The 52,095-nt window shown below is 42.0% G+C and carries 48 protein-coding genes; 31 read left to right on the top strand and 17 right to left on the bottom strand.

All coding sequences use genetic code 11. The features are described 5' to 3' along the window. The 6 genes from ACULLH_RS06655 to ACULLH_RS06630 all read left to right on the top strand — a co-directional run. The coding region (locus tag ACULLH_RS06655) for a hypothetical protein (RefSeq protein WP_454087941.1) at positions 1–4,825 on the top strand (4,825 nt) is incomplete at its 5' end. Positions 4,826–4,831: 6 nt separating this feature from the next. After that, positions 4,832–5,845: a hypothetical protein gene (locus ACULLH_RS06650; RefSeq protein ID WP_454087940.1), complete on the top strand. Its 1,014-nt coding sequence runs from the start codon at positions 4,832–4,834 to the stop codon at positions 5,843–5,845. A 60-nt stretch (positions 5,846–5,905) separates the two neighbouring features. Further along, positions 5,906–7,081, top strand: coding sequence for a gliding motility-associated C-terminal domain-containing protein (locus tag ACULLH_RS06645; RefSeq protein ID WP_454087939.1), 1,176 nt, complete (start codon positions 5,906–5,908; stop codon positions 7,079–7,081). A 68-nt stretch (positions 7,082–7,149) separates the two neighbouring features. Continuing rightward, the gene (locus tag ACULLH_RS06640; protein ID WP_454087938.1) at positions 7,150–7,884 is read left to right on the top strand and encodes a M15 family metallopeptidase; all 735 of its coding nucleotides are present in this window, start codon (positions 7,150–7,152) and stop codon (positions 7,882–7,884) included. A 40-nt stretch (positions 7,885–7,924) separates the two neighbouring features. After that, positions 7,925–8,689 (top strand): M48 family metalloprotease, encoded by a 765-nt coding sequence (locus tag ACULLH_RS06635; protein ID WP_454087937.1) that lies wholly within the window; start codon positions 7,925–7,927, stop codon positions 8,687–8,689. 112 nt (positions 8,690–8,801) lie between these two features. Further along, positions 8,802–8,969, top strand: coding sequence for a DUF6747 family protein (locus ACULLH_RS06630; RefSeq protein ID WP_454087936.1), 168 nt, complete (start codon positions 8,802–8,804; stop codon positions 8,967–8,969). A gap of 101 nt (positions 8,970–9,070) precedes the next feature. Here the strand turns inward: ACULLH_RS06630 and ACULLH_RS06625 are convergent, their stop codons facing one another. Beyond that, positions 9,071–9,463, bottom strand: a complete 393-nt coding sequence (locus ACULLH_RS06625) for an ankyrin repeat domain-containing protein (RefSeq protein ID WP_454087935.1) — start codon at positions 9,461–9,463, stop codon at positions 9,071–9,073. A 207-nt stretch (positions 9,464–9,670) separates the two neighbouring features. Here ACULLH_RS06625 and gpmI point away from each other — a divergent pair, with 207 nt between their 5' ends. From gpmI to ACULLH_RS06605, 4 genes are all read left to right on the top strand, one after another. Further along, positions 9,671–11,188, top strand: coding sequence for a 2,3-bisphosphoglycerate-independent phosphoglycerate mutase (gene gpmI / locus ACULLH_RS06620; protein ID WP_454087934.1), 1,518 nt, complete (start codon positions 9,671–9,673; stop codon positions 11,186–11,188). Positions 11,189–11,247: 59 nt separating this feature from the next. Further along, positions 11,248–12,066 carry a type I methionyl aminopeptidase gene (gene map / locus ACULLH_RS06615; RefSeq protein ID WP_454087933.1) on the top strand — a complete coding sequence of 273 codons (819 nt, stop codon included), beginning with the start codon at positions 11,248–11,250 and terminating at the stop codon, positions 12,064–12,066. 69 nt (positions 12,067–12,135) lie between these two features. Beyond that, positions 12,136–12,513, top strand: coding sequence for a GxxExxY protein (locus tag ACULLH_RS06610; RefSeq protein WP_454087932.1), 378 nt, complete (start codon positions 12,136–12,138; stop codon positions 12,511–12,513). Between the two features lie 39 nt (positions 12,514–12,552). Continuing rightward, positions 12,553–13,317: a class I SAM-dependent methyltransferase gene (locus ACULLH_RS06605; RefSeq protein ID WP_454087931.1), complete on the top strand. Its 765-nt coding sequence runs from the start codon at positions 12,553–12,555 to the stop codon at positions 13,315–13,317. Here the strand turns inward: ACULLH_RS06605 and ACULLH_RS06600 are convergent, their stop codons facing one another. From ACULLH_RS06600 to ACULLH_RS06565, 8 genes are all read right to left on the bottom strand, one after another. Then, positions 13,318–14,319 (bottom strand): FAD:protein FMN transferase, encoded by a 1,002-nt coding sequence (locus ACULLH_RS06600; RefSeq protein WP_454087930.1) that lies wholly within the window; start codon positions 14,317–14,319, stop codon positions 13,318–13,320. It abuts the gene before it with no gap. A 2-nt stretch (positions 14,320–14,321) separates the two neighbouring features. Continuing rightward, positions 14,322–14,687, bottom strand: a complete 366-nt coding sequence (locus ACULLH_RS06595) for a Na(+)-translocating NADH-quinone reductase subunit F (protein WP_454087929.1) — start codon at positions 14,685–14,687, stop codon at positions 14,322–14,324. A 77-nt stretch (positions 14,688–14,764) separates the two neighbouring features. After that, on the bottom strand, positions 14,765–16,072 hold the full coding sequence (gene nqrF / locus ACULLH_RS06590) for an NADH:ubiquinone reductase (Na(+)-transporting) subunit F (RefSeq protein ID WP_454087928.1): 1,308 nt from the start codon (positions 16,070–16,072) through the stop codon (positions 14,765–14,767). A gap of 2 nt (positions 16,073–16,074) precedes the next feature. Continuing rightward, positions 16,075–16,815 (bottom strand): NADH:ubiquinone reductase (Na(+)-transporting) subunit E, encoded by a 741-nt coding sequence (nqrE, locus tag ACULLH_RS06585; protein ID WP_454087927.1) that lies wholly within the window; start codon positions 16,813–16,815, stop codon positions 16,075–16,077. A gap of 11 nt (positions 16,816–16,826) precedes the next feature. Beyond that, positions 16,827–17,474, bottom strand: a complete 648-nt coding sequence (locus ACULLH_RS06580) for an NADH:ubiquinone reductase (Na(+)-transporting) subunit D (protein ID WP_420321799.1) — start codon at positions 17,472–17,474, stop codon at positions 16,827–16,829. Between the two features lies 1 nt (position 17,475). Then, the gene (locus ACULLH_RS06575) at positions 17,476–18,225 is read right to left on the bottom strand and encodes a Na(+)-translocating NADH-quinone reductase subunit C (RefSeq protein ID WP_454087926.1); all 750 of its coding nucleotides are present in this window, start codon (positions 18,223–18,225) and stop codon (positions 17,476–17,478) included. A 2-nt stretch (positions 18,226–18,227) separates the two neighbouring features. Then, positions 18,228–19,490 carry an NADH:ubiquinone reductase (Na(+)-transporting) subunit B gene (locus ACULLH_RS06570; protein WP_454087925.1) on the bottom strand — a complete coding sequence of 421 codons (1,263 nt, stop codon included), beginning with the start codon at positions 19,488–19,490 and terminating at the stop codon, positions 18,228–18,230. Between the two features lie 3 nt (positions 19,491–19,493). Next, positions 19,494–20,843, bottom strand: a complete 1,350-nt coding sequence (locus tag ACULLH_RS06565; RefSeq protein WP_454087924.1) for a Na(+)-translocating NADH-quinone reductase subunit A — start codon at positions 20,841–20,843, stop codon at positions 19,494–19,496. 151 nt (positions 20,844–20,994) lie between these two features. On the opposite strand from ACULLH_RS06565, the gene ACULLH_RS06560 reads away from it, so the two are divergent. The 10 genes from ACULLH_RS06560 to ACULLH_RS06515 all read left to right on the top strand — a co-directional run bounded on the left by ACULLH_RS06560 (position 20,995) and on the right by ACULLH_RS06515 (position 29,718). Further along, the gene (locus ACULLH_RS06560; protein WP_454087923.1) at positions 20,995–22,239 is read left to right on the top strand and encodes a type IX secretion system plug protein; all 1,245 of its coding nucleotides are present in this window, start codon (positions 20,995–20,997) and stop codon (positions 22,237–22,239) included. Positions 22,240–22,269: 30 nt separating this feature from the next. Continuing rightward, complete coding sequence (locus ACULLH_RS06555) at positions 22,270–23,451, top strand: DUF3667 domain-containing protein (protein ID WP_454087922.1); 1,182 nt, start codon at positions 22,270–22,272, stop codon at positions 23,449–23,451. A 3-nt stretch (positions 23,452–23,454) separates the two neighbouring features. Then, complete coding sequence (apaG, locus tag ACULLH_RS06550; protein WP_454087921.1) at positions 23,455–23,841, top strand: Co2+/Mg2+ efflux protein ApaG; 387 nt, start codon at positions 23,455–23,457, stop codon at positions 23,839–23,841. A gap of 117 nt (positions 23,842–23,958) precedes the next feature. Then, positions 23,959–25,587, top strand: coding sequence for an L-glutamate gamma-semialdehyde dehydrogenase (gene pruA / locus ACULLH_RS06545; RefSeq protein WP_454087920.1), 1,629 nt, complete (start codon positions 23,959–23,961; stop codon positions 25,585–25,587). 164 nt (positions 25,588–25,751) lie between these two features. Beyond that, a complete protein-coding gene (locus ACULLH_RS06540) occupies positions 25,752–26,363 on the top strand; it encodes a hypothetical protein (protein WP_454087919.1) in 612 nt (203 codons plus the stop codon). Positions 26,364–26,432: 69 nt separating this feature from the next. Continuing rightward, positions 26,433–27,443, top strand: coding sequence for a GlxA family transcriptional regulator (locus tag ACULLH_RS06535; protein WP_454087918.1), 1,011 nt, complete (start codon positions 26,433–26,435; stop codon positions 27,441–27,443). Between the two features lie 255 nt (positions 27,444–27,698). Beyond that, the gene (locus ACULLH_RS06530; RefSeq protein WP_454087917.1) at positions 27,699–28,550 is read left to right on the top strand and encodes a DJ-1/PfpI family protein; all 852 of its coding nucleotides are present in this window, start codon (positions 27,699–27,701) and stop codon (positions 28,548–28,550) included. A 114-nt stretch (positions 28,551–28,664) separates the two neighbouring features. After that, entirely contained in the window at positions 28,665–28,973 is a 309-nt protein-coding gene (locus ACULLH_RS06525) for a hypothetical protein (protein ID WP_454087916.1), read from the top strand. Positions 28,974–28,976: 3 nt separating this feature from the next. Beyond that, the gene (locus ACULLH_RS06520; protein WP_454087915.1) at positions 28,977–29,297 is read left to right on the top strand and encodes an ArsR/SmtB family transcription factor; all 321 of its coding nucleotides are present in this window, start codon (positions 28,977–28,979) and stop codon (positions 29,295–29,297) included. Continuing rightward, positions 29,287–29,718 carry an SRPBCC family protein gene (locus ACULLH_RS06515; protein WP_454087914.1) on the top strand — a complete coding sequence of 144 codons (432 nt, stop codon included), beginning with the start codon at positions 29,287–29,289 and terminating at the stop codon, positions 29,716–29,718. Before ACULLH_RS06520 ends, ACULLH_RS06515 begins: the two co-directional genes overlap by 11 nt. 257 nt (positions 29,719–29,975) lie before the next feature. Here ACULLH_RS06515 and rsmG read toward each other — a convergent pair whose 3' ends face one another. After that, the gene (gene rsmG / locus ACULLH_RS06510; RefSeq protein WP_454087913.1) at positions 29,976–30,617 is read right to left on the bottom strand and encodes a 16S rRNA (guanine(527)-N(7))-methyltransferase RsmG; all 642 of its coding nucleotides are present in this window, start codon (positions 30,615–30,617) and stop codon (positions 29,976–29,978) included. A 113-nt stretch (positions 30,618–30,730) separates the two neighbouring features. On the opposite strand from rsmG, the gene ACULLH_RS06505 reads away from it, so the two are divergent. Both ACULLH_RS06505 and ACULLH_RS06500 read left to right on the top strand, forming a co-directional pair. After that, positions 30,731–31,834: a fatty acid desaturase family protein gene (locus tag ACULLH_RS06505; protein ID WP_454087912.1), complete on the top strand. Its 1,104-nt coding sequence runs from the start codon at positions 30,731–30,733 to the stop codon at positions 31,832–31,834. Positions 31,835–31,847: 13 nt separating this feature from the next. Beyond that, positions 31,848–33,038 carry a pyridoxal phosphate-dependent aminotransferase gene (locus ACULLH_RS06500; protein ID WP_454087911.1) on the top strand — a complete coding sequence of 397 codons (1,191 nt, stop codon included), beginning with the start codon at positions 31,848–31,850 and terminating at the stop codon, positions 33,036–33,038. A gap of 49 nt (positions 33,039–33,087) precedes the next feature. On the opposite strand, the gene ACULLH_RS06495 is transcribed toward ACULLH_RS06500, so the two are convergent. Genes ACULLH_RS06495 through trkA form a run of 5 tightly spaced genes read right to left on the bottom strand, consistent with a single transcriptional unit; the run spans position 33,088 to position 38,435 of the window. Further along, entirely contained in the window at positions 33,088–34,152 is a 1,065-nt protein-coding gene (locus ACULLH_RS06495) for a proline racemase family protein (protein WP_454087910.1), read from the bottom strand. Continuing rightward, positions 34,149–35,105: an ornithine cyclodeaminase family protein gene (locus ACULLH_RS06490; RefSeq protein WP_454087909.1), complete on the bottom strand. Its 957-nt coding sequence runs from the start codon at positions 35,103–35,105 to the stop codon at positions 34,149–34,151. Before ACULLH_RS06490 ends, ACULLH_RS06495 begins: the two co-directional genes overlap by 4 nt. A 15-nt stretch (positions 35,106–35,120) precedes the next feature. After that, positions 35,121–35,552 (bottom strand): YybH family protein, encoded by a 432-nt coding sequence (locus ACULLH_RS06485; protein WP_454087908.1) that lies wholly within the window; start codon positions 35,550–35,552, stop codon positions 35,121–35,123. A 43-nt stretch (positions 35,553–35,595) separates the two neighbouring features. Continuing rightward, positions 35,596–37,086 (bottom strand): TrkH family potassium uptake protein, encoded by a 1,491-nt coding sequence (locus tag ACULLH_RS06480; RefSeq protein WP_454087907.1) that lies wholly within the window; start codon positions 37,084–37,086, stop codon positions 35,596–35,598. Further along, positions 37,086–38,435 carry a Trk system potassium transporter TrkA gene (gene trkA / locus ACULLH_RS06475; RefSeq protein ID WP_454087906.1) on the bottom strand — a complete coding sequence of 450 codons (1,350 nt, stop codon included), beginning with the start codon at positions 38,433–38,435 and terminating at the stop codon, positions 37,086–37,088. The genes ACULLH_RS06480 and trkA overlap by 1 nt, the downstream gene beginning before the upstream one ends. Before the next feature lie 194 nt (positions 38,436–38,629). On the opposite strand from trkA, the gene ubiE reads away from it, so the two are divergent. From ubiE to ACULLH_RS06460, 3 genes are all read left to right on the top strand, one after another. Further along, positions 38,630–39,358 (top strand): bifunctional demethylmenaquinone methyltransferase/2-methoxy-6-polyprenyl-1,4-benzoquinol methylase UbiE, encoded by a 729-nt coding sequence (gene ubiE / locus ACULLH_RS06470; RefSeq protein ID WP_454087905.1) that lies wholly within the window; start codon positions 38,630–38,632, stop codon positions 39,356–39,358. Between the two features lie 4 nt (positions 39,359–39,362). Further along, positions 39,363–40,061, top strand: coding sequence for a type IX secretion/gliding motility protein PorT/SprT (porT, locus tag ACULLH_RS06465; protein ID WP_454087904.1), 699 nt, complete (start codon positions 39,363–39,365; stop codon positions 40,059–40,061). Positions 40,062–40,165: 104 nt separating this feature from the next. Beyond that, the gene (locus tag ACULLH_RS06460) at positions 40,166–41,713 is read left to right on the top strand and encodes a sulfatase family protein (protein WP_454087903.1); all 1,548 of its coding nucleotides are present in this window, start codon (positions 40,166–40,168) and stop codon (positions 41,711–41,713) included. Here the strand turns inward: ACULLH_RS06460 and ACULLH_RS06455 are convergent. Then, positions 41,710–42,432: a TrmH family RNA methyltransferase gene (locus tag ACULLH_RS06455; RefSeq protein ID WP_454087902.1), complete on the bottom strand. Its 723-nt coding sequence runs from the start codon at positions 42,430–42,432 to the stop codon at positions 41,710–41,712. The genes ACULLH_RS06460 and ACULLH_RS06455 overlap by 4 nt on opposite strands. Before the next feature lie 24 nt (positions 42,433–42,456). Here ACULLH_RS06455 and tamL point away from each other — a divergent pair, with 24 nt between their 5' ends. From tamL to accD, 3 genes are read left to right on the top strand one after another with little or no spacing between them, the layout of a single operon-like run. Next, the gene (tamL, locus tag ACULLH_RS06450; RefSeq protein WP_454087901.1) at positions 42,457–45,048 is read left to right on the top strand and encodes a translocation and assembly module lipoprotein TamL; all 2,592 of its coding nucleotides are present in this window, start codon (positions 42,457–42,459) and stop codon (positions 45,046–45,048) included. A gap of 52 nt (positions 45,049–45,100) precedes the next feature. Then, the gene (gene fbaA / locus ACULLH_RS06445) at positions 45,101–46,168 is read left to right on the top strand and encodes a class II fructose-bisphosphate aldolase (protein ID WP_454087900.1); all 1,068 of its coding nucleotides are present in this window, start codon (positions 45,101–45,103) and stop codon (positions 46,166–46,168) included. A gap of 37 nt (positions 46,169–46,205) precedes the next feature. Continuing rightward, positions 46,206–47,066 carry an acetyl-CoA carboxylase, carboxyltransferase subunit beta gene (gene accD, locus ACULLH_RS06440; RefSeq protein WP_454087899.1) on the top strand — a complete coding sequence of 287 codons (861 nt, stop codon included), beginning with the start codon at positions 46,206–46,208 and terminating at the stop codon, positions 47,064–47,066. A 48-nt stretch (positions 47,067–47,114) separates the two neighbouring features. Here the strand turns inward: accD and ACULLH_RS06435 are convergent, their stop codons facing one another. Next, positions 47,115–47,993: a hypothetical protein gene (locus ACULLH_RS06435; RefSeq protein WP_454087898.1), complete on the bottom strand. Its 879-nt coding sequence runs from the start codon at positions 47,991–47,993 to the stop codon at positions 47,115–47,117. 154 nt (positions 47,994–48,147) lie between these two features. On the opposite strand from ACULLH_RS06435, the gene rpsO reads away from it, so the two are divergent. From rpsO to ACULLH_RS06420, 3 genes are all read left to right on the top strand, one after another. Continuing rightward, positions 48,148–48,417 (top strand): 30S ribosomal protein S15, encoded by a 270-nt coding sequence (rpsO, locus tag ACULLH_RS06430; protein ID WP_454087897.1) that lies wholly within the window; start codon positions 48,148–48,150, stop codon positions 48,415–48,417. A gap of 202 nt (positions 48,418–48,619) precedes the next feature. Next, positions 48,620–50,842, top strand: coding sequence for a polyribonucleotide nucleotidyltransferase (locus tag ACULLH_RS06425; RefSeq protein WP_454087896.1), 2,223 nt, complete (start codon positions 48,620–48,622; stop codon positions 50,840–50,842). 161 nt (positions 50,843–51,003) lie between these two features. Beyond that, complete coding sequence (locus ACULLH_RS06420) at positions 51,004–51,867, top strand: sigma-70 family RNA polymerase sigma factor (RefSeq protein ID WP_073180565.1); 864 nt, start codon at positions 51,004–51,006, stop codon at positions 51,865–51,867. Positions 51,868–52,095 lie beyond the last annotated feature (228 nt).

Raw genomic sequence — 52,095 nt, 5'->3', positions numbered from 1 at the left:
AGGACCTGATGGAAACCAAGGACCTGACGGAAACCAGGGACCACAAGGACCGGTAGGGTTACAAGGACCCGACGGAAACCAGGGACCGGATGGGAACCAGGGACCACAGGGACCAATAGGAAATCAAGGACCTGATGGAAACCAGGGGCCCGATGGGAACCAGGGACCGGATGGGAACCAAGGACCGGATGGAAACCAGGGACCCGATGGGAACCAAGGACCTGATGGGAACCAGGGACCCGACGGAAACCAGGGACCGGATGGGAACCAAGGACCACAAGGACCAATAGGAAACCAGGGGCCTGACGGTAACCAAGGACCGGACGGAAACCAGGGACCGGATGGAAACCAGGGACCGGATGGAAACCAGGGACCACAAGGACCAATAGGAAATCAAGGACCAGACGGGAACCAAGGGCCTGACGGTAACCAGGGACCTGTCGGACCACAGGGGCCAATAGGAAACCAGGGACCCGATGGGAACCAGGGGCCGGATGGGAACCAAGGACCACAAGGACCAATAGGGAACCAGGGACCAATAGGAAATCAAGGACCGGATGGAAACCAGGGACCGGATGGGAACCAAGGACCGGATGGAAACCAGGGACCGGATGGGAACCAAGGACCCGATGGGAACCAGGGACCGGATGGAAACCAGGGACCGCAAGGGCCAATAGGAAACCAGGGGCCTGACGGTAACCAGGGACCGGACGGAAACCAGGGACCGGATGGGAACCAAGGACCCGATGGGAACCAGGGACCCGATGGGAACCAAGGACCAGTAGGAAACCAGGGACCACAGGGGCCTGACGGAAACCAAGGACCCGATGGAAACCAAGGACCGGATGGGAACCAGGGACCACAGGGACCAATAGGAAATCAGGGGCCACAAGGACCGGTAGGGTTACAAGGACCAATAGGAAACCAGGGACCCGACGGAAACCAAGGACCGGATGGGAACCAGGGACCACAAGGACCAATAGGAAACCAAGGACCTGACGGAAATCAGGGACCGGATGGGAACCAGGGACCGGATGGAAACCAAGGACCACAAGGACCTGACGGGAACCAAGGACCCGATGGGAACCAGGGACCGCAAGGACCAATAGGAAATCAAGGACCCGATGGGAACCAGGGACCGCAAGGACCAATAGGAAATCAAGGACCCGACGGAAACCAGGGACCAGATGGGAACCAGGGACCACAAGGGCCCGTAGGAAACCAAGGACCACAAGGACCTGACGGGAACCAAGGACCCGATGGGAACCAGGGACCACAAGGACCGATAGGAAATCAAGGACCCGATGGAAACCAGGGGCCGGATGGGAACCAAGGACCGGATGGGAACCAGGGACCTGATGGAAACCAGGGACCCGATGGGAACCAAGGACCACAGGGACCCGATGGGAACCAAGGACCACAGGGACCGGACGGAAACCAGGGACCGGATGGGAACCAGGGGCCGGACGGAAACCAGGGACCCGATGGGAACCAGGGACCACAAGGGCCAATAGGAAATCAAGGACCTGACGGAAACCAGGGACCACAAGGACCGGTAGGGTTACAAGGACCCGACGGAAACCAGGGACCGGATGGGAACCAAGGACCACAGGGACCAATAGGAAATCAAGGACCTGATGGAAACCAGGGGCCCGATGGGAACCAGGGACCGGATGGGAACCAGGGACCGCAAGGACCGGTAGGGTTACAAGGACCCGACGGAAACCAAGGACCCGACGGTAATCAAGGACCTGATGGGAACCAGGGACCGGATGGGAACCAAGGACCCGATGGGAACCAGGGACCCGATGGGAACCAAGGGCCTGACGGAAACCAGGGACCGGTCGGACTACAGGGGCCAATAGGAAACCAGGGACCCGACGGTAACCAGGGACCGGACGGGAACCAAGGACCTGATGGGAACCAGGGACCCGATGGGAACCAAGGACCTGATGGAAACCAGGGGCCGGACGGAAACCAAGGACCCGATGGGAACCAGGGACCCGATGGAAACCAGGGACCGGATGGGAACCAGGGACCAGTGGGGCTGCAAGGACCGGATGGGAACCAGGGACCGCAAGGACCTGATGGGAACCAGGGGCCGGACGGAAACCAAGGACCCGATGGGAACCAGGGACCACAAGGGCCAATAGGAAACCAGGGGCCTGACGGTAACCAGGGACCCGATGGGAACCAGGGACCCGACGGGAACCAGGGACCCGATGGGAACCAGGGACCGCAAGGACCAATAGGAAATCAAGGACCCGATGGGAACCAAGGACCTGATGGAAACCAAGGACCTGACGGAAACCAGGGGCCGCAAGGACCAGTGGGGCTGCAAGGACCAATAGGAAATCAAGGGCCTGATGGGAACCAGGGGCCTGATGGAAACCAGGGACCCGACGGAAACCAGGGACCACAAGGGCCGATAGGAAACCAGGGGCCCGCTGGGAACCAAGGACCACAAGGGCCAGTAGGAAATCAAGGACCTGACGGAAACCAGGGACCCGATGGGAACCAGGGGCCACAAGGACCGGTAGGGTTACAAGGACCTGTAGGAAACCAAGGACCCGATGGGAACCAGGGACCTGATGGGAACCAGGGACCGGATGGGAACCAAGGACCCGATGGGAACCAGGGACCCGATGGGAACCAAGGACCCGATGGGAACCAGGGACCGGACGGAAACCAAGGACCCGATGGGAACCAAGGACCTGATGGAAACCAAGGACCTGATGGAAACCAAGGACCTGACGGTAACCAGGGACCTGTCGGACCACAGGGGCCAATAGGAAATCAAGGACCCGATGGAAACCAGGGGCCCGATGGGAACCAAGGACCGGATGGGAACCAGGGACCTGATGGAAACCAGGGACCCGATGGGAACCAGGGACCACAGGGACCAATAGGAAATCAAGGACCGGACGGTAACCAGGGACCGGATGGGAACCAGGGACCACAAGGACCTGATGGGAACCAGGGACCACAAGGACCAATAGGAAACCAGGGACCCGATGGGAACCAGGGACCGGTTGGAAACCAGGGACCCGACGGGAACCAGGGGCCTGACGGTAACCAAGGACCGGACGGAAACCAGGGACCAATAGGAAACCAGGGACCGGATGGGAACCAAGGACCGGATGGGAACCAAGGACCGGATGGAAACCAAGGACCCGATGGGAACCAAGGACCTGACGGGAACCAGGGACCGCAAGGACCGGTAGGGTTACAAGGACCCGACGGAAACCAGGGGCCGCAAGGGCCAATAGGAAATCAAGGACCCGATGGGAACCAGGGACCGCAAGGACCGGTAGGGTTACAAGGACCCGACGGAAACCAGGGGCCTGATGGGAACCAGGGACCAGACGGAAACCAAGGACCTGACGGTAACCAGGGACCTGTCGGACCACAGGGGCCAATAGGAAACCAGGGACCCGATGGGAACCAGGGACCGGATGGAAACCAAGGACCGGATGGGAACCAAGGGCCTGACGGAAACCAGGGACCGGATGGGAACCAAGGACCACAAGGACCAATAGGGAACCAGGGACCGGATGGGAACCAGGGACCGCAAGGACCAATAGGAAACCAGGGACCGGATGGGAACCAGGGGCCGGACGGAAACCAGGGGCCGGATGGGAACCAGGGACCGGACGGAAACCAGGGACCACAAGGGCCAGTAGGAAATCAAGGACCTGACGGAAACCAGGGACCGGATGGGAACCAAGGACCACAAGGACCAATAGGGAACCAGGGACCGGATGGAAACCAGGGGCCCGATGGGAACCAAGGACCGGATGGGAACCAGGGACCTGACGGAAACCAGGGGCCACAAGGACCGGTAGGGTTACAAGGACCTGTAGGAAACCAGGGGCCTGATGGGAACCAGGGACCGGATGGAAACCAAGGACCGGATGGGAACCAGGGACCACAAGGGCCAGTAGGAAATCAAGGACCTGACGGAAACCAGGGACCCGATGGGAACCAAGGACCACAAGGACCAATAGGGAACCAGGGGCCTGACGGGAACCAAGGGCCTGACGGAAACCAGGGACCGCAAGGACCGGTAGGGTTACAAGGACCCGACGGAAACCAGGGACCTGATGGGAACCAGGGGCCACAAGGACCGGTAGGGTTACAAGGACCTGTAGGGAATCAAGGACCCGATGGGAACCAAGGACCGGTTGGATTGCAAGGATCACAAGGACCTATAGGCGACCAAGGACCAGTAGGTCCGCAGGGACCCATAGGGGAACAAGGACCAATTGGTGAACAAGGACCTCCCGGACCAGCGGGACCTGTACAGACTTTGAGCAAATCAGGCATCACCATAACCTTAAGTGATGGTGGAGGGTCGGTTGACGAAACAGTAACCAACCTATCACAGAACAATGGAACTGGCGTAATAACCTATACCAATGAAAATGGAACAGATCAAACTGCCAATGTCGTAGGAGCCGAAACCGACAACAGCATCTCAGTCGGAGCCAATGGAGGTGCATATTATGAAAGTCCAATTAAGGCATTTGGAAAAATTGCCTCTAATGGATCCGTAGTAAGGGCAACTCCGGGTATTACGGTTACCAAATTGGGTGGAAATGGTCGTTACAGGGTTAATCTACCAGCTGGATTGGTATCGGATGCAAACTATATCATACAATTGACTCAGCCTGGAAGAGGCGGAGCAGGAAATGATGACCCCGGAATATCCTATAACAATCAAACTCCAGCAGGTTTTGAGGTTATTATTGGTGACAATGATAATGGAGCCGGTAACCGATTTAGGTTTAATTCCGAATTTATGTTTACCGTTTTAGATTTATAGACAGTCATGAAGAAAGTAATCACGCTATTAGGCTTAGTATTAACGTTCAACGTTTCTTATACTCAATTAGAGGCAGGACTATTGTTCAGTCTTACTCTTGGAAGCACTTCAGAAATAAATGCTATTACCGGCATGCAACAAGGACAAATGCTGTTCAACACAGACTCGCGCCAATTATTTATTTTCGATGGGAGCAACTGGGTGACCACTTCAAATTCAAATTGGCTTCTGACAGGAAATGTAGGTAATAATGGGTCATTTTTAGGAACAACGAATGATGTCAGTATGGATATCAGATCTAACAATGTTAGTATGCTGGAGTTTGGAAGACGCCAAACACTTGGTTTGGTTCAAAATTATCTCGATTATACAGATGGCAATCAATATCTCACTTATGTCAAAGGCAACAACGGAGTCTCAGCCCTTCAATTTCAAGCGGATGCAGCAGCCTTTTACAAACCGATGTTCTTCACAAATAGTGAGGGAAATTTTAGACTTAAAGGTAGTGCCGCAGGTACCGATTTTTTTGAAATTGGCTCCAACGGAACTTCCAACAATGGAGAATTGGAGTTTATCATTGCCGATGATGGCGCCGAACCTTTTCTTTTTAAACGCTTCGATTATAGAGATCAGCAGCTGAAAGAGCTATTTAGAATTCAAGGGAGTTCAAATTCTTTAAATGCAAAACCCAGAGTGGGTGTAAACACAGGTCAAATGGCGAATTCGACCTTACAAGTCAACGGATCCATGTCGATGGCAATTTTAAGAATCACCAGCAGTATCACGCTAACAGAAGACCATTATACAGTCATAATGACCGGTGGCTTTCCGAACATAACCCTACCGAATGCAAATACTTGTCAAGGCCGAGTCTATATCATTAAAAATTATTCAGGAAGCAACAGATCTTGCACACGTTACAGGACTGATAATGGGGGAAATAGCACTCAAATTCGTAATGGAGGCTGCTATGTTCTGCAAAGTGATGGCGTGGAGTGGCAGCAAATAATGAGGGATTAAAAAATATTGGGTAATTACAAACGGAACATGCGTGGTTCAATATCAAACCTTGAGGTGTATATGTTGAGAACAAAAATCTATACCAAACCAATTTTGCTAGGGTTCATACTAACTTTTACATCATTGTTGTGTGGGCAGGACGCAGTGCATAATTTTGGCAGCCTCCAGTTTCACACGAATGCTTCTGTAGGTTTTCATATTGATTTGATCAATGATGGAATCTTTGAAAATAACCTCGGATTAACTGGATTTTACAGTCCTCTTCGTTTAACTATTTCCGGATCATCCAGTCCTATTTTTGAGGACATTGAAATTGTAACCGATGAAGGTTTACTTTTGAATACTTGGGTTGGTGTTACCAATAACGCCAATTTTATTATAGGTGATGTTTTGACTGCTAAGGACACTTCTGGCAGCTACCTTAATTTTATGGGAAGTGCATTTGATACCGGAGCAGGTGATTTAGCACATGTCAACGGTTATTCCGGAGCCACCAACAAGGAAATAGTTACTTTCCCAATTGGAGATGGACAACGGTTAAGATATCTTACATTAACCTCAATAGCTCCTAACAATCTAGTCAGATGTGCTTATTTCTTTGAAAATCCCAACAACCCGATATCAATAACCCAGCAATTTGACACAGCTAACAAAGAGTTCGATGACCTCCAAATAAGTGAGCTTGAGTTTTGGAAATTGGAGAGCAGCCAGCGTTCTGTGGTTACCCTGACATGGGACTTAAATAGTAACGTTGGCCAATTGACCGACACAATGGATAATTTAACGGTTGTTGGTTGGAGCAAAACTGAAAACCGCTGGGAACAGCTTGGCAATTCAGCCATCAGTGGTAATTTGCAAATTGGAAGTATCACTTCGGAAGCGTTTGTACCTAACAACTATGAAATATTGACATTAGGAGGTTCGGATGGCATACTTGAGCCATTTACCGTGCTGGAGCTTGACAACTACTTTTTAACGCCAAATGGTGATGGCATCAATGACAATTTGATTGTTGATGGCATAGAAAACTTCCCCAATAATCTTTTAAATGTATACAATAGATATGGCGTTTTGGTATATTCCAAGCTGAACTACGCCAACGAATTCAATGGTGTTTCTAACCGTAACCTAGTAATATCCAGAGATACTGGCCTATCATCTGGAATTTATTTTTATACGCTTACGGTAGTTGAGTTAAGACAAAAATTCCAAGGGTATCTTTACATTTCAGAGTAAATGCTAAATACCAAAAACTGCACGATACGTTCCAAAATACTTCTTAACTTGCCCAATAAATCTATTTCATGAAAAGAAGGAGTTTCATAAAAACAGCTTCCATAACAAGTATGGCATGCGCCTTCCCTCCTATTTTTCCTTTGCAATCAACCACAGATTATTCTGTGGATGAATTAATGGGAAAAGCTGATATAGATCTCTTTGGTGAAGGAATCAATCTACGCGAAGAAGCTTATGAAGCTTTTGTAAAAATGAAGAAAGCTGCCTATACGGATGGATTTGATATCAAAATGGTCTCCAGTTTTAGGGATTTTTATCGTCAGGAAGGCATTTGGGAACGAAAATATCTCCGTTTCACTGAAGATGATGGAATGGAACCACTGGACGCAATTGATAAAATCATAGAATACTCCACTATCCCAGGAACCAGTAGACATCATTGGGGTACCGATATCGATATCATTAATGGCTATCCAAAAGTAACTGGAGACGTCCTGGTACCCGAAAAGTTTGAGGCAGGTGGCCCTTTTGAAGATTTTAAGCTTTGGCTCGATGAGAATTCAGAAAAATTTGGGTATTACCTAGTGTATACCGATGAGCCTAAGCGACGAGGTTTTAAATACGAGCCTTGGCACTATAGCTATGCCCCTATTTCCATACCCATGTTAACCGCTTTTAGAAAAGTGAATATTCTAAAACAACTTCAGTACCAAGATTTTTTGGGGTGTGAACACTTTACCTCTGGCTTTCTAAGGACCTACATTCAGGATAACATTTTGGATATCAACCCAGTTCTTTTATAGCGCATTTTTTGTAACTTGATTCCTCAAGAACACTAACACCATGAGAAGAGGAAGTTGGAAAATCCGAATCCTGATCGGATTGGCCATTGTGGCCTTTGCATTTATTCAGCGATGCAATAACAAGCAAGAAAATCCATATACGGGCAGAGTTCAGAACATCAACATGTCTGCCGAACAAGAAATAGCCATTGGTTTACAAAGTGCTCCCGAAATGGCCCAGCAACATGGTGGGCTTTATCCCGATGAAAGAATGCAAGCTTTGGTTGATGCCGTAGGGCAAAAATTAGTAAGAAGCAGTATCGCTCGTGAAACACCTTATGAATACGATTTTCATCTGCTTGCCGACGATAGAACCATCAATGCATTTGCCCTTCCAGGCGGACAATGTTTTATCACATATGCCCTTTTTTCCAAATTGACAGAAGCACAACTTGCAGGTGTTTTGGGTCATGAAATAGCCCATGTGATCGGAAGACATTCCGCAGAACGAATTGCGGAAAGTAGTTTTTGGCAAACGCTCACTATGGGAGCATCGGTAGGTGGTGATATGGGAGGATTGGTAAGTGGCATAGGCCAGAATACCTTGCTCAAAAATGGACGAGGGGACGAACTCGAAAGTGACGAACTTGGGGTTTTATTTATGATCCAGGCGGGTTATGACCCTTACGAGATGATCGAGGTTATGAAAATATTAAAGGCGGCCGCAGGACCAAATAGAGTACCTGAATTTCAAAGTACACATCCCGACCCCGAAAATAGAATTGAAAAAATCCAAGAAGCCATAGAAAAATATAGAGGTCGATAGAATCGGCGCTTTATCGATTAAAAATGGGCTTTATCCTGTTTTGATTACCTTTGTCCAACCCCAGATCACCAAGACCTTCTTAACCCCATTTGTGCTATTAAATTAGAGAACAATGGGAACACTATTACATTTTAAGCAACTCTATACGGAGGCATTCGATAACTGCAGACCAAGTTTTGTGGTTGTATTATTGAAAGGATACACAATCTTTTGTGGTATTTTATTGACCATGGCCCTTTATGCATTTTTGTACCGGGTCATTACAGGATTTGATTTTTAAAAGAAGAAATACTCTTTTACACGGACACTATATAAGTAAATGAGAAAAAAGCCCGTCCTTAATGGACGGGCTTTTTTAATTTGGATGAATAAACCCCTTCCTTATTTTTTCATAGCCGATTTTAAAATATCCAAGGCTGCTGTGGCATTGGACAACTCTGCATATCTTTTGGCAGTGTATCCTTTATCGCAACGTTTTTTTACATCCGCTCCATTTTCGATGAGCAATTCCAAAATCTCAGCTTTGTTGTAACGGGCCGCAAAATGAATGGGAGCCATACCCATCGATTTTTTGTTTACATCTTCGCCGAGTTCGATTAATTTTTTGACCGTGTCAACGTCGCCCTTTAAGATTGCTTTGCAAAAAGAGCTAAGTTCATCAGGGATTGCCGTAACAATCAAATCGTCTTTAACAAAAGTTTCTGGTTCGGTGGCAAAAGCGCCTGTAACCACGAACATAAAGGCCGCAGCTACGGTTAGGATTGTTTTTTTCATGATGAATAATTTTTGATTAATGATTAACTACTATAAAAATAGACTGCCTACGACGCCAAATGTTACAGCATTAACAGATAAATAACTAAATTTTAACAAGGCCTCATTTTTTAACATAAATAATTAACAAATCCTGAGGCAGAAATTAGCCCGAATACTGGCGCATCCAGCCAAATCAAGTTATTTTTGGAGCTTAATTCAGCGAACATGGATAAAAAAGTGATTCTTATGATTCTGGATGGTTGGGGAAAATCACCAGATCCCAAAGTTTCCGCAATAGAACAGGCCGACACTCCATTCATAGATTCATTATATGGCAAATACGCCGATGCCAATCTTCTCACCGATGGTATGAACGTGGGTCTTCCTGAAGGCCAAATGGGTAACAGTGAAGTCGGACATATGAACCTTGGTGCCGGTAGAATTGTCTATCAAGATTTAGCTAAAATCAACAAAGCGGTCAAAGAAGACACTTTAAAAGACGAAGAGGTCTTGAACAGCGCCTTCAAGCATGCAAAAAGCAATGACAAATCAGTTCACTTTTTAGGTCTGGTAAGTGATGGAGGAGTTCATAGCCATGTGGATCACTTAAAAGCTTTGATCAAAGCAGCAGATGAAAGTGGTGTACAAAAATCCTATGTTCATGCCTTTACAGATGGAAGGGATGTTGACCCCAAAAGTGGTAAGGGTTTTCTTGAGGATGTGAACAACTATTGCTCTGACAAGAACACAAAATTGGCAACCGTGGTGGGACGATACTATGCCATGGATCGCGATAAAAGATGGGAAAGGGTAAAATTGGCCTATGATGTCTTGGTGAACAATATTGGCGAGAAAGTATCCGATATATCCGAAGCCATGCAAAAAAGCTATGACGAAGGTACCACGGATGAATTCATCAAACCTTTAGTGCTGACGAATGAGGACAACACTCCCATTGCTAAAATTTCTGAAGGTGACATTATTATCTTTTTCAACTTTAGAACAGATAGAGGTCGTGAATTAACACAGGTGCTTAGTCAAGAAGACTTTCATGAGCAAAACATGCATAAATTAAATCTGTATTATGTTACCATGACGAACTACGACGATTCTTTCGAAGGAATCAAGGTCGTTTATGACAAAGAAAACATCAAGGATACGCTTGGCGAGGTTCTGGCAAAACATGGTAAAAAGCAAATTCGAATCGCTGAGACCGAAAAATACCCACATGTTACCTTTTTCTTCAATGGTGGAAGGGAAGAACCTTTCGATGGGGAGAAACGCATTCTATGTCCTTCTCCAAAGGTAGCAACCTACGATTTGCAACCGGAGATGAGTGCTTTTGATATACGCGATGCCATAGTTCCCGAATTGAAAACAGGTGAAACCGACTTTATCTGTCTAAATTTCGCAAACCCTGATATGGTAGGGCATACCGGAGTCATGGAGGCAGCTATAAAAGCTTGTGAAACAGTTGATACATGTGCCCGTGATGTCATTACAACTGGTTTGGAGAATGGTTATTCAACCATCGTAATAGCGGATCATGGAAATTGTGATACAATGATCAATCCGGATGGAAGTCCCAATACAGCGCATACTACCAATCCAGTTCCGCTCATTTTGGTCGATGGAGAAATCACAGAAATTCAAGATGGTGTTTTGGGTGACATTGCACCTACAATTTTAAAGCTTTTGGGCATTGAACAACCAGAGCTAATGACGCAAAAATCATTGGTTTAAGCTGGCATCAATCGTTAGGAAACAGGGCCATTAACTGATTTCAGTGTATCTTTGCTCCCATGGTAAAAATTAAGACTGCAGAGGAGATTGAGTTGATGCGTGAAAGCGCATTGGTGGTATCCAAAACCTTAGGAATGTTGGCTTCGGAAATCAAGCCTGGTGCTAATCCTTTGCGCCTAGATAAATTAGCTGAAGACTTTATAAGAGAGCAAGGAGCAGAACCTGGATTTCTAGGTATGTACGACTTCCCAAACACCTTAAATTGGAGTCCTAATGCCCAGGTCGTCCATGGTATTCCAAATACCGAACCTTTAAAGGAAGGAGATATTATTTCCGTCGATTGTGGTGCCTTAAAAAATGGATACTATGGTGATCATGCCTATACTTTTGAAGTCGGCGAAGTTGCCGAAGAAACTAAAAAATTACTTCGCGTTACCAAAGAATCCCTTTATGTAGGTATAAGGGCTTTCAAAGAAGGGAATCGTGTTGGTGACGTAGGATATGCCATCCAACACTATTGCGAAAGTCATGGTTATGGGGTTGTGCGTGAACTTGTGGGACACGGTTTGGGAACCGAGCTCCATGAAGATCCTCAAATGCCAAACTACGGAAAGCGTGGCCGTGGGAAAAAATTCGTCAATGGAATGGTGGTTGCTATCGAACCCATGATCAATATGGGTACCCGAAGGATAAAACAACTTAAAGATGGTTGGACCATCTTAACTGCCGACGGTAAACCAAGTGCCCATTTTGAGCATGATGTGGCATTGGTTGATGGAAAACCAGAGCTTTTATCAACATTTCAATACATATATGATGCCTTGGGTATTAAAAGTGATGAGGAAGCCGAGTTCAAAAGTCAGAAGCTCGCACTTTAAATTAGATTGACACGAATTTCGCGAATTACACAAAGTCGACCTCTTTAAAATCAATAAATCATATCGACTATGGCTAAAGAGGTATTATATAAACATGAATCTTACTTTATTATCGGTCTTTGTATGGATATCCATACTGAATTAGGAAAAGGATTCAATGAAGCTGTTTATGGTGAAGCATTGGAATTTGAACTAAAAGAAAATGGTGTTCCGTATCGGAAAGAAATGCAATATCCAATTAAGTACAAAGGCAAGTTACTTAAGCAGAACTATTTTGCTGATTTCGTTATTGACAACAAAATAATTCTGGAACTGAAAGCTGTACAAATGTTAACAAGTAGTCATGTAAAACAAACTCTTAATTATTTGGCAGTTTCAAAACTCAAACTCGGATTACTTATTAATTTTGGCCAAGACAGCTTGTGTTATAAAAGAGTATTACTTTAACATTTGTGAGAATTAGCGTAATTCGTGTCAGCATAATATATGTCAAACATTTTTAAATATTTTCTAAACCTCATTCCTAGACCTTGGCTAATTAAGTTGAGTTATTGGGTGAGACCGTTGATTGCGCTTTTTTTAAGAGGGCAAAAGCATGTAGATCCCATTGATGGTAAAAGTTTTCGAACTTTTCTTCCATATGGATATGAAAATCCAAGGGAAAATGTGCTCTCCCCTTCTACCCTTTCTTTAGAAAGACATCGATTGCTCTGGTTGTTTTTGAAAAACGAAACGAATTTCTTTACCCAAAACCTCAGCTTGCTACATTTTGCCCCGGAACAGGCATTTTACAAAAGGTTCAAGCAACTAAACAACATTGACTATACTACTACCGACTTAAATTCTCCATTGGCGGATGTAAAAGCGGATATCTGCGATCTTCCATTTGACAATGATTCCTTCGATGTGATTCTCTGCAATCATGTCCTAGAGCACATCCCAGATGATATAAAGGCCATGCAAGAGTTGTTTAGGGTTTTAAAACCCGGAGGCTGGGGTATTTTTCAAATTCCTCAAGATCTAAAAAGAGATAAAACCTTTGAGGACGATTCCATAACCGATAAAAAAGAACGCGCTAAAATTTTTGGACAGTATGATCATGTCCGAATTTATGGCAGGGATTACTTTGACAAACTTAGAGCAATTGGTTTTAAGGTTGAAGAAGTGGACTATACCGCTAAGCTCTCCACTGACGACATTGAAAAGTATCGATTGGCCAAAGGGGAAATCATTCCGTTGGTCTCAAAATAATTATTCCTTGATCAACTTTTCAAAACCAGGGGTCATAAACTCCTTGGCGTTTCCTTCATGATCCAAATAGATGATATATCCTTCCAAGGAGGTCTCTTTCTCTAGCAATTCCTTGGAAGCGGATAAATTCATGGCCATAAAAGCAGTGGCATAGGCATCTGCTTCCGAACAAGTACTGGCCACCACACTTGTTGCCAAGACGTTGGAGGTTTTGGTATAGCCTGTTTTGGGGTCTATGGTATGCACATATTTCTTTCCAGTGTCAGGGTCTATCCTAAACTTTCTGTAGTTTCCGGAAGAAGCCATGGCCTTGTCTTCCAGCGACACAATCCGTTTAAGCTGCCTTCCTGTTTCTACTTGGGGATCATCAATGCCCACAGACCACTTTTTCTGTGAAATTGGATTCCTCCCTTTGGTCAAGACCTCTCCACCTACTTCCACTAAATAGTTTTCAATTCCTTTGGCATCCAACAGCGCTCCAAGTCGGTCTATGCTATATCCCTTTGCCACGGCATTAAAATCAAAACGGATTTCGGGGTGGGATTTGGAAATAGTTCCGTCGGTATTCAATGCTACTTTATCCCATCCAACATAACTCAACAAACTATCCACCTTCAAACTATCGAGTTCAATCTGTTCACCAGGGCCAAAACCCCAAGCATTGGCCAAAACCCCAATAGTCGGGTCAAAATAGCCGTTAGAAGTCTTGTAAACTTGTGTTGAAGTCTCAAAAACCTCCTTGAACATCTGATCCACAACAATGGTAGAGTCTCCCCTATTGATTTTTGAGATATCGGAGGTTGGAATATAGGTTGACATCGATCGGTTTATCACCTGAAAAACAGAGTCGATCTCCATTTGAAAATCCAATTCCTCATTAGTAACATAGATGATGGAATACGTGGTGCCTAAGGCATTGCCAACATTCTGATTTTTTATCATTGGTCCTTGCGCGCATCCAAACAAAAGCACACTGGCTAATACAAAAACTAGTTTTCTCATTTTTAAATTTCTATCAACCCTTGGTAATCGACGATATACTCTTCATTTAAATACACGGGCAACTCCCTATTTGAGGCGTTTGAGAGCCCAACACCAGCAAAATATGTTCGAGCTTCAAATTTTATAGCATGGTCCTTCACCTTCAGCATCAGCTCGAGATCATAATCCTTTGGATTATTCGGAAACTCCACATTTCGAACCACGATAAAATGCAATACCTTCTCCTTCAAACAAACGTATTGGGGGTTCTTTTTGGGTTTGCTGTTTATAGCCATAAATTCGTAGCCATCAGCTTCCAACTGCCTCCCCACAATATTCATTGCTAGGTTATGTAATTCTTGCTCCGTTAATTCCCTTCGTTGCTCCATAAAAAAACCGACACTTTCGCATCGGTTAGGTGTATTGGTTTACCTCTCGACTGCGCTCGAGGTGACATAATCAATTTTTATCCACCAAAGTCGTCGAACCTGATGTTTTCATCCGGGATTCCGAAATCCTCACCCATTTTTTGAACCGCTTTGTTCATTAACGGTGGTCCACAGAAATAAAGTTCAATATCCTCAGGTGCATCGTGATGGTCTAAATAATTGTCGATAACACAATTATGGATAAATCCAACGAAACCATCTCCTTCCGAATCAATATCTTCTTTCACCTTCCAGTTATCTTCTTCCAAAGGCTCGGAAAGTGCCATATAGAATTTGAAGTTCGGGAATTCTTTTTCCAATTGCTTGAAATGATCAATGTAAAAGAGTTCTCTCTTGGAACGTCCACCATACCAATAGGTAACTTTTCTATTGGTCTTTAGTGTTTTGAACAAGTGATATAGGTGCGAACGCATTGGGGCCATACCGGCTCCACCTCCTACGTACAGCATCTCAGATTCTGATTCATTGATGAAGAATTCACCAAACGGACCTGAGATAGTAACAGGATCACCAGGTTTTAAGCCGAATATATAAGATGATGCAACTCCAGGGTTTACATCCATCCATCCGTTTTTGGAACGATCCCATGGCGGAGTTGCAATACGCACGTTCAACATAATCTCGCGCCCCTCGGCTGGGTAAGAAGCCATAGAATAGGCACGCTCAACTGTTTCTGTGTTTTTCATTACTAATGGCCACAAATTGAATTTATCCCATTCGTTCTGAAACTTATCTGGAGTTTCGTGCTCTTCAGGGTGCGCAGTGATATCAATATCCGAGTACTTCACTTCGCAAGGCGGAATCTCAATTTGGATATATCCTCCCGCTTTATAATTCATTTCCTCAGGAATCTCAACAACAAATTCCTTGATAAACGAAGCCACATTGTAATTACGAACCACCTTCGCAGCCCATTTTTTGATACCAAAAACTTCTTCAGGAATGGTAATTTCCATATCCTGCTTCACTTTTACCTGACAAGCCAAACGTGCTCCATGGTTCAATTCCTTTTTGGAGAAATGGGGAGTTTCCGTAGGCAGCGCCTCTCCTCCACCAGAAAGTACATGACATTCACACTGTATACAGGTTCCACCTCCACCACAGGCAGATGGTAAAAACACCTTTTGATTACCCAATGTTGTCAATAAAGAATTTCCAGAAGCTACCTCAATTTGCTTTTCACCATTGATGGTTATGGTTACCGGTCCTGACGGGGACAACTTCTCCTTGGTGAACAGCAACAAGGCTACCAACAATAATAATAGCACCAAAAATGCTACAACGGTAATTAGAATAGTACCTCCAGTACTTGTGGCTAAAATCATGCTTATTCGTTTATGACTTCGTTATAAGAGACTGCTTTTTCGTCGTCTTCAATCTCTTTTTTAATTTCTTTTTCTTCAATGCTTTCCGCGGTAGTTGTCTCAACTTCCTCGGGCGGCTCGTTATCACCTGTCAACATTCCACCAAAACTTTGGAATCCAATACCCATTAAACCAGTAATGATGAAGGTAATTCCCAATCCACGTAGTGGAGCTGGAACATTGGAGTATCTTATCTTCTCACGGATGGCGGCAATGGCCAAAATAGCCAAGAACCAACCGATTCCTGAACTAACGCCATAGTTTAATGCCAATCCCAAGGAAGGAATCTCCCTTGCTTGCATAAAAAGTGAACCTCCTAAAATGGCACAGTTCACAGCAATCAGCGGCAAGAAAATCCCCAAAGAGTTATAAAGGGCCGGAGAAAACTTTTCTACCACAATTTCAACCAATTGTACCATGGTGGCAATGGTTGCAATAAACAGGATGAAAGACAGGAAGCTCAAGTTATAATCTGCGTATTCCGGGCCTAACCAAACCAAGGCTCCGTCACGCAATAGGTATTGATCCAACAACCAGTTCAACGGAACGGTAACAGCCAAAACAAAGATTACCGCTGCTCCCAATCCGACAGCTGTGGATACTTTTTTGGATACGGCCAAATAGGAACACATTCCCAAAAAGACCGCAAAGACCATATTATCTATGAAGATCGACTTAAAAAACAATTCTACATGCTCTAACATACCCTAATCTTTTATGCTTCTTCTATTAATGCTTTATTTCTTGAACGCTGTACCCAAATGATAATCCCAACTACAATCAAAGCTGCCGGTGGAATAATCATAAAACCATTGTTCTCATATCCGGTTGCGTACAATCCAGTTTTTTCAATCGGATCTCCCAATACTGGAATTCCAAATAATGTTCCTGAACCTAAAAGTTCACGGAAAAAGCCAACAATAATTAAAATCACTCCGTATCCAAGAGCGTTACCTATTCCATCCAAAAAGGATTTCCAAGGTCCGTTCCCCAAGGCAAAGGCCTCAAATCGACCCATAATGATACAGTTGGTGATAATCAGTCCAACGAATACTGCCAAAGTTTTGCTCAGTTCGTATGCAAAAGCCTTCAATACCTGGTCGACCACAATAACAAGGGTAGCAACCACAATCAATTGAACGATGATTCGAATTTTTGATGGAATCACGTTACGCAACAAAGAAATTACCACGTTCCCAACTCCAAGCACGAACAACACCGAAAGTGACATCACCACAGAAGCTTTGAGTTCAGCCGTAATCGCCAATGCAGAACAGATACCCAATACCTGTATGGTGATAGGATTGTTATCCGCTAATGGATCTAATATTAGATTTGCATCTTTTTTTGAAAGTAGCCCCATATTATTTGGTTCTAATTGTTTCTAAATAAGGTTTGTAAAGTTTTAATGTCTCCTTGATCATGGCGGAAACTCCATTTCCTGTAATGGTAGCTCCAGCTAAGGCATCGACTTCGTTGTCTTCCTTGTCATTGTTCAGGGGGTCGTTATTACCTTTGATGACAGCGATTCCCGAAATACGGTTTCCGTCCAAAACAGATTCTCCCGTGAAATCATCCATAAAGTAGCGAAGCTTGATATTCGCACCTAATCCAGGTGTTTCACCTTTATGGTCAAAAACCACGCCTTGAACCACCATGTTCTCATCTAAGGAAATGTATCCCCAAATAGCGTCCCAAAGGCCTTTTCCATACATGGGGATGATGTAAAATTGCTTTCCATCTTTTTCTCCGATGAACAGTGGTAACTCGGCCTCATCACCATTTTTGATAATGTTCAGTTGTTTTTTCATGTCAATCAGGTACGCTTCATCACGTTCCTTGGTTTCTGAACCAACAACAACCAGCTGTTTTTTTATGTATTTGGAAAATTCTTCCTCAACAACATTTGTTGGAATGAAATTAACGCTTCCCGCATCTTCATTATGGCTCACACCCATTGCATAAAGAATGTTCTGCTGCTTTTCGAAACGTTCGTTCTCATCAATCCTTGGTCTAAGACCAGAGGCCAAAAAAGCTAGAAGGGAGCCGACAATGACCACCATTATGACCGCAAAAATTACGGTGTAGCTATTTTTTTCTGTATTGACTGCCATAATTAAACTGTTTCCGTTTTTAATGCTTCCACTTCGCCAGATGTTTTTGGATAGATGGTAGCGTTCCTCAATCTTTTCAATCTTCTTTTCACATTGCCTCGTATCACATAGTGATCAATGGTCGGTGCAAAGACATTCATCAACAGAATGGCCAAGAAAACTCCTTCCGGATATCCTGGGTTGAATACCCTGATCATAACAGATAGGAATCCAATCAAAAAGCCATAAATCCATTTTCCTCGATTGGTCTGGGAACCAGTTACTGGATCCGTTGCCATGTAAACAATACCAAAGGCCAGACCTCCTACCAACAAATGTTGCCAGAATTCAAAGTTCATCAAAGTGTAAAACTTGCTATACTCTGGAATCCATCCAGCGGTAACAACTCCATTGAAAATCAATCCCATGATCAAGGCTCCTAATACAGCGCTTACCATGATTCGCCATGAGGCTATTTTTGAAAAAATCAGGAACAAACCACCTAAAAGAATCAACAAGGTGGATGTCTCACCAACAGAACCGGGGATAAATCCATAGAACATATCGGAAAGTGAATATGAAATATCAGTATTGCCCTGTGCCAAATATCCAAGCACAGTTTCTCCCGAAATAGCATCGGTTGAACCGGCTTTGGTAACACCATCCACAGCGCCATGTACCCAAACCTTGTCCCCACTCATCCAAGTAGGATAGGCAAAGAACAAAAAGGCTCGAATGGTCAGTGCAGGGTTTAGGATATTCATTCCTGTACCTCCAAACACTTCTTTACCGATAACAACACCAAAAACAACTGCTACAGCCAACATCCAAAGTGGAATATCTACAGGTACAATAAGCGGTACAAGCATTCCAGTCACTAGGTAGCCTTCTTCCACTTCGTGACCTTTGATTACTGCAAAAACGAACTCTACCGCCAATCCAACACCATAAGAGACAATTACCAGCGGTAAAATGGTAATCAAGCCCAACCAGAAGTTATCCCATGTCAGAAAGTGCTCGAACAATGAAAAACTTTCCGGAAATCCATTGATTGCAGCATTGTGCTGATATCCTGTGTTGAACATTCCGAACAGCAAACATGGCACCAATGCCATAATTACCGTATTCATGGTCCGCTTCAAATCGTCAGCGCCCCTTACATGCGACCCAGAATGGGTAGTTTCATTGGGAGCATATAAAAAAGTGTGTATTGCGTTGAAGGCCGGGGCCATTTTTTTGCCCTGGTACTTCAGTTTGGTCTTATGTAACTTTTCTTTCAATCCCATGTGTTATCCAATTTCTTGATGTAATAAATCCAATCCTTCTCGAATAATTTGTTGGTGTGGTTGCTTGGAGATACATATGAACTCCGTAAGGGAAAAATCCTCCGGCGCCACCTCATACAATCCCAATTGTTCCATTTCATCCAAATCCTTCACCATACATGCCTTTAACAGCTGTAGCGGGTAAATATCCAATGGAAAAACCTGCTCGTATTGACCTGTAACCACAAAGGCTCTGTGTTCACCATTGGTATTGGTAGTAAGGTCGTATTTCTTTTTGGGCTGCATCCATGAAAAAGTAAGCGCCCTAGTGGTTGATATTTTGTTGAAAATAGGTTTGTTCCATCCAAAGAATTCATAGTCGTCCCCTTCAGGAATTGCCGTAACCGTGTTATTATAAAACCCTAGGTATCCTTCAGGATGGGTCTTTGAACCGGTTAGGACATCACCGTTGATCAGTCTGAACTTATCTTCATTCACCCCACTTGCATATAAGAAGGTAGATATCTCAGTTCCGATTTTAGTGGTATAGTATTTTGGAGCTTTTACGACAGAACCTGCCAAAGCAATTGTGCGCTCTGCGTTGAACTTACCAGTCAGCAAAAGCTCTCCTATAATGATCAAATCTTGGGGAGCAATGGTCCATGCAACCTCTCCCTTGTTGATAGGGTCAATCTTGTTGATTTGGGTTCCCACCAATCCCGCAGGATGTGGTCCAGAAACCTTATGCAAGGTTATTCCATCCAAATTTGCCAAAGGTGAGTTATTCGACTTCCCAACGGAAACATGGATTTCGCCCGGAGTCAACTTGCCAAGGGCATTTATCGCAGCTTGAAGCTCTGCATCTTTACCATTCAACACATAATCCGCGTCAGCCGCCAAAGGTGCAGTTGTATATCCTGAAACAAAAATTGCCTTAGGGGTATCATCCGGATTTGCAATGATATCGTAAGGCCGTTGCTTTATAAATGGCCAAACACCGGATTTAAGTAACAACTCCTTGATTGCATTAGCATCGGATGAAGCATCCAATGTTTTGTGCTCGACATACTCTTGCGTCTTATCGGCCAAAATCTTTAGTGTCAATATTCTCCTTCTAGCTCCACGAACAATTTCCACCAATTCACCACTGACCGGGGAAACAAAAAGCATCTCCTCCTTGTTCTTATTGTAAAACAAAGGTTCACCAGCTTTTATCTCGGCGCCTTGTTTTACCAACATTTTTGGTGTTATTGCGTGAAAATCATCTAGGTTAAGGGCATATACGTTACTTAAAACGGCTTTGGAAGTAGTCTGTTCTGCTGCCCCGACAAGGTTGATATTCAACCCTTTTTTAATCCGGATGTCTTTAGACATATTGTTGTAGACCTTTTGTTATCAAAATTCGCGCAAATTTAGCACTAAAACGATTGTTTTCATAATTATTTGACCATAAAAATGGGATTACATCGAGCTAAATTTGTCAGGCATACTTTTTGTTTACCTTTACCTTAAAAATACGCTTTAAATGCGTTCAATGATCAAACAAATCCTATTATGTTTTGTTATTTCGGGAGCCTTCGCCCAAGTCCAGGAAGAAGTTAATCCACCAGAAAATATCAAGACCATCGTTTTTAAGGGGCCAACCGAGGATCAATTCCCGGTAATTATGCTAGGAGAGTCAATTACATTGGAATTTGATGACCTCACAGCCAGCGAACAAGATTATTATTATAAAATCATCCATTGCGATTACGATTGGACCCCTTCCCAGCTTTTAAAATCACAATACCTGGTTGGAGCCGACAATCAACGCATCATTGATTACGAAAACAGCTATACTACGCTACAACCCTATTCCAACTACCGATTGTCCATACCCAATGAGAATGTTAGATTAAGGGTCAGTGGCAATTACCTGATAGAGATCTACAATATGCATGGAGACCTTCAATTTTCGCGCAGATTTGTGGTGTATCGTGACTTGGTTTCCGTTAGAGGGGAGGTAAAACGTTCTAGGGATTTCAATTTTTTAAATGAAAAACAGGTGGTGCAATTTTATATTAACACCGCCGGATTCCCCGTGGTCAATCCAAAAAGGGAAGTAAAGGTGGCCATTATACAAAACCATTTTTGGCCAACAGCACTTTACAATGTAAAACCGCAGTTCACCTTGGGAACCGAATTGGTATATAAATACGATCAGGAAACCAGTTTTTATGGGGGCAATGAATTCTTGAACTTCGACACCAAGGACCTCAGGTCTCCCACCTTTGCAATTTCTAAAGTGGAGTTCAAAGATCTATATCATCATTACCTTTTCACCAATGAGTTTCGATACGATCGTCCTTATACTTATTTTCCGGATATAAACGGGGATTTTGTGGTTCGGACCTTGCAAGGGGATGATGTATCACGAGAGGCGGAATACACAAACATCCATTTTAGTTTGCCCTATACAAATGAAATAGGCCTAGATCAGGTTTATGTTGTGGGTAAATTCAATAATTATGACCTGACCGAAGAAAATCGAATGACCTTTAATGAGGAATCCGGCAAGTTTGAGCTCATCTATCCTATCAAGCAAGGTTTTTACAACTACAAATACGTTGTTGTTGGAGAGGGAGCCGAGGCAGATATGAACTTGGTCTCGGGCAATTTTCACTTTACGGAAAACAACTATCTTATTCTGGTTTACTATCGCAACTTCGGAGATTTATATGATAGTATAATAGGTATAGGTTCGGTCAACTCCAGAAATATTAGCAATTAATTATCTTTAGCGGCAAATCCTGAGAGGGAAATGGCCAACAAACCAAGCTTATTTACCAAAGGACGCTACGAACTTAAGTTTAGGGGCACCGAATGTCACAACTGTGGACATCCTTTAGATATCAGTGACAAGTATTGTCCTAACTGCTCGCAAGCGAATAGCACCAAAAAACTGGCGCTAAAAGATTTCTGGGACGAGTTTTTCTCGAGTTTAATTAATTACGATTCCAAGCTTTTAAAGACATTGTATGCTCTTTTGGTCAAACCTGGAACAATAACCAAGGACTATATAAAGGGCAAAAGGATTTCATATACCAACCCATTCCGGTTTTTATTGAGCCTGGCCTTTCTATACTTCCTAATGGTCACTTATAACAACAGTTTCGCCAACCTGGATGACATTGGCCTTAAAGATAGAATTGAAAAGACGGGCCCTCTAAGCTATTCTTTCAATACGACAGATAGTGTTGACACCCAAAAACAGGCGGAGGAAGCGTTGGGGAATCTCGATTCGCTAAGAAATTTGGAAAATATCCCTATTCCAGGGGTACAAAATTTGGATTCATTGGGATCGATCATAAACCAAGGTTTGAAAGAGGAAGCTAAAAAAGATTCTTTTATGCTGGCCAATCCTAGAAAGTACTTTGAGGAACTCCAACAAGGGGAATCAGCAAGTTTAATGGCAAGAATGGAGTTTTTCTTTACCTTTTTACAAAAGGATTCCCTTAAGACCTTTGAAGAAGCGAAGGAAAAATATGGTGCAAGGGAAACATGGAAAAATAAAATGGCCTTTAATGGATCTAAGAGTTCTTTAAAAGCAATTGCACAACCTGGCACCTACTTAAACAATACGATAGCCAAGTTACCATTGGTCATTTTTCTCTTTCTTCCGATCTTTACAGTTTTCATTTGGATGGTGTACACCAGAAAAAAATACACCTACACCGATCATCTTATCTTTAGTTTCCACAACCAGTCTTTATTATTTATCTTGCTCATCCTTAGCCTGATAATAGATACTATTTTCAACACGGCAAGTGCAGGGATATTTTTGCTGATTTTCGGTTTTTATCTGTACAAGTCCATGAGAAGGTTTTACGGGCAGGGAAGGGTTAAAACGATCATAAAATATCTCTTTCTGAACACGATGTTCACCCTATTGGCATTATTTGTGGTGATTGTATTGTTTACGGGAAGTGTCTTTACCTATTAGTATATGTTTACTCAAATCACAAAGGGAATTAAAGTGTCGGTGCAAACCACTTTTGAAGGTACATTTTTTAAAAACTACAAAATGCACTATGCCTTCGGATACACCATTACCATAGAAAACCAAAGTAAGGACACTGTTCAGCTTACCGCCAGGCACTGGGATATTTTCGATGCGCTTAAAGAAATGGAGACCATAGATGGTGAAGGTGTAATCGGCAGGAAACCTGTCATCAAACCTGGCAAATCCCACACCTATAGCTCCGGATGTTTGTTGGCATCACCAATAGGTGCAATGAGAGGCTATTATCATATGGTAAACTTTACTTCCACTGAGGAGTTTGAGGTGGATATTCCTACTTTCAAATTTGCCGCTCCTTTTGCGATAAACTAGAAATTCTGGCTCTTTATTTTCAATTCCTCAATTAAAATATCTTGTAATTATTAATCTGTAAATCCTTTTTTCTTTTAGTACCTTTGACGGAATTTTTAACATCTAAAATCCATCATAATGGGAAAAGGTTTTTTTCAAGTTCCAACCGCTTATAACGAACCGATAAAAAGCTACGCACCGGGCACTCCAGAACGTGAGGAAGTGCTTAAGCAATATGACGAATACTATAATGGAAATGTTGAGGTTCCCCTGTACATAGGTTCAGAGGAAATTAAAACTGGAAACACCAGACCTATGTCCCCTCCACATGAACATGCACATGTAGTAGGCCAATACCATCTTGCCGAAAAGAAGCATATTGACCAGGCAATTTCCAACGCATTGGAAGCCAGGGATGCATGGGCCAATTTGACTTGGGAACAACGTGCGGCCATTTTCCTAAAAGCAGCGGAATTGGTTGCTGGTCCTTATCGTGCGAAAATTAATGCAGCCACCATGATGGCGCAGTCCAAAACCATCCATCAAGCAGAAATTGATGCAGCCTGCGAGTTTATAGATTTTTTGAGGTTCAATGTGGAATACATGTCCCAAATCTATACAGAGCAGCCAGAATCTGCCGATGGCATATGGAACCGTGTTGAATATAGACCGTTGGAAGGATTTGTCTATGCAATTACTCCTTTTAACTTTACGGCCATTGCCGGAAACCTACCAGCCAGCGCGGCCATGATGGGTAATGTAGTGGTGTGGAAGCCCAGCGATAGCCAAGTTTTCTCAGCTAAAGTACTTATCGATGTTTTCAAGGAAGCTGGACTTCCTGATGGGGTGATCAACGTGGTCTTCGGAGATCCGGTAATGATTACCAACACCGTTCTTTCAAGTCCAGATTTTTCAGGACTTCATTTTACGGGTTCAACCTTTGTTTTCAAGGAGCTTTGGAAACAAATTGGAAACAACATCCACACTTATAAAACCTATCCTCGAATAGTGGGTGAAACCGGAGGCAAAGATTTTATTATTGCACACCCGACTGCAAAACCGCAACAGGTGGCTACTGCGATTACCAGAGGTGCTTTTGAGTTCCAAGGTCAAAAATGTAGTGCTGCTTCACGGGTTTACCTACCCAAATCAACAGCAAATGAAGTTCTTGATTTGGTAAAAGCGGACATTGAATCCTTCAATAAGCCCGGTTCTCCTGCGGACATGGGCAACTTCATAACTGCAGTTATCCATGAAGGTTCATTTGACAAATTGGCCAAATATATAGACCAGGCAAAAGCGGATGCCAATGCGGAAATAGTTGCCGGTGGGGAATACGACAAATCTGTAGGTTATTTTATCCAACCTACGGTTATCTTAACAGAAGACCCTAAATACACTACAATGTGTACTGAGCTCTTCGGTCCAGTGGTCACCGTTTATATTTATGATGATAAGGATTGGGGCAAAACTTTGGAACTGGTGGATGGCACATCGGAATATGCGTTGACTGGAGCTGTTTTGGCTACGGACCGATATGCAATTGATGAAGCTACCAAAGCTTTGCAAAATTGTGCTGGAAACTTCTATATCAATGATAAACCAACTGGTGCTGTTGTAGGTCAACAGCCCTTTGGTGGAGCTAGAGCTTCAGGAACCAATGACAAGGCAGGTTCGGCGCAAAACTTGTTACGTTGGGTTTCTCCACGATTGATCAAGGAGACTTTTGTAAGTCCGGAAGACTATAGATATCCATTTTTGGGATAGATAGGAAAAAGGTGATGATCAGGAAAATTTTTGGACTATCAATCTGTACATTGATTGCAATTACACTTTTCTCGTGCTCGGAAGAAGATGATTCTTGCTTTGAAACAATTTGCCCTGACGGATTCAACAACTGTATTGAAAAGCCATGTAATCTTTAATATCCAATGCGCAAAATTATCATAGCAAGTTTTGTTTTCTTAAACTTGATTGTTTTTAAGTCAATTGGCCAATTCCAAAAAAGACCATTTGAGGAGGTTAGCATAGTTCTTAAAAAAGGAGATACTTTAACGGGCTTAGGTAAGTTAAGCCATCTCAAAGAAAAACTGTTTTTTAAAGAACATACTGAAAGTGAGCCCGTTATATATTCCTTCCATGATTTCAAGGAGATTACTTTTTTCCAGGAAAATACAGTAAGGTATGTTTTCATAATCTCCCGACGGTCAGAAACCAGTTTTCCAGTGCGGAAACTTGCTCGGCCAGTTCTAAATGGAGACGTATGTCTCTTTATGACTGGGGGACTTTCACTTAACCACAATTTTGGACCCAATGGTTTTACACCAACAGCCTCTAATACAACACGGTATTATCTTAAAAGGTCCGAAGAGAAAAGAGCGATTGACATAGGAAGACCAAGTACCTATTCCAGAAAATTCAAGGATTTGGCTAGAACATATTTTTCCGATTGTCCTGATTTGCTCGATAAAATCAACACAAAATATTTTTCACGATTTGATATTGAGGCAATCGTCAAATATTATAATCAATGCAAAGAATAAAAGGAAATCGTGGATTTGGGATAGATTGAAATAATAATCAATCTTTTTAGATAGCCGTTTTTCATAAATATGATGAGGAACGGCTATTTTTATGGCACCATTGATCGGAAAATGCACGAAACAGCAGAATATCGAGCCTTCTTTCTTGTACCTCCAGAGGTACAGTTATTAGATATTGCAGGACCTGCCCATCTGTTTTATGAAGCCAATGAATATGGGGCCAAGGTCGAACCCCATTACCTAAGCCTGCAGGCTTCCCAAAAAGAAATTTCCAGCGCAGGGGTGTCCTTAGGGAATTTGGAGCCTTTTGAAAATTTTGATTTAGGACCGAAAGATCTACTGTTTATCCCGGGTTTGGAATCGCATCTTTTCTTTGCCCAGGATTTTGTCCATCAACATGCTGGTTTCCTCAAATGGCTCAATACACAATATAAAAACAATGCAAAGATCTGTTCAGTTTGCACAGGAGCTTATCTTATTGCCTTTTCGGGACTTTTTAATGAAAAAAGATGCACCACACATTGGAAATACATGGAGGATTTCGTGTCCAGATTTCCAAAAGCCAAACTGCTTTCCGATAGGCTGATCGTAAAGGATGGCAATCTATACTCCAGTGCTGGTGTTTCCTCTGGAATCGATTTGGCGCTGTTCCTTATCGAAGAGCTCTACGGTCCCGTTTTTGCTACAAAAGTTGCTAAAGAGGTAGTGATTTATCTACGTAGGACTGAAAATGACCCCCAACTCAGTGTCTTTTTGCAATATCGAAACCATATGGATAATAGAATCCACCAAGTGCAGGACTTATTGGCGCAGAATCTATCCCAAAAACTGAAAATAGGGGATCTTGCCGAAGCTGTATTTATGAGCCCTCGAAACTTGACACGTCTGTTCAAAAAAGTTACCGGAATAACCATTGGCCACTATCTTGACAAGCTCAGGGTTGAACGGGCCATCCAAATGCTTTCAAATGGCTCAAAAGTGAGTACAGTATCAATAGCTTGTGGATTGCAAAGTGACAATCAACTGAGGAGTCTAATTAAAAAATACACGTCACAACTGCCTTCAGAATTCAAATATTGATTGTCCCAATACTTCGGTTCTTTGTCCTTTTATGAGGACGCTATTTGAAGTAGTTTTGACCAAATCATCAAAAAAATGAACAGGTCAATCATCATCTTAGCTTTATTTGTTTCCTCTTTTTCCATCTTTGCCCAATACTCAGTGACGGAATCATCCAAATATATCTGTCCCCCTTGTAATAGTGCATGCGATGAAATTGAACATGAAAATCCCGGAGTCTGCGCTCACTGCAACATGGTCTTAATTCAAAAAAACATGACTAAAACAATTGCATTTTACCTTCAAGATGGTGTTGAAGTGCTTGATTTTGCAGGACCCATGGAGGTTTTTGCCTATGCCGGTTACAAGGTGTTCACCGTTTCGGAAACCAAAGAGCCCATAAAATCACAGGGAATCTTGACCGTTACCCCAGATTATAGTATTGAAGATGCCCCGGCTGCGGATATACTTGCATTTTTCGGTGGAAATTCCAATGCTGCTTCACAAAACAGTAAAGTAATCGAATGGGTAAAGGGACAAAGTGAAGTTCAATATCATTTTTCGGTCTGTACCGGAGCATTTGTGCTGGCAGAAGCTGGCATTTTGGATGGAAAAACCGCTACCACCTTCCACAGTGCCTTGGATAACCTCGAGTCAAACTACCCAAAAATAAACGTACGCAAGGACACCCGTTTTGTGGACAATGGGCGGGTGATAACCACCGCCGGGGTTTCCGCAGGAATTGATGGTGCGCTGCATTTGGTTGCCAAACTCCAGGGGATCAATGCCGCCAAACGCACTGCCTATTATATGGAATATGATAATTGGAAAATAGGAGATGGTTTGCTTCTTACCGATGATAATCCTTATCTCCCAAAAGAATCACCGGATTTCTACAAGGCCTTTGAGGGAAGGTACGAATACAAAGACAACCAACAATTGGAGCTAGCATTCGTAAATGGGGATCTCCATGCCCTGATAAACGGGGTGCACTACCCTATTTATCATGAAGAAGGTCCTATTTTCTCCGACGTGGATGGAAAACGCATTTTCTTCAAAAGAGAAGGCTCCAAACAAGTATTGGGGTACTCCTTGACCAAAGAAGGGGTTTTCTATAAAAAACTTTGACCCATACCGAAAGCCGTATAAATTTTTATCCAAATCGTGATTATTCATTCAACCATATGGTTGAATGATAAAAAAAGGATACCTTTACGCCGTATTAAATCAAAATAGGATATTATGAAGGCAGTAAAAGTTCAATACACAGTTAAGGAGGATTACATTGAAGAAAACAAAAAGAACATCCAAAAGGTAATGGATGCACTTAGAACCAATCCGATTGAGGGTATGTTATATTCATCCTATACAGACCACGAAAGTCCGAACACTTTTATTCATATCAATATGGCCAAGAACAGTGAGACCATGGCCAAGCTTAACGATATTCCAGAGTTTACCGCCTTTAGAATGGCTTTGAAAGCAAGTGGCCCTATATCTCCACCAAGGCAGACTTCATTGGACAATGTAGGTGCGGCCTTTGATATTTAGAGCATGGAAAGAGTATTTTCGGCCTTAGCGGATAGTAACCGGAGACAAGTTGTAGAGCTACTGCACCAAAAAGATTCTACACTACTAGAACTACATGAAAGCTTTTCCATTTCTTTTCAAGCGCTTAGTAAACATATCAAGGTTTTGGAAGAAGCCCAACTTGTTCAAAAAGAAAGGAGAGGAAAATATAGAATCCTTTCCCTTAATAGGAGTTCTATGGAATCGACCCTAAAGTGGATCACCTATTATAGCAGCTTTTGGAACGATTCTTTTGATAAGCTGGAGCTATTGATCCAGAAACAAAATCAGAGCAGTGACCAATAGTGTTTACTTAGAGCGAGTCTTTGACAGTCCTATCCAGGAGTTATTCCAATGGTTCCGTAAACCGGATTTGATTGCGCAATGGTTCGGGCCCAAGCATCTAAAAGTTGGGGAGGTACTCCTTAATTTCCGTATTGGTGGCGCCTACAGTATTGAACTTCAGAAAGAACATGGGAATTTCTTTTACATCACAGGATCCTATATAGATATCCTAGAACCAAACAAAATCATTTTCGACCTTAAATATAAAGGGCTTAGCACTCCTCCACCTGATAGTGTTGTTAAAATGATATTTGAACAAATCGAACCTAAGGTTACAAAACTTTCATTTGTTCAAAAATTTGATATTACTCCTCCAGATTTTGAAACCAGGACCAAAGCATGGGAGTCTATGTTTGAAAAACTATATCTTCTCTTGAAATAATTCGTTGAACCCTAATATCCTGGTGGTTCCAGCTGGTTTTTTGAGAAAATCCATCAACAAATCCAACAGCCCTTAGCCAAAAAAATCGATCAAAATTTGATTAGCGCAATTTTTTATGTAAATTTAACGTTAAGTAATTGTAAAATTAAAGCAATTTAAAATCCATTTCCTATGAAAAAGCGAATCAATTACTGGATACAGTATGTTAGGGAGTATTCCAAAAAATGTAGATTGGTGTACAACAGAATGCTGAGCATTTAAGTCAAACTTTTAGACTTCTGAGGAAGGTAAACCACTTTTTTAGTTTCGAAAAAATCCTCTTCAAAAAAGGTTTTTAGGTCAAAAATCTGTACGGTTTTATAATCTTTAAGCTCTTCTGACAGATCCCCGCCTTTTAAATACAGAATCCCGTTCTTCATAGTATGGGAAGAATCCTTTTTGATTTTTCCTTTGGTCCAATGCACAAATGTGGGCATGGCGGCCACTGCCCTACTCACAATAAAATCGTACTGTCCATTCAAATCTTCTACTCTGGAATGATACGCTTTAACATTTTTTAGTTTCAAACCATCTATGACTTCCTGTACCACCCTAATTTTCTTCCCTATGGCATCAACAAGGGTAAATTGAACTTCAGGAAATAAAATTGCCAAAGGAATCCCCGGAAAACCACCACCTGTACCAACGTCCAAAATTTCCGCTCCTTGGTTGAACTGTTGAATCTTGGCTATGCCCAATGAATGCAATACATGACGCAGATAAAGCTCATCTATGTCCTTTCTTGAAACTACGTTTATCTTTTTGTTCCAATCTTGGTATAACGCACCTAAATCTTCAAAATGCAGCTTCTGGGTGTCAGTGAGCTTCGTAAAATACTTGAATATTAAGTTAGCATCCATGTATAATCTGTTAATTTGGGCAAAATTAATACTTTTGGCATCTTAACATCGTTTTTATAAAAAGGTAACCTAGTTGAGAGGTCAATTTGGTTACCTTTGAAAAAATTTTTTTTATGGAAAAGGAGATAATCCGGTTTTCGAGAAAAGACTCAGCACAATTCTTCAAAACGCTAAACAAAAGGGTAAACCAATATTTTAGTGAAAACCAGATAAAGAAAACCGGAAATTGGAAACTTCACCTAAAGACAGTGGTGATGTTTGCCGTGTTCCTGGCCCCCTATTTTTTAATGTTGACATTGAACCTACCCTTTTGGGGTTATATTTTATTGTCCATAACTATGGGAGTTGGTATGGCAGGAGTGGGAATGAATGTTATGCACGATGGTAACCACGGTTCGTATTCCAACAAAAAATGGGTTAACAAACTCATGGGTGGCAGTATATACATATTAGCGGGTAATGTTTACAACTGGCAAGTACAACATAACGTATTGCATCACACCTATACCAATATCCAAGATCATGATGAAGACATGGAAGCAGGAAGAGTTCTTCGTTTTTCCAGACATGCTGAGTGGCGAAAGCATCATAAATTTCAGCACTATTATTCCATTTTCCTTTATGGTCTTTTGACCTTCAACTGGGCGATTACTACAGATTTTCAACAAATGTATCGCTACATGAAAAGAAAATTGAGTTATGGAAAATTACCAAATCCAGTAGTCAATTGGAGTACATTGGTCATTACAAAACTCATTTATGTTACCATTTGGATTGTTCTTCCATTGATTTTTGTCAAAATTGCATGGTGGCAAGTGTTGTTGGGCTTCTTTATTATGCACTATGTAGCTGGGGTGATCTTAAGTGTGGTCTTTCAGTTGGCACACATTGTTCATGATGCCGAAACTCCTCTCCCGGATGAGAGCGGAACCATGAAAAATACATGGGCTATACATCAGCTGGCAACTACTGTGAACTTTGGCACCAAGAACAGAATTGTAAACTGGTTCACCGGTGGATTGAACCATCAGGTTGAACATCATATTTTTCCCAACATTAGTCATGTTCACTACACAAAAATCTCCAAAATTGTGAAACAGACTGCCAGGGAATTTAATTTACCCTACAACGAATATAAAACTACCAGAAAAGCCATAATTTCGCACTTCAAACACTTGAAGGAGCTGGGTAAAAATCCGGCATTACAGTACCAGTAAAATAATTGGATTTATGAGTAACCAACTTTCCGATAGGATCAACAGTTTAGTTCCGTCGGCAACCCTTGAAATGGCTGCAAAAGCTAGAGAGCTTAGAGCCGAGGGAAAAGATATCATTGGGCTTAGTTTAGGTGAACCAGATTTTAAAACCCCTGATTACATTAGGGAAGCGGCGATCCAAGCTGTAAATGATGGATATAATTCGTACACCCCTGTAGATGGGTATGTAGAATTAAAAGATGCCATCATAACGAAATTCAGTCGTGACAACAGTATTACCTATGACCGTTCTCAAATTGTTGTTTCAACAGGTGCGAAACAAGCTCTTTATAATGTGGCCCAGGCTTGTTTGAACAAAGGTGACGAGGTTATTCTACCCTGCCCGTATTGGGTGAGCTATAGCGATATTGTAAAACTTGCGGATGGCGTACCCGTAGAAGTTGCAACTTCGATTGAAAACGATTTTAAAATGACCCCGGAGCAGTTGGAAGATGCTATAACCCCAAAGACCAAAATGCTTTGGTACAGCTCTCCTTGTAATCCCAGCGGGTCCATTTATAGCAAAGAAGAGTTAAGGGCTTTGGCAGATGTTCTTCAAAAACATCCACAGATCGTGATCGTTAGTGATGAAATCTACGAACATATCAACTATGGGGTTACAGAACATGCCTCAATGGGCGCTTTTGAAGATATGTACGACCGAACCGTCACCGTAAATGGTGTCGCCAAGGCGTTCGCCATGACAGGCTGGAGAATCGGCTACATTGGAGCTCCAAATTATATCGCAAGGGCGTGCAACAAACTTCAGGGACAGGTTACCAGCGGTGCCAATTGTATAGCTCAACGCGCTGTGATCACTGCACTTCTGGAACCACCAAGTCGTGTGCAATATATGGTGGACGAATTCAAGAACAGAAGAAAACTGATTCTTGAGTTGTTGAACAACATTCCTGGTTTCAAATGCAATGAGCCTCAAGGAGCATTTTACGTCTACCCAGATATTAGTGCGTTTTTTGGAAAGACCTTAAATGGAAAACAAATCAATAATGCTTCTGACTTTGCAATGTATTTGTTGGAAGCAGCCAATGTGGCGACCGTTACCGGTGATGCCTTTGGAAATGGCAACAGTATTCGAATTTCTTATGCTGCCAGTGTTGACGAGATTAAAGAAGCTATTTCAAGAATCGCTTCGGTAGTTTCGTAATAGAATATCTAAACTCAAACAAGAAAAAGGGAGCCTTAAGGCTCCCTTTTTACCTTAGGATAAATCCTTTTTTCATAGGGTCTTTAGGATCAATAACAAAAGTATGCTTCCCGGTAATATGGGCTGTACCCTCAACTTGTGGAATTACCGCCTTAAATGTGCCATAGTCCATTTCAGAAACAACACTGCCCTTAAAAACAGAATCGGTTATACTTTCAATGGTCATGGTCTGGTTCAATTGCAATTCCTTTCTTGCCCAATGAATGGCCATTCTCCCTGAAACGCCAGAACCCGTGGGGCATCTATCTACTTCCCCCTCGGCAAAAATGCAGACATTCTTACTATCCACTGCTTCTTTGGAAGAATCATCAATAAAAATTGTTCCATATAGAAAACTAAGGTCGTCTTCAAAGGGGTGCTTTATTTCCGAGTCTTGCTCCATTACCGCATGTTTTATTGCCATTCCTTGTGCAATCAAATCTTGGTATGAGTCAGCCGATAAGTTTAGATTTAGATCGTTCTTTTTTAAATCGACATAGGCATAAAACGCTCCTCCATAGGCCAAATCATAGGTGACTTCTCCCAATCCCTTCACATTGGCTTTTCGATCAAGTCCTACCACAAAACTTGGAACACAATGAAACCTAACTCCGGTAACCTCGCTATCGTGTACATTCGCATAAGAAGTAATTCTTCCGCAAGGAGCATCAATTTTGAGCATATTTTCACCTTCTTTTACATGAATCCATCCCATTTTGACCGCCAATGTGGAAATCGCAATAATGGCGTGGCCACACATGGTGCTGTACCCCTCGTTATGCAGAAACAGGATTCCAAAATCAGCCCCATCATCATTGGGAGGAACCAAAATACATCCATACATATCGGCATGTCCTCTTGGTTCAAACATCAATGCGGTTCGTAAATCATCGTGATTTTCCTTGCAATACCTTCTGTATTCAAGTACCGAACTTCCCTTCAATTCAGGAAAACCATCAACAATAACCCGCAAAGGCTCCCCTCCGGTATGCATATCGATGGTTTTGATTTCCAACCAATCCTTGGGTGTGGAAAAAGTAGTGTTACCTAATATGTTTTTATATGTATTGCTCATTTTTCGAATTTGGAATAGTAATAGGTTGCGGCAATCAAATCTTCCAAGGCATGTCCAACCGATTTAAACAAAGTGATTTCATCCTTACTGTTTCGGCCTGAATGTTTTCCACTGCACAGACCAAATAGATCGGCTTTAATGTCAGACGCTCCCAAAATTCCTTCTTCAACAGGAATCGCAATATCTCCACTTTCCTTGAGTCCTCCTTCAAAGGAATCCAAGAATATTGCAGCTCTTTTTATGGCTTCATTATCCGCTTCACGCATGTTGGGTTTGTATGCTCCAACCAAGTCAATATGTTGCCCCGGAACAAGGTAATCACCAAAAACCAACGGTTTTTCTGAAAGTGTGGCACAAGAAATAATATCAACTTCGGCTATTTTTTCCTCGATATTGGATAGTGGTGCTATCTGAAAACCTTCATGGGAAAGTATGCTGCATATTTCAGTAGCCTTTTCCATATTTCTCCCCCAGACATGCACCTTCTTTATAGGACGTACAGCGGAATGTGCCTTAATCAAATTGATGGAAAGCGCCCCAGTACCTATCATCAATAGGGAATTAGCATCTTTTTTTGATAAATAGAAAGAGGCCAATGCCGAAGCTGCCGCGGTCCGTTTTGCAGTAAGACTTTTGGCTTCCATCACTGCTTTTAATGTTCCTGTTGCCGCATCCATATACAGATAACTCCCCTGAATCGATGGCAATCCGTAATTATCATTGCCAGGATTTACGGTAACTACCTTTACACCAGCTTCTTTTCCAGGGTTCCATGCTGGCATCAGCAACAAAGTTGTATCCTTACCGGTCTTTGGGTTTGGAAAATCATGATGGTGGCGTTGGGGTATTAAAACCTCTTTTGAAGCAAAAGCATTCTTTAGTTCCTCGATCAGTTCGGAAAAATCGGTGTTTTCTTCAATAAAGGTTGAATCAATATATAAAGGCTGTTCCAATTTTTGAAAGGTATTTTAGCAAGACATATCGGCCACAATTTTCCATTCCCCGGCTATCTTTCGCAATACGATAAGAAATACGCCATTTGCATCACCCGCCGTTCTGGTTAGGTGGTATTGCCCCATTACGTAATAGGAATTGGAATCGATTTTGGTAACCGCATCAATGGTAAATTTCAAACTCCCGGTATCTGCTTTTGTGGGATATCTTTCCTTATATCCTGACAGGGTTTTATCCCAGCCCAAGGTCAATCCCCTAGCTCCATAAAATTGCAGGGAATCACTTTTCCAATATCCCTGCATGAATCCCTCCAAATCATGATTGGACCAAGCTTCCTCCTGATGGTTCAATATTTGCATGATTTCAGCCTTGTCCTCTTCCTCAGAGGTATCACAACTGAGGTAAAACAAGCAAATTCCTCCCAAAAGAAAAATGACCTTTTTCATCTGTATAAAATTTTCAATCATTGGATTTTAAAACTTAGGAAAGCTACGTTTTTTTCCAGAAATATGGCGTAAGAATGATTAAAACGGTGAAGAGTTCCAACCTACCCAGAAGCATTAAGAAACCACACCACCATTTACCTGCATTGGGCAAACTATTGTAGTTGCTTACGGGATTAAGACTTCCCAAAGCCGGGCCCACATTTCCCAAAGAGGATGCGGAACCCCCAATGGCCGATACAAAGTCAAGGCCCATAAAACCAAGAACCAAGGAGCCAATGATAAACAATAGCATATAGAGCACAAAAAAGGCTATAATGTTGTAGACAATATGTTCGGTAACGGTTTTGTTGTTGTAGCGTACAGGAATAATGGCATTGGTATGCAAAGTCCGTTTAAACTCCAACAATCCATTTTTTATGATCAGAAGGTGTCGCATTACCTTTATTCCTCCTGCCGTGGAACCTGCGGATCCTCCCAAAAAAAACAATCCAAAGAAGAAAACCGTTAAAAATGGTGTCCAACTGGTAAAATCAGCGGTTACAAATCCGGTTGTGGTCACAATGGCAACTACCTGAAAAAGTGCATGCCTGAAGGCACTTTCTCCTTCACCCCAAACCATTGGGTGAAAATCGGAAACCTCAACATTTGCTTTATAATGGACCACCAAAAAAGCGGCAATAGTAAATAGGACGATAAAGCTGGCATAATATTTAAACTCCTCATCCTTTATAATTCGTTGTACCCGGCCTGTGAATGCGAAATAGCTCAATACAAAGTTGCTTCCGGCCAAAAACATAAAAACAATAGTAATGTACTGTATCAAGGGTTGATTGTTCCAATAGGCCAAACTTGCATTTTTAGTTGAGAAACCTCCTGTTGACAAGGTTGCCAAGGAATGGTTCATGGCATCAAACAGGGACATTCCCGCCAATTTTAGCAGAATGGTCTCCGCAACGGTATATCCAAAATAAATCAACCATAATCGCTTGGCGGTATCTGTAATCCTTGGGTGCAATTTGTCTCCGGCCGGACCAGGGGCTTCGGCCGCAAATAACTGCATCCCTCCGATTCCTAAAAGAGGAAGAATAGCTATAGCAAGTACAATGATACCCATACCTCCAATCCAATGGGTCAGGCTTCGCCAAAAAAGAATTCCCTTGGGTAGAATTTCAATATCATTCAATATGGAGGCCCCAGTGGTGGTATAACCCGAAATAGTTTCAAAAAAAGCATCGGTAACGGAAGGTATCGCTCCTGAAAAAAGGTAGGGAAGCGTACCTGAAATGGACATGATAATCCATCCAAAGGTCACCACAATGTAACCTTCCTTCCTTTTTACCTCTTTCTTATGGCCTCTGGTGCCGAACATGGCCATGATTCCAAAAAGCATGGTAACAATAGCCGCAAGGGTAATATCCAAAGTTGCTCCATCGTCATAAACACCGCTTACAAAAGCAGCCAGAAGCATGAAAGAGCCATTGCAGAGTAGCAAAAGCCCCATAATATGAATAATAATGCGAGTATTAAGCCCCATTACAAGAACAGCTTTTCTATTCTTGGAATTGCTTTTGGCAGACAACAGACCACAACACGGTCGCCTTCTTGAATTTTGAAATCACCTAGGGCGATGATTCCCACTCCATCACGAATTACTCCACCGATGCTGGCTTCCCTTGGAAAATTCAACTCACGGATAATCTCACCATTAACCAATGAGGTAGCCTTCACCTCAAATTCCAGGATTTCAGCGTTCAGGTTATTCAGACGTGTTAGTGCCAACACCTCTCCCCTTCTAATGTAACGGAATATATTATTGGCGGCCAATAGTTTTTTATTGATCAAGGTATCTACCCCAATGGAATGGGACAGTTGGAAGTAATCCATATTCTCGACCATTGCTATGGTCTTCTTTATCTTTTTTGATTTGGCCACCAAACAGGACATAATATTTGTCTCCGAGTTTCCGGTAACCGCAATAAAAGCATCCATGGAATCCAAGCTTTCCTCATCCAAAAGTTCCACATTTCTTCCATCTCCATTGATAACAAGGGCATGGGGAAGCTCATCTGCAATATCAAAAGCCTTTTCCTTATCCTTTTCGATCAGTTTTACATTGAACTTTTTGTTGCACAGGTCCCGAGCGGTATTAAAGCCGACCTTGCTTCCGCCAAGAATCATCACGTTCTTGATTTCCTTTTTTTGCATGCCCGTAAGCTTGTACAGCTCATCCACACCTCCTGGAGTAGTAATAAAATAGACCTGGTCACCTTCTTTGAAAACGGTATCCCCTCTAGGAATTAAAGTGTATTGGGTCCCCATACGCTGCAGTGCTATGGGCATAAAATGTAGCTCAGGGAATATTTTAGCAGCTTCCTTCACCATTTTACCTACAAAAGGGGCAGATTTTGGAAGAAAAACACCTAGCATGGTAAGCAATCCATCCTCAAATTCATAGGTGTCGTTGAATGCTGATTGATTTAAAAGTAATTGTATTTCAGTAGCTGCCAATTCCTCTGGTGAAATCAACTCATCAATACCAAGTTCATCAAACTTAATCAGTTCCCGATTATCCATAAACTCCGTATTGGAAATTCGGGCAATGGTTCTTTTGCATCCTAATTGCTTGGCCAATAAACAGAGGGTCAAGTTTGTGGTTTCGGATGCCGTGACCCCTATGACCAATTCCGAACTCTCAACCCGTGCATCACGCAATACTTCTATGGAGGTGGCATCACCACGGAGCACCCTTATATCCAAATGATTGTCAGCATACGACAAACTCTCCTTGTCGGTATCAATCAATGTAATATCCTGTGCCTCATACGACAATAATTTTGCCAAATGAAAGCCAACTTCACCTGCTCCCGCAATTATAATCTTCATTGATTAGTATAAGATGTTCCTAATAAGTTCAATTTGTGTGTTACAAACGGCAAAAAAGAATAACGGCCGCGGTCCAAAAGACAAATACCTAACATAATACGGAAAAGCTTTCCATGATTGCATGCAAAATTACATAATTATTTTTGTACGTCTTCCATATACCTAAGTTGTATATTTGCCAGCAAATTTAACAGATGTCGAAAAAAGTGAAGCCATACAAGGATTCAGACCTGGGCAAAAAAGAACAGGTAAGGCAAATGTTTGATACCATTTCTGGCGATTATGATGGGTTGAACAGGGTCATTTCCTTTGGTATTGACTTAAAATGGCGTAGGAAAGTAGTTGCTATCCTTTCAAAGAAAGCACCGCAGAATATTTTGGATATTGCTACAGGTACTGGTGATTTGGCAATAGCCATGACGGCAACAGGTGCCGAAAAAATTGTGGGATTGGATATTTCCCCAGGTATGTTGGAGGTTGGAAAAACCAAAATTTCGGCAAAAAGCCTGGAAAACACCATTGAGATGATGGTAGGCGATAGCGAAAACCTACCTTTTGCCGACAACACTTTTGATGCAATTACTGTAGCTTTTGGGGTACGTAATTTCGAAAATCTGGAGAAAGGATTAAGTGAAATACTAAGAGTACTAAAATCTGGAGGAAGCTTTGTGGTCTTAGAGACTTCCGTTCCGACAAAAACACCTTTTAAGCAAGGATATCGAATGTACACCAGGTACATTCTCCCAACCATTGGTAAAATCTTCTCCAAAGATAGGTCTGCGTATGCTTATTTAAGCGAATCCGCTTCCGTTTTCCCACATGGTGAGGCCTTCAACAATATTTTGGACAAAATTGGGTTTATAGGTATAGAGAACAAACCCCAGACATTTGGGGTGGCATCTATATATGTCGCTACAAAATAATTTGATGAAAAATGTCCTTCTTCTTCTTGGCTTGCTAATATTGGCATGTCCAAACTCCCAAGCACAGTTTAAAAGAGACCCCATACTCAATCTTCAAACAGAAGATCAAAAATTGTTGAACTGGGGATATTACTTAGGATTCAATCAGTATGACTTTCAGTTTGAATATGAAAATGATATAGGTCAGGACGTTTTGGTCAACAAAAGTTTCGGTTTTAATGTAGGGCTTATTGGAGAAATACGCATCAACGAATTTTTGGACGGCAGGTTTGAGCCAGGTTTGCTCTACACTTCCAGAACCTTGGGTTTCCCCGGGTTTACAACAGAAGCAGAGGCCATAAGGGAAGTGAAGTCCACCTACATTCGATTTCCACTGTTGTTGAAAATGAGTGCAAAGCGGTTTGGCAATTGGAAACCTTATGTTACTGGAGGTGTATATACCGCTATGAATTTGGGCAGCAAAGAAGACAGCTTGGATGATAACAGTAGCGGTCAGTTTCGGATGAAGCAAAACGTGTATGGCTACGAAGTGGGTTTTGGCATTGACATTTACACCGAATATTTCAAGTTTTCACCTTCTATTCGAGGTGTCTTTGCACTTACAGATGAGATTGTTCCCGATAACGATCCAAATAGTCCATGGACAGGTAACATCAATGCCATGCGAACCAGAGGTTTCTTTATCAATTTTACCTTCGAGTAAAGAACTTTTCCCCTACTCCACAATCATTTAGGGTTTAATAAATGTCGTTGGTCGATTGAGTTTTCTAAATGAATTAGGTTTACTAATTTCATAAAAACTTGTGTATGCGATATTTACTGATTTCACTTCTGTTGCTGTTGTTCGGATGCCATTCTAAGGAGGAAGAACGTCCGAATATATTGTTTATCCTGTCGGATGACCATACTTCCCAATCATGGGGAATTTATGGAGGGCATTTGAAGGATTTTGTAAAAAACCAAAATATTAAACGGTTGGCAAATGAAGGCGTGGTGCTTGACAATGCCTTTTGCACCAATTCCATCTGTAGTCCAAGTAGGGCATCCATATTAACTGGTCAGTACAGCCACTTGAACCAAGTTTATACACTTAGAGAATCATTACCGGAAGGGCATCCTAACATTGCTAAATCTTTGGGGGAAGTAGGTTATCAAACCGCAATAATCGGAAAATGGCATTTAGACAAACAACCCGAAGGGTTTGACTATTTTAAGGTACTTCCTGGCCAAGGTGAGTACTGGAATCCGGTATTCAAAATCAAGGAAAACTGGCAAGATGGTTATATCAAAAGGGAAGAAGGGGTTACCCATGAAGGTTTTTCCACGGACGTCATCACGGATTTGACCATCGAGCACTTGAATAAAAGACAAAAAGACCAGCCCTTTATGATGGTCTGTAGTTTCAAGGCTACCCATGAACCATTTGAATATCCAAAGCGATACAACGACTATCTTGAAGATGTAGAAATTCCGGAGCCCGAGTCCTTATATGATTTTGGAAAAGAAACCACTGGTAGAACGTTCAAGGGGCAAAAATTGGAAAATCTTGGTATTCGATGGCAAAAGGCCACAGAAAATCCGGACAAATTTTGGACTTCCTACCCAGGGCTCCCCTATCCATTGGACGGATTGGACAGCGTGCAAAAGCGCAGCAAGATATTTCAAAAACTCACCAAAGACTTTATTCGTTGTGGGGCAGCCATCGATGACAATATTGGTAAACTTCTGGATTATCTAGAAGAAGAGGGGATTGCAGACAATACCATTGTAATCTACACTGCTGATCAGGGTTACTTTTTAGGGGAACATGGCTTTTTTGACAAACGTCTGATATATGAAGAAAGTTTGCGCATGCCATTTGTGATCCGGTATCCGAAGGAAACCATGAAAGGCAAGCGATTGGATGATATCATATTGAATATTGACTTTGCAGCTTTATTAGCAGATTATGCAGGTCTGCCGCCCCAAGATTATATTCAGGGTAAAAGCTTCCGTGAAAACCTTAAGGGAAATACTGCCGAAGATTGGCGCGAACAGATGTACTACCGATACTGGCTCCATTCACCCAATAGACCGGCCCATTTTGGCATCCGAAATAAAAGATATAAGCTCGCCCTTTTTTACGGACAAGGATTGGAGATGTATGGAAGTGACTCAACAACTACCCAGCCGGCTTGGGAATTCTACGATCTAAAAGAAGATCCAAAGGAATTGAACAACTCCATTGACAATCCAAAATACGCTAGGATTATTTCAGAAATGAAGGTTGAATTAAAGAAAGAAAGGGAACATTTTAAGGATACCGACCAAGACTATCCTCAGATGCAGGATATTCTGTCGGAAGAATTGAATTAACCTCCTCTTCGAATTTCGTTCAGAAGAATCGCTGTGGCCGTGGCCACATTCAAACTTTCCGCTGTTTTTTTACCAAACTGTGGAATAGCAACTCGTTTTGAAATTACAGATTCAACCGCTGTGGAAATTCCATTGGCTTCATTTCCCATGACCAGGACCCCATTTTTTGGCAGTTTTGCGCTGTGAACGGTGTCTCCATCCATAAACGCACCGTAAATTGGCAGTTCCGTTTCTTTTAAATACGCTATCAAATCGGTGTAAACTATATTGACCCTGGCAATTGAGCCCATGGTCGCTTGTAATACTTTAGGATTGTAACAATCTACGGTTCCCAATGCACAAACTAGGTGTTTTATCCCGAACCAATCACATAGTCGAATAATGGTGCCCAAATTTCCTGGGTCACGAACATTATCGAGCGCAACTACCCAATCAAAATCTTCAATAGGCTGATCCACAGGCATGTGAAACACACCTAAAACTCCATTTGGGGTACTAAGACTGCTCATTTGTTTCAGTTCTGCTGAAGAAATAGTGTCAAAACCAACAAAATCCCCATCTTCAATTTTTGCTTCAACAAACAATTGAAAAGATTCCAAACCAGCATCCAAAAGCTCAAAAACTGCTTTTTTCCCTTCAACAACAAACAACTTGTGTTGACTTCGGTACTTTTTTTGCTGTAAGCTCTTAACTAGTTTAATTTGGTTTTTGGTAACCATCTAAATCGTGTATTTTTGGCTTCTATGAGGGCATTTTCAGGTCTATGGCACAACTGGGCAAAAATAGGGTTATTGTTGCTTATGTTGACCATAACTGCCTGCAATACCCTAAAAAAGGTGGAGGATGGGGAATTTCTGCTTACCAAAAACTCCATTTATGCCGACAGTACAAAGATCACCAATAGTGATATTAAGAGTCTTATCTCACAAAAACCCAACAGCACGCTGCTAGGTTATCCTCTTCGTTTGAACCTATACAATCTCGCCAAGGAAAATCCCGATTCTTCGTTTCAGGATTGGTTGCACCGAAAAGAAAAGCGTGAAAAGCGTCTTAACAATTTACTATCACAAAAGCAGGTCAATCGTTTAAGGGAGTCATTTGTGGTCAAAGGTGCAAGTGAATTCTTTAAAAGAATTGGGGAACCCCCAGCCATTATTGATACCTCCCTGACACAAAAATCCGTAGATCGATTAAAGGCCTATTATAACAGCAAGGGCTATTTTAACAATTCGGGCACCTATAACATTTTAAAAGGAAAACGGAAAAAACGCGCCGAAATCGAGTATCAAATCACACTGAACAAACCCTTTTATATCGATACCCTCCAAAAAAACATAAGCTCTCTTGAACTTGACTCCATATACGACAATGCTATCGACGAATCATTTGTCAAAAGTGGAGATCAATTTGATCTTGCCAATTTCACGGTGGAACGAGAGCGCCTAACTGCACTGTTCAGAAACTCTGGAGTGTACAACTTTCAGGAAAGCTCAATCAACTATGATATTTTAAGGGACACGACAAAATTGGCGGATGACCAAAAAATGGACGTCCAGTTGAACATTCAAAAACCCAGAAGTGTAAATGATACAACCACGACTGACACCTATAAAATTCATCGCTTTAAAAAAGTCAATATTTATGCTGATTACCTTATCGGCGGGAGTACTGATTCTTTGAAGTCCGTTGACCATGAAAACTACACTATTTACTATAACAACAAGTTAAAATATAAACCCAAGGCACTTACCGACGCTATTTTCTTTGAAAAAGATAGCATTTATAGGGATTTGGATAGAATTAGGACCTACAGACAGATCACGAACCTCAATACCTTTAAATATCCCAACATTGAGTTCATCCCTGAAACGGGAGAAGCAATGTTGACCTCAAATATCTACCTGGCTCCAAGGCCCAAATTTTCATTGAATCTGGATTTTGACGTTACACATTCCAACATTCAAAGGGTCGGTACAGCTTTCAGTGCCTCCGTTATTACCCGAAATGTTTTTGGGGGAGCGGAAACTTTGAATATTTCCGCTAGGGGATCTGTTGGTCTTCTTAATGGGCGTAACATCACTATAGGAGGTGACACCTTCACTTCCGAGCTCGGTGGCGATGTGAACATCACATTTCCAAGAATCTGGTTTCCGTTCAATACGGAAAAAATCATACCATATTATATGTTACCGCAAAGCCGGTTTTTGGTGGGTACCAATTTTCAGAAAAATATTGGGTTGGATAAACAGTCTTTCAACTCTATTCTTTCCTATAACTGGAATCCAAGCAACAGTCTTCGAAATACTATTGAACTATTGAATGTGGAGTTTGTCCGTAATGTAAATCCGGATAATTTCTACAATGTTTATCAAAACACCTTTAGCAATTTGGATGACATTGCCGATCAATTTCAAGACGACCCACAATATGCAGATCTGTTCGAAACCATAGATAATCCTGATGATCCCCTGCAATTGATTATTCCGACGGGTGCTGATACATTGGTCCAACGCATATTGAACAATGAAATTCCTATCAGCGCAGAAGATTTGAGTGAGGTAAACAGCATTGAAGAACGAAGACAGCGCTTGACCGAAAACAACCTCATTTTTGCCAGTAACTATACGCTGTCGAAAAATAGTAAGGTGGATATCAATGACAGCGATTTCTATCAATTCCGGGTGAAACTGGAAAGTGCGGGGAATCTGCTCTCCGCTTTGGATGGCATTGTACCTTATAATAAAAATGACAATGATCAACTGTTGGTCTTTGGTGTTCCCTTCTCGCAATATTTTAAAACTGAATTTGACTTTATTCGACATTGGGATGTTTCCAATTCCCAAGTCTTGGCCTTCAGAAGTTTCTTTGGGTTGGCCATTCCTTATGGTAATTCTGAAAGCATCCCTTTTGTGCGGAGTTACTTTGCAGGTGGGTCCAATGACAATAGGGCATGGAATGCATACGAATTGGGACCTGGAAGAACCAGTAACATCAACGATTTTAATGAGGCCAATCTAAAAATCGCTTTAAATCTGGAATATCGCTTTCCCATAGCCGGTGATGTAAAAGGTGCCCTTTTTGCTGATGCAGGCAACATTTGGAACGTTTTTGACAATGAGGATAACCCGGATGCTATTTTTAGCGGATTCAATTCGTTATCCGATATCGCCCTAGGTACAGGATTTGGTCTTAGGTACGATTTCACCTACTTTGTTTTCAGGCTCGATATCGGTTTTAAAACCTATAATCCGGCCGAAGAAATATCAAAACGCTGGTTCAGACAGTATAACTTTAAAAATGCAGGTTTCAATATCGGTATAAATTATCCTTTCTAGACCGAATATTTTATTACTTTTGTTCACTTATTTAACCAAAAATTAACTAAGTATGTCCCACAATATTAAGCCGGGCGTTGCCACTGGAGACGAAGTTCAAGCTATTTTTAACCATGCCAAGGAAAATGGCTATGCACTTCCTGCTGTAAATGTAATTGGGTCCAATACCATAAACTCGGTACTGGAAACTGCCGCAGCACTGAATTCACCCGTTATTGTTCAATTCTCTAACGGTGGGGCCCAGTTCAATGCCGGAAAGGGATTATCCAATGAAAATCAAAGAGCTGCCGTACAAGGTGCCGTAGCTGGAGCCAAACATGTACATCAATTGGCCGAAGCGTATGGAGCAACTGTAATTCTTCATACCGACCACTGTGCCAAAAAATTGTTGCCTTGGGTTGATGGGTTGTTGGATGCGAGTGAAGAACATTATGCCACTACCGGAAAATCACTGTTCAGTTCACACATGATTGATCTTTCCGAAGAGCCCATTGAGGAAAACATAGAAATCTGCAAGAACTATTTGGAGCGAATGAGCAAAATGGACATGACCTTGGAGATTGAGCTCGGTGTAACAGGAGGTGAAGAAGATGGTGTTGATAATACCGACGTGGATAGCTCTAAACTATATACCCAGCCAGAAGAAGTAGCATATGCCTACGAAGAACTTTCAAAAGTAAGTCACAGATTTACTATTGCAGCTGCGTTTGGTAATGTCCACGGTGTTTACAAACCAGGAAACGTGACTTTGACTCCAAAAATCTTGAAGAATTCGCAAGAATTTGTTTCTGAAAAGTATGGCGTAGAGCACAATCATATCGATTTTGTTTTCCATGGCGGATCAGGTTCTTCTTTGGAAGAGATCAGAGAGTCCATCGGATATGGTGTTATCAAAATGAATATTGATACCGACCTTCAGTATGCATTCCTTGCTGGAGTAAGGGACTATGTTCAAGACAAATCAGGTTATTTGCAAGCGCAGATTGGAAATCCTGATGGAGATGACCAACCGAATAAAAAATTCTATGACCCACGTGTTTGGCTTAGAGAAGGCGAAAAATCTTTTGTAGATAGATTGAAACAAGCCTTTGAAGATCTGAACAACGTAAATACGCTTTAAAACTAGCACAACGGTTTAACCTAATATATTTGATTCCATGTCGTCTTGGTTTAAAAGAAAGGAAAAAGGAATACAAACAGCCACCGAGGAAAAAAAGGACACCCCCAAAGGCCTCTGGTATAAATCCCCCACCGGGAAAATCGTTGAATCTGAGGATTTAGCCAAAAATTTCTACGTAAGTCCAGAAGATGACTATCACGTAAGAATTGGCAGCAAGGAATATTTCGAGATTCTTTTTGATGATAACAAGTTCAAGGAACTGGATGAAAAATTATCCGCGAAAGATCCTTTGAAGTTCGTCGATACCAAAAAATACTCCGAGAGATTAAAAGCTGCACAGCAAAAAACTGGATTGAAGGATGCAGTTCGTACCGCAGTGGGTAAATCTATGGGACAGGAATTGGTTATTGCCTGTATGGATTTCAGCTTTATTGGTGGGTCTATGGGAAGTGTTGTTGGTGAAAAGATTTCACGGGCCATTGATCATGCCAAAAAGAAGAAGGTTCCATTTGTAATGATCTCAAAATCTGGTGGAGCACGTATGATGGAAGCTGCCTTGTCGCTAATGCAATTAGCAAAGACTTCTGCTAAATTGGCCCAATTGGCAGAAGCTAAAATACCCTATATTTCATTGTGCACTGATCCGACAACAGGTGGAACGACTGCTTCTTATGCCATGTTGGGTGATATCAATATCTCTGAACCAGGTGCTTTGATTGGCTTTGCAGGACCACGTGTAGTAAAAGATACGGTTGGAAAAGACCTTCCCGAAGGTTTCCAAACTTCAGAATTCTTAAAAGAGAATGGGTTTTTGGATTTCATCTCCCATCGTAGGGATTTAAAAAGGAAAATCAACCAGTATATTGATTTGATTACAAATCAACCTTTAAGAGCATAAAAAAAGCCCCGATATCGGGGCTTTTCTTTTACGCTTTTCTCCAAATCGTTACTTTAAAAATCTACGTAAAAAAACTTCATTTTCTGTACCATCTGGCAAGGTCAAGATGCCTTTTGCATCACAAGTACCGTCACCAAAGTCCAAACTGGCTGTATTGTCATTTCTAGAGATTTCCAAAACTCCACTAACAATAAATCTACATGCCATTTCCCTTCGTAGCGGTGTAATTACTTCTTTGACAAAAACATTACCTTCTCTACCTACATACGTCCGCTTACCAGTGATCAAGAAAACATTGTCTCCCCAAAAACCGGAGCCATAACCTTCTATCCATTCCCTTGTTCGGGTTCCTTCAAAAGAAGCGGTATCTCCATCAGGCCATGTTGCAGCAAAAGATGCATTGGCCGTTGATTGTGGATTTTCATTTTCGTTGGAACGTTCACGTAGAATATCAGCACTACCTTCAATAGCAACTCCATTGAAAGTAAAATTCTCAAGGCTCAACGCCAAGGTTTTGCTGGCCGCTTCCATGTCCTTTGCATAGCTCAAATTGATAATTCCGCTCAACACGTTTCCATTGGGCAGCTCACAACCTTCACCAAAATCAATGGTTTTTTCCTTGGTGGTATCAGTTATCACCGTTGTAATGGTAACGCAGTCAGGAAGAAAATCCGTCTTATGCGGTATTTTGGAGATGAATGAAATTTCGTCAGAGGCGTAAACATCTTCAGCTATGGCGGTAACTTCTTCCGAAATCATCTCGGTTTCGTCACTGTACTGCAATTCAGTAGCCGAAATTACCTCCGAACTGGACAACTCTTCACCGGAGTCTTCTTCCTTGGAGCATGAGGTTGCCATTAAAAACAGGATTGCCATAAAAAGTGGGGCAATTTTGGCAAAATTGATGTGTTCAAGATTCTTTTTCATAATGATCAAATTTTAGGGTTTGTCCTCCTATGACCCTTCATAAATCAAAAGGTTTAATTTGATGTTAAAATTTTTCATTCTGAAAAAAGAGGTTATCTTTGCACGCTGATTGAAAGACAATCAATACATAAAAATCATTTAAATAAATATTGGAATGTATTTAACTAAAGAAGTAAAAGCCGAGATCTTTAAGAAACACGGCGGCTCTGAGAGCAACACCGGTTCTACGGAAGGGCAAATTGCATTGTTCACACACCGTATCAACCACTTGACACAACACCTTAAAAAGAACCACAAAGATTACAACACTGAGCGTTCTTTGGTAAAATTGGTAGGTAAGAGACGTAGTCTTTTGGATTACCTAAAGAAAAAAGACATTGAAAAATACCGTGTCCTTATTAAGGAACTAGGTATTAGAAAATAAAAATAAAGGGGAGGCTTGGCTTCCCCTTTTATTTTGTCAAATCAAGTTTGACAGTCAAGTCCCGATTTTTGGATTGGGCAAACACAAAAAGCTGCCTACAGTTTTTCATTGGTCAACACAACAACACAACCCGACCGTCCGGAAGGCGGTAGACCAAATGTTTAACGGCCCACACAAATGAATTGTGGGTAAGACTAATTCTATGATTCCAAAAACTTTTAAAGAGGTCATTGACCTCGGTGACGGTAGGGAAATTTCTATCGAAACCGGAAAATTGGCAAAACAGGCCCACGGTTCTGTTGTTGTCCAATCAGGCAAGTGTATGTTATTATGTACAGTTGTTTCAAATTACAAACAAAGCGATGTCGATTTTTTACCATTAACGGTAGATTATCGTGAAAAATTTGCTGCTGCTGGGCGTTATCCCGGTGGATTCTTCAAACGTGAAGCTAGACCAAGTGATGGTGAAGTATTGACCATGCGTTTGGTGGATAGGGTATTAAGACCCCTATTTCCTAAAGATTATCATTCCGAAACACAGGTAATGATTCAATTAATGTCACATGACGAAGAAGTTATGCCCGACGCAATGGCCGGACTTGCTGCTTCTGCTGCAATCCAACTTTCAGATTTTCCATTTGAATGTGCCATTTCAGAAGCTAGGGTTGGACGTGTTAATGGTGAATTCATTATCAACCCAACTAGAGCGCAGTTAAAAGAGTCCGACATTGACATGATGATCGGTGCCTCTGCAGATTCTGTAATGATGGTTGAAGGAGAAATGAATGAGATTTCCGAAGAGGAAATGACCGAAGCTATCAAATTTGCACATGAAGCCATTAAGGTTCAATGTGCTGCACAAATAAAATTGGCCGAAGCTTTTGGGAAAAAAGAAGTGCGAGAGTACGAACCTGAAAGAGAAGATGAAGAGTTAGCCAAAAAAGTATATGACCTTACTTATGAAAAGGTATACGCGGTGGCTAAGGCAGGTTCTGCCAAACATGAGCGCAGTGCAGCTTTTGAGGAAATTAAAGAAGAGGTAAAAGCAACATTTTCTGAAGAGGAATTGGAAGAAATTGGAGACTTGGTCTCAAAATACTTCTACAAAGCTGAAAAAGAAGCTGTTCGTAACCTTACTTTAGATGAAGGATTGCGTTTGGATGGACGTAAGACCGATGAAATCAGACCTATTTGGTGTGAAATCGATTATTTGCCGTCTGTTCATGGATCATCCATCTTTACTAGAGGTGAAACCCAAGCTTTGGCAACAGTTACCTTAGGTACCTCTAGAGAGGCGAATGTAATCGATATGCCATCATACGAAGGTGAAGAGACATTTTATCTGCACTACAACTTCCCTCCTTTCTCAACTGGGGAAGCCAGACCAATTCGCGGTACCTCTCGAAGAGAAGTAGGTCACGGAAACTTGGCGCAACGCGCATTAAAAGGAATGATTCCCGATGACTGTCCATATACCGTACGTGTGGTTTCTGAAGTATTGGAATCCAACGGATCCTCTTCCATGGCCACTGTATGTTCAGGTACCATGGCCTTAATGGATGCGGGTGTTCAACTTAAAAAGCCTGTTTCCGGGATTGCAATGGGATTGATTACCGATACGGAAACTGGAAAATACGCCGTACTTTCCGATATTTTGGGTGATGAAGATCATTTGGGAGACATGGACTTTAAAGTTACAGGTACTTCCGATGGTATTACCGCCTGTCAAATGGATATCAAAGTAAAGGGATTGTCCTATGAAATTTTGGTAAAAGCTTTGATGCAAGCTAAAGATGGAAGACTACATATTCTTGAGAAACTTACCGATACAATTGCAGAACCTAACGCCGAAGTGAAGTCCTACGCTCCAAAAATCGTTACCAAGATTATTCCTGGTGAGTACATTGGTGCAGTAATCGGATCCGGCGGAAAAGTCATCCAAGAATTGCAAAAAGAGACCAATACCACTATTGTCATCAACGAAGATCCGGATACGGAAGAAGGTATCGTTGAGATTTTGGGAACTGACCAAGACGGTATCGATGCGGTAATCGCTAAAATCGATGCTGTAATGTTCAAACCTGAAGTTGGTAGCGTTTATGAGGTCAAAGTGATAAAAATGTTGGATTTTGGAGCCGTGGTTGAATATGTTGAAGCTCCAGGTAACGAAGTTTTACTTCATGTTTCCGAATTGGCTTGGGAACGTACTGAAAATGTATCCGATGTTGTGAACATGGGAGATGTTTTCGATGTAAAATACTTCGGACTGGATCCAAGGACCAGAAAAGAAAAGGTTTCTAGAAAAGCCCTTTTACCAAAACCTGAAGGCTACAAAGAGCGTCCACCAAGAAACGATCGTGGTGGAGATCGCAGAAATAATGACCGCAGGGGAGGAAATCGCGATAGAAAGCCAAGAAGGGACTAGTTTTTAGTCAAATTTTCCAAAAATACAGGCTCCAAGCACCGCTTGGGGCCTTTTTTACAACAAAAAATCAAATAAATTTTAGCAAAATGTAACTTTTTGCATTTTCCTACGTATAACTTAATGAGCTCCGGTTCACAAATTTAATTTGAAGGGAAGAATACATGAGACAGTTAAAGATTACAAAACAGGTTACCAATAGGGAAACCGCTTCGTTGGACAAATATTTACAGGAAATCGGTAAAGTGGACTTGATCACAGCCGATGAAGAAGTAGAATTGGCACAGCGAATCAAGGCGGGAGACCAGATAGCCTTGGAAAAATTAACTAAAGCCAACCTCAGATTCGTGGTTTCTGTTGCAAAACAGTATCAAAACCAAGGGTTGACCCTTCCTGATTTGATAAATGAGGGAAACTTGGGATTGATCAAAGCGGCACAACGTTTTGATGAGACCCGTGGATTTAAATTTATTTCATACGCAGTTTGGTGGATTCGACAGTCCATTCTTCAGGCATTGGCCGAGCAATCCCGTATTGTTCGTTTGCCATTGAACAAGATTGGCTCCATCAACAAGATCAACAAGACTTTTGCTTTCTTGGAGCAGGCACATGAGCGTGTTCCTTCTGCTGAGGAAATTGCCAAGGAATTGGACATGACTGTTGAAGATGTTAAGCAATCCTTGAAAAATTCTGGTCGACACGTATCCATGGATGCACCATTGATCGATGGTGAAGATTCCAATCTTTATGACGTATTGCGTAGTGGGGAATCTCCAAATCCAGATAAAGAATTGTTGCATGAATCATTGCGTACAGAAATTGAACGCGCATTGGAAACTTTAACTCCAAGAGAAGCCGATGTTATCCGTCTTTACTTCGGTTTGGCCGGACAACATTCTATGACTTTGGAAGAAATTGGTGAAACATTCGACTTAACAAGAGAGCGTGTTCGCCAGATAAAGGAAAAAGCTATTAGAAGGTTGAAACACACCTCTAGAAGTAAAATTTTAAAGACTTATTTGGGATAATCATAAGATTATCCGCACAAATTACAGTTAAACAAACCTTAAATTTGTTTTTTGGCAAGAAAGTTGTAATTTGTAATCCTACAACAGTTTATCATGACTGTTCGTTTTTTGATTGATGAATAAACTCCGGCTGATTACCGGAGTTTTTTCATTTATATACCTGTCAAAAAAGTTGACACAATACCCACCCCCAAATACCATATGAAGTACTTCTAAGTAAACTTCATT

Source organism: Flagellimonas sp. 2504JD4-2 (genome assembly GCF_053642935.1).
The sequence above is the reverse complement of the archived record's forward strand: the minus strand, read 5'-3'. Positions and strand labels throughout refer to the sequence as shown.

Excerpts from the sequence above, each read along its gene's own strand:
- ACULLH_RS06650 (WP_454087940.1), top strand. The coding sequence starts at position 4,832 with ATGAAGAAAGTAATCACGCTATTAGGCTTAGTATTAACGTTCAACGTT.
- ACULLH_RS06645 (WP_454087939.1), top strand. The coding sequence starts at position 5,906 with ATGTTGAGAACAAAAATCTATACCAAACCAATTTTGCTAGGGTTCATA.
- ACULLH_RS06640 (WP_454087938.1), top strand. The coding sequence starts at position 7,150 with ATGAAAAGAAGGAGTTTCATAAAAACAGCTTCCATAACAAGTATGGCA.
- ACULLH_RS06635 (WP_454087937.1), top strand. The coding sequence starts at position 7,925 with ATGAGAAGAGGAAGTTGGAAAATCCGAATCCTGATCGGATTGGCCATT.
- ACULLH_RS06630 (WP_454087936.1), top strand. The coding sequence starts at position 8,802 with ATGGGAACACTATTACATTTTAAGCAACTCTATACGGAGGCATTCGAT.
- ACULLH_RS06625 (WP_454087935.1), bottom strand. The coding sequence starts at position 9,463 with ATGAAAAAAACAATCCTAACCGTAGCTGCGGCCTTTATGTTCGTGGTT.
- gpmI (WP_454087934.1), top strand. The coding sequence starts at position 9,671 with ATGGATAAAAAAGTGATTCTTATGATTCTGGATGGTTGGGGAAAATCA.
- map (WP_454087933.1), top strand. The coding sequence starts at position 11,248 with ATGGTAAAAATTAAGACTGCAGAGGAGATTGAGTTGATGCGTGAAAGC.
- ACULLH_RS06610 (WP_454087932.1), top strand. The coding sequence starts at position 12,136 with ATGGCTAAAGAGGTATTATATAAACATGAATCTTACTTTATTATCGGT.
- ACULLH_RS06605 (WP_454087931.1), top strand. The coding sequence starts at position 12,553 with ATGTCAAACATTTTTAAATATTTTCTAAACCTCATTCCTAGACCTTGG.
- ACULLH_RS06600 (WP_454087930.1), bottom strand. The coding sequence starts at position 14,319 with ATGAGAAAACTAGTTTTTGTATTAGCCAGTGTGCTTTTGTTTGGATGC.
- ACULLH_RS06595 (WP_454087929.1), bottom strand. The coding sequence starts at position 14,687 with ATGGAGCAACGAAGGGAATTAACGGAGCAAGAATTACATAACCTAGCA.
- nqrF (WP_454087928.1), bottom strand. The coding sequence starts at position 16,072 with ATGATTTTAGCCACAAGTACTGGAGGTACTATTCTAATTACCGTTGTA.
- nqrE (WP_454087927.1), bottom strand. The coding sequence starts at position 16,815 with ATGTTAGAGCATGTAGAATTGTTTTTTAAGTCGATCTTCATAGATAAT.
- ACULLH_RS06580 (WP_420321799.1), bottom strand. The coding sequence starts at position 17,474 with ATGGGGCTACTTTCAAAAAAAGATGCAAATCTAATATTAGATCCATTA.
- ACULLH_RS06575 (WP_454087926.1), bottom strand. The coding sequence starts at position 18,225 with ATGGCAGTCAATACAGAAAAAAATAGCTACACCGTAATTTTTGCGGTC.
- ACULLH_RS06570 (WP_454087925.1), bottom strand. The coding sequence starts at position 19,490 with ATGGGATTGAAAGAAAAGTTACATAAGACCAAACTGAAGTACCAGGGC.
- ACULLH_RS06565 (WP_454087924.1), bottom strand. The coding sequence starts at position 20,843 with ATGTCTAAAGACATCCGGATTAAAAAAGGGTTGAATATCAACCTTGTC.
- ACULLH_RS06560 (WP_454087923.1), top strand. The coding sequence starts at position 20,995 with ATGCGTTCAATGATCAAACAAATCCTATTATGTTTTGTTATTTCGGGA.
- ACULLH_RS06555 (WP_454087922.1), top strand. The coding sequence starts at position 22,270 with ATGGCCAACAAACCAAGCTTATTTACCAAAGGACGCTACGAACTTAAG.
- apaG (WP_454087921.1), top strand. The coding sequence starts at position 23,455 with ATGTTTACTCAAATCACAAAGGGAATTAAAGTGTCGGTGCAAACCACT.
- pruA (WP_454087920.1), top strand. The coding sequence starts at position 23,959 with ATGGGAAAAGGTTTTTTTCAAGTTCCAACCGCTTATAACGAACCGATA.
- ACULLH_RS06540 (WP_454087919.1), top strand. The coding sequence starts at position 25,752 with ATGCGCAAAATTATCATAGCAAGTTTTGTTTTCTTAAACTTGATTGTT.
- ACULLH_RS06535 (WP_454087918.1), top strand. The coding sequence starts at position 26,433 with ATGATGAGGAACGGCTATTTTTATGGCACCATTGATCGGAAAATGCAC.
- ACULLH_RS06530 (WP_454087917.1), top strand. The coding sequence starts at position 27,699 with ATGACTAAAACAATTGCATTTTACCTTCAAGATGGTGTTGAAGTGCTT.
- ACULLH_RS06525 (WP_454087916.1), top strand. The coding sequence starts at position 28,665 with ATGAAGGCAGTAAAAGTTCAATACACAGTTAAGGAGGATTACATTGAA.
- ACULLH_RS06520 (WP_454087915.1), top strand. The coding sequence starts at position 28,977 with ATGGAAAGAGTATTTTCGGCCTTAGCGGATAGTAACCGGAGACAAGTT.
- rsmG (WP_454087913.1), bottom strand. The coding sequence starts at position 30,617 with ATGGATGCTAACTTAATATTCAAGTATTTTACGAAGCTCACTGACACC.
- ACULLH_RS06505 (WP_454087912.1), top strand. The coding sequence starts at position 30,731 with ATGGAAAAGGAGATAATCCGGTTTTCGAGAAAAGACTCAGCACAATTC.
- ACULLH_RS06500 (WP_454087911.1), top strand. The coding sequence starts at position 31,848 with ATGAGTAACCAACTTTCCGATAGGATCAACAGTTTAGTTCCGTCGGCA.
- ACULLH_RS06495 (WP_454087910.1), bottom strand. The coding sequence starts at position 34,152 with ATGAGCAATACATATAAAAACATATTAGGTAACACTACTTTTTCCACA.
- ACULLH_RS06485 (WP_454087908.1), bottom strand. The coding sequence starts at position 35,552 with ATGAAAAAGGTCATTTTTCTTTTGGGAGGAATTTGCTTGTTTTACCTC.
- ACULLH_RS06480 (WP_454087907.1), bottom strand. The coding sequence starts at position 37,086 with ATGGGGCTTAATACTCGCATTATTATTCATATTATGGGGCTTTTGCTA.
- trkA (WP_454087906.1), bottom strand. The coding sequence starts at position 38,435 with ATGAAGATTATAATTGCGGGAGCAGGTGAAGTTGGCTTTCATTTGGCA.
- ubiE (WP_454087905.1), top strand. The coding sequence starts at position 38,630 with ATGTCGAAAAAAGTGAAGCCATACAAGGATTCAGACCTGGGCAAAAAA.
- porT (WP_454087904.1), top strand. The coding sequence starts at position 39,363 with ATGAAAAATGTCCTTCTTCTTCTTGGCTTGCTAATATTGGCATGTCCA.
- ACULLH_RS06460 (WP_454087903.1), top strand. The coding sequence starts at position 40,166 with ATGCGATATTTACTGATTTCACTTCTGTTGCTGTTGTTCGGATGCCAT.
- ACULLH_RS06455 (WP_454087902.1), bottom strand. The coding sequence starts at position 42,432 with ATGGTTACCAAAAACCAAATTAAACTAGTTAAGAGCTTACAGCAAAAA.
- tamL (WP_454087901.1), top strand. The coding sequence starts at position 42,457 with ATGAGGGCATTTTCAGGTCTATGGCACAACTGGGCAAAAATAGGGTTA.
- fbaA (WP_454087900.1), top strand. The coding sequence starts at position 45,101 with ATGTCCCACAATATTAAGCCGGGCGTTGCCACTGGAGACGAAGTTCAA.
- accD (WP_454087899.1), top strand. The coding sequence starts at position 46,206 with ATGTCGTCTTGGTTTAAAAGAAAGGAAAAAGGAATACAAACAGCCACC.
- ACULLH_RS06435 (WP_454087898.1), bottom strand. The coding sequence starts at position 47,993 with ATGAAAAAGAATCTTGAACACATCAATTTTGCCAAAATTGCCCCACTT.
- rpsO (WP_454087897.1), top strand. The coding sequence starts at position 48,148 with ATGTATTTAACTAAAGAAGTAAAAGCCGAGATCTTTAAGAAACACGGC.
- ACULLH_RS06425 (WP_454087896.1), top strand. The coding sequence starts at position 48,620 with ATGATTCCAAAAACTTTTAAAGAGGTCATTGACCTCGGTGACGGTAGG.
- ACULLH_RS06420 (WP_073180565.1), top strand. The coding sequence starts at position 51,004 with ATGAGACAGTTAAAGATTACAAAACAGGTTACCAATAGGGAAACCGCT.